The sequence below is a fragment of the Caballeronia jiangsuensis genome (genome assembly GCF_046030135.1).
Classification (GTDB): Bacteria; Pseudomonadota; Gammaproteobacteria; order Burkholderiales; family Burkholderiaceae; genus Caballeronia; species Caballeronia jiangsuensis.
This window is the reverse complement of record NZ_JAQQDB010000057.1, coordinates 1-41,243: the sequence shown is the minus strand read 5'-3', so window position 1 is coordinate 41,243 and position 41,243 is coordinate 1. Positions and strand designations below refer to the sequence as shown.

Below are 41,243 nucleotides of genomic sequence, written 5' to 3'. Positions count from 1 at the left end.
ACTTTCTTTGCAGCAGCAAAGAAAGTGACTGCCGCCCCGCACAGGGGCAGTGCTAATAGACCGACCCGATAACGGGATCCGGCGAAAAAAAACCAAACCTCATCCCCCCAACGCCCCCTTCACCGCCGAGACCCGCGCATCATGCACGGCATCCTTGATCCTGGAAGGCTGATCCGCAAACTCCTGCGCGACCGCCCCCGCATCGACCGCCCGCGCTGCGACCAGCGCCTCCCTCAGCCGCTCCGCCTGCGGATAAGCCTGCTGCTCCAACCCGAGCCGCCCGCGCGCATCCGCAAGACACGCTTGCAGCGCTTCAGCAAACCGCGCCGGCTTGCGCAAGGCATCCGAGCGTTCAAACAGCCTGACAAGCGCCGCCGCGCCCATCTCCATGACGCGATGAATATTGCCGTGCTCACGCGCGACGAGCATCGCCAGATCGCGGCATTCGTTCGGCACGCGCAACCGCTCGCAAAGCGGCCGCAACAGATCGACGCTTCGCCCCTCATGGCCGATATGACGCGGCAAGATGTCCTCCGGCGTCGTCGCCTTACCAAGGTCGTGCGTGAGCGCCGCAAAGCGCACCGGCAACGCGAATCTCTGCGACGCAGCGTAGTCGAGCACCATCATCACATGCACGCCCGTATCCACTTCCGGGTGATAGTCCGCGCGCTGTGGCACGCCCCACAAGGCATCGACTTCCGGAAGAATCCGCGCGAGCGCGCCGCATTCGCGTAGCACCTCGAACATGCGCGACGGCTTCGTCTCCATTAGTCCGCGCGACACTTCCTGCCATACGCGCTCGGGCACGAGCGCATCGACCTCGCCCGCCGCGACCATCTTCTTCATCAGTTCGGCAGTTTCCGGCGCGACATCGAAATCCGCGAAACGCGCCGCGAAGCGCGCAAGCCGCAGAATGCGCACCGGATCTTCGATGAACGCATCGCCAACATGCCGGAACAGCTTGTCCCTGAGATCGGCCGCGCCGTTGAACGGATCGATGACCGGCCCGGTCAGCTCGCCCGCCGGCGTGACCTCACGCGCCATCGCGTTGATCGTGAGATCGCGCCGCGCCAGATCTTCCTCGAGCGTCACATCGGGCGAAAAGTAAAACTGGAAGCCGTGGTAGCCCGCCGCCGTCTTGCGCTCCGTGCGCGCGAGCGCGTATTCCTCGTGGGTCTCGGGATGCAGAAAAACCGGAAAGTCCTTCCCGACCGGCCGATATCCCTGCGCCACCATCTGCTCGGGCGTCGCTCCCACGACGACGTAATCGCGATCCACCACGGGCACGCCCAGCAACGCGTCGCGGATCGCGCCGCCTACTGCGTAGATGTTCATCGCGCTTCCTCGCGCGCGCCCTCGATCCACGCGGCGACCGCCGGCAGCGCCGTGACGCGCTTCGCGTATTCGAGCGACGTCGCGCTCAGTTCAGGCGCGTAAGTGTTGAAGCGCATGACGACCGGTGCGAACATCGCATCCGCGATGCCGAACTCGCCGAACAAGAACGGCCCGCCCGACGCGGCCAGGCATTCCGCCCAGATCGCCTCGATGCGCGCGATATTCGCGAGCGCGCCCGGCGTCGCGCCCGTGCCCGGCGCGTGCGTCGTGATTTCCATCGGCATGTTCTGGCGTAGGTCCGCGAAACCCGCGTGCATCTCCGCGCTGATGCTGCGGGCGCGCGCGCGAGCGGCGGCGTCGCGCGGCCACATCGCATGCTCGGGGTGCTGCTCGGCAATCGTCTCGACGATCGCGAGCGATTCCCACACCGAATCGCCCGCATCGGTGATGAGGCACGGCACCTTGCCGGACGGCGAAACGTCGAGAATCTTCGATTTCGTGTCAGGTCGGCCGAGACGGATCAGCGTCTCATCGAACGGGATGCCGAAATGTTTGAGCAGCACCCACGGCCGCATCGACCAGGAAGAGTTGAACTTGTCACCGATAACGAGTTTCATGCGATCACAAAAAGAAAATTAACGATGCGCCGTGGCGCGAAATGCGTTGAAGCGCGAACGCGTCGAATTGCCGGAAAGATAAAGCGGCGCGATGGTCTCGATGCTCGCCGGCTCGTCGATGCCCAGTTCCGGCGCAAGCGGCCCGCTCGCGACGTTCGGCGTTTTCATCGAATCGAGATTGTCGCGCGAGATGATGGGTTGGCCGGGCGCCATTTCCATGGTCATCGCCTGAAGGCGGCCGAGGCTCTCCGGCAGCTTGATGATGCGCGAATGCTTGCCGATGGTCGCGCCGGAGAAGCGCACGAGTTCCGCCAGCGTGTAGACGCCCGGACCCGCGAGTTCGTAGACGTGGCCGTTGGCGGCGTCGAGATCGAGCACGTTGACCATCGCCTTCGCCACATCGCCGACGAACACCGGCTGGAACTGCGCATCGGCGCATGCGAGCGGAATCACCGGGAATATGCGCTCGAGGAACGCGAACTGATTGAGCAGATTGTCCTCGGGACCGAACACGACGGAACTGCGGAAAATGGTCCAGTCGAGTCCCGACTCGCGGACGATCTTCTCGCCATCGCCCTTCGAGCGCAGGTACATGCTCGGACCTTCGCTGTCCGCGCCTATCGCGCTCATGTGCAGGAGACGCCGCACGCCCTTCGCCGCACACGCGGCGGCGATCTTGCGCGGCAGCTCGACATGCGCCTTCGCGAACTCGGGTCCATACGGGTCGTCGCGATGCCCCTGGAGAACGCCGACGAGATTGATCACCGCATCGCTCTGTTCGATGAACGCGGCGAGTTGCACGGGATCGTGCACGTCGGTCTCGATGACATCGATGGGCAAAAGCGTGAGATGCGCGGCGTTGATGCGCCGTCGGGTCGCGATCCGCACGGTCTTGCCGAGATCGACGAGCGCATTGACGAGATGACTGCCGATGAAACCCGAACCGCCGATCAGCGCTACATGTTGGTGTCGCATAGTTCGCCTCTTGGGTCGCGGCCTGACGAATGCGGCTTCAGTTCAGAACGGCGGGGCCGAAAATGAAAACGCCCGCGCGTCCTGCCATGCGACGCGCGGGCGTGAGGTTTCGTGTCCGGACGGTCAGGGTGCGATATAGCCCAGACGCGCCTTCAACGACTGCGGACGGCCTTCGAACAGCGCTGCATAGTAGACGGTGTTCGACAGCACGTTCTTCACGTAATCGCGAGTCTCGGTAAACGGGATCGTTTCAGCAAATACCGCGCCTTCCACCGGTGCACGCAAGCCCTGACGCCACTGGCTCGGGCGGCCCGGCCCGGCGTTGTAGCCTGCGGTGGCGAGTACGGCCGAGTTGTCGAATTGATTGTAGATCATCGACAGGTAATTCGTGCCGAGCAGGATATTGGTGTTGATGTCGTTCATCTGCGCGCGCGATACCGGACCAAGACCGATCTTCTTCGCGACGAGTTGCGCCGTGCCGGGCATCAACTGCATGAGGCCGCCCGCGCCGACTTCCGAGCGCGCGTTGATGATGAAGCGCGACTCCTGACGGATCAGGCCATACGCCCATTCGATGTCGAGACCGGTGTTCTGTGCATCGCGCTCGACGATATCGCGGAACGGCGACAGATAGCGCAGCGTGAAATCGTGCTCCGCCTTCGTCTTGTCCGCGGTGTTGACGGTCCGGTCGAACAGCTCGATGCGTTTCGCGTACTGCGCGGCCGCGATCAGTTGCCGGTCGGTCATGGTGCGCAGCGGCCAGTTCCATTCACGATTGCCTTCGAGACGCATGTTCAGCGCGTAGAAACGCTGCGACAGCGCGAAACCCGGCACCGACTGCATCTGCGCGATCTCGGCGTCCGACACCGTGGTCCGCGGCGGCACGTTGATCTTCTGGCCGAGCTCTTCGAGCGCGAGCTGGCCGTAGAAGTTGTACTGATCCGCGATGCTCTGGAATTCCTGGTTCGCCGTGGCCGTGTCGCCGGCCTGCTTCACTGCGCGCGCGTGCCAGTAGACCCACGCGGGCTGGGCGCGCAAGCTCGGCGGCATCTGCTCGATGGACCAGCGCACCATGTTCCAGCCGCCGACGAGCAACGCACTGCGCGTGCGCCATTCGTACGCCGGGTTCGACAATTGCGCGTTCGCCGACAGCCGATACCAGTCCGCCGCCGACGGCATGCGCTTGAGCGCCGCCTGATAGCCGATGGTGCCCCAGCCGACCGCGCGTTCAGCCGGCGTCAGACTCGGCGCGACGGAGGTGAAGGTGGCGGCGGCCATCGCCGGATCGTTGCGTGCCATGCGCGTGATCGCGAGCAGCGTCAACTGATGCGCCGGGGTGTTGGGCATCACGCCGCGCGCGATATAGAGCGGCGGTTTGTTGACGGCGTCGTCGAGGAGCGAATCCTTCGGCTTTTCCTGGCCGAGCGCCTCGACGATGTTCGAGCCGGTCGTCGTGTAGTTCTGCTCGTAGGCGAGACGGATCTGCTGCCAGATGTCGTCGCTCGTGAACTGGCCGGACTCCGCGAGCGCACCGATCAGGTCGATGCAGCCGTCGCCGTACCATTTCGGCTCGACGAGCAGCGCGCGCGCCGCATCCGCGACGTTTTCGCCGCGCGACATGCGCGCTTCGAGCGCGTAGCACTTGACCTGCGTGTCGTCATTGAGAACGAAACGGGAATATTGCTGCTCGAAGTTCTTCCAGTCGTGACGGCTGCCGAGCACGACGAGATAGTCGTTGCGCATGCGGTCGGCGATCGCCTGGCCGTCGTAACGCTGCAGGAACGACAGCACCGGCGCGTCGGGCGCGTCGATGCGCGCGTGGCCTTGCGAATCGAAAAGCTGCGGCTTGATCGTGAAGTATTCGATATAACTCGGCGCCGGATAGTCCGGAATCTGCGCGGCGAGCGCGGCAGCCTTGCCGGCATCGTTCGTGCGAGCGGCATCGCGCAATTGCAGGAAGATGCGGTCGTCGGACGTGGGCGAGAGATCGGCATCGGGACGGACGGCGGAAGCAGTTCCGCAGGCGACGAGCGTCGCTGCTGCAAGGGCTGCGCCGACCACGAGATATACTCGGTTGAGGCGTTTTGACATCTTATTTCTGGAGCGCGAGGTGGTCCTGAGATCGGAGGAAAGCATAGCACGCAACGTTTGCGATCAACCCAAGAGCGAACCGAAAAGCGCATTGCGCGCAACGCTTCTCGCGACCCGCGAGGCGCAGAGCGAGCAAGCCGGCCACGCCGCGAAGAACGAAGCGCTCGCGCGGCGCATCGAAGAGGTGCTCGCGCGGCACGACACGCGGTGCGTCGGCTTCTACTGGCCGGTCGCGGGCGAGTTCGACGCACGCGACGCGCTCACTCGCTGGCTCGCCGCCGACGATGCGCGCGGAGCCGCGCTGCCGGTGGTCGTGAAACCACATGCGCCGATGGTGTTTCACGCGTGGAGCGCGCACGCGCCGATGAAGGAAGGCCGCTACCGGATTCCGGTGCCCGCTGAAGAGCGGGTTGTCGTGCCGGAACTGCTGCTGATTCCGTGCGTCGGTTTCGACGCGGATCGATATCGGCTGGGGTATGGCGGCGGCTATTACGATCGCACGCTCGCCGCGTGGCCGAATGGCGAGCGGCCTGTGACGGTCGGCATCGCGTATGAATCGGGCAGGTGCCGCACGTTGCCGCGCGAGGCGCACGACATGCCGCTCGACGCGATCGTCACCGAATCCGCGATCTACTAAAGCGATGCCGCCGCGCGTGCGGCGGTATCGTAGAGGCCGGATGCATTGCGCATCAATTGCGCGGCCTCGCCGATCTGCTCGTTGGTGAGACCGCTTTCGCGCAACGTCTCGATAAGGCACGCCTCACGCACTTCGCGATACTTGCCGCACAATTCTCGTCCCGCCGGCGTCGCGGAGAAGAACACTTCCTTGCCGGATTTCTCGCTTTGCACGTAGCCGCGCGCGACGAGTTTCTTCAGTGCATACGTGGCAACGTGTGTGTCCTCGATGTTCAGCACGAAGCAGATGTCGGCGAGCTTCTTCTTGCGGTCGCGATGGCTCACGTGATGCAGCAGCGACACTTCCACCGCCGTCATGTCCTTCGCGCCCGCCGCGGACATGCAACGCACCATCCAGCGATTGAACGCGTTGCCCGCCATGATGAGGCCGTACTCGAATTCCGACAGTTCCGCGCTGGCTTCGGAGACGAGATGCTCGGACGAGACGATTTTGGTGGGATGACGCGGCATGGCGGTGACCGATTTGCAGTGCGTTGGAGTGTAGCGCAACGTTATTTTCGCGAGCGAAGCGCGCCTCGGCAAAAACGTGAATTGATAATTTCTTGATAATTTATTGACAATGTACCATTCTGCGACGGCGCGAAGAGCATCGAACAGACGAATTTCGCGTCCCTGCAAAGGCAAATTTGAGGCATGACAAGACCACGTATTCACTCGCTGGGCGACGCCGCGCTCGTATGCGAAGCCGCGCCGCCCGCCACGCTCGACTGCCAGCGCCGCATCTGGGCGCTGGCGGAACGCGCGCGCCTCATGCCGCACGTCGTCGAAGTGGTGCCGGGCATGAACAATCTGACGATCGTGTTCGATCCCCTCGTGGCGGACTATGAAACGCTCGCCGCCGAGCTGGAAAGCGGCTGGGACGCCGCCGAGCCGACCGACATGGAGAGCGCCGAAATCGAGATTCCGGTGCGCTACGGCGGCGCCGACGGCCCGGATCTCGCTGCGCTCGCGAAGCACACGGGGCTTTCCGTCGACGAAGTGGTGAAGCGTCATACGCAAGCCGAATACGTCGTGTTCTTTCTCGGCTTTCAGCCGGGCTTCGCCTATCTCGGCGGGCTCGATCCCGCGCTCGCGATGCCGCGCCGCGCCGAGCCACGTCTCGAAGTGCCGGCGGGATCGGTCGGAATCGGCGGGGCGCAAACGGGCATTTATCCGGCGGCGTCGCCGGGCGGCTGGCAGTTGCTCGGACGCACGGAACTGAAGCTTTTCGATCCGGCCAGAAATCCGCCGACGCTGATGCAGCCCGGCGACCGCGTGCGCTTCACGGCGCTGGAGGTGCGCACATGATCGACGTGATTCGCGCGGGCGTGCTCACGTCCGTCCAGGACCTCGGACGACGCGGCTACCGGCATCTCGGCGTGAGTTCCGGTGGCGCGCTCGATGCGCTGTCGCTGGAAATCGGCAATCGCATCGTCGGGAACAGGGCGGATGCGGCGGGCATCGAGGTCACGTTCGGGCCGACGGTTCTGCGCTTCAAGCACGCGACGCGCGTTGCCATTACCGGAACCGATTTCGGCGCGACGCTCGACGACAAGCCCGTCTATTCGTGGTGGAGCCTGCCCGTGCGCGCGGGTCAGGAACTGACGCTGCGCGCGGCGAAGCGCGGCATGCGCTGCTATGTGGCGATCGCGGGCGGCATCGATGTCCTGCCGATGCTTGGCTCGCGCTCGACCGATCTCGCCGCGTGCTTCGGCGGCCTCGGCGGACGCGCGCTGCGTGACGGCGACCGCTTGCCGGTCGGCGTGCCGCAGCCGCACAAGGGCATCGCGTTTTCGCCGGAAGAGCCCGCGTTCGGCGTGAAGGCGCCTGCATGGTGCAAGTTCGTGCTCGTCGACGAACCCGTGCGGCGCGGCCGACATTCGCCGGGACTCGCGTGGGCAGTGCCGATCCGCGTGCTGCGCGGCCCGGAATACGACAGCTTCAGCGACGCGGCGCAGGAGAGCGTCTGGAACGAGGAATGGACCATCACGCCGAACAGCAACCGCATGGGCTTTCGCCTCGCCGGCACGGCGCTCGAACGGCGCGAAAAGATCGAACTGCTGTCGCACGCGGTCTTGCCCGGCACGATCCAGGTGCCGCCGAACGGCCAGCCGATCATTCTGATGGGCGACGCGCAGACCACGGGCGGCTATCCGAAGATCGGCGCGGTGATCAGGGCGGATTTGTGGAAGCTCGCGCAAGTGAAGCTGAACGGCGGCGTGCGCTTCATCGAGACGTCGGTGGAAGAGGCGCGTCACGCGCTCGCCGACGAGCGGCAATACGTGAGCCAGGTGGAAACGGCCATCGCGATGCACGAGGAGCGCATCGCGCGCGCGGGCTCCTGAATCGAAAGCCGCGCGACAGACGCGGCGCATCACTTCAACATTCAACGGAACGACTGCACAAAACATCATGGAAATCGATCTCAATGCCGATCTCGGCGAAGGCTGCGGCTCCGATGAAGCGCTGCTCGATCTCGTGAGTTCCGCGAACATCGCGTGCGGATGGCATGCGGGCGGCGCCACCGCGATGCGCGATTGCGTGCGCTGGGCCGTCGAGAAGGGCGTCGCCATCGGCGCGCATCCGAGCTTCAACGATCCCGAAAACTTCGGCCGCAAGGAAATGGATCTGCCGCCCGAGGAAATCTACGCGGGCGTGCTGTATCAACTCGGCGCGCTTTCGGCGATCGCGCAGGCGGAAGGCGGGCGCATCGCGCACGTGAAGCCGCACGGCGCGCTCTATAACCAGGCGGCGAAAAGCACCGCAATCGCCGATGCGATCGTCTCCGCCGTGCACGACTTCGATCCGTCGCTGCTCGTGTTCGGGCTCGCGAACAGCGGGCTCGTCGAAGCGGCGCGGCGCGCGGGACTGATCGCGATCGAGGAAGTGTTCGCGGATCGCGGTTATCGCGCGGACGGCTCGCTCGTGCCGCGCAAGGAGCCGGGCGCGCTGCTCGACGACGAAAACCTCGTGCTCGACCGGACGCTCGCGATGGTGCGCGAGCAGCGCGTGCGGGCCGTGTCCGGCGAATGGGTGCCGCTCAACGCGCAGACGATCTGCCTGCACGGCGACGGCGCACACGCGCTCGAATTCGCCCGACGCATTCGCGACGCGCTCGCCGATGCGGGCATCGAAGTACGCGCCGCGCATGCCGCCGCATAGAACGCTTTCAGCAGCAGATTGAACGCCCCGTCGAAGCGGGGCGTTTTAGCAAGCGAGCGCCCGATTCGAGGCGCGTTTACTACCTGTCGGTGTGGAGATCTCAATGACAAATGCAGTCAACTTATGGCCGCTCATCGGTGTGGCCGTCATCATCGCGGGCTTCGTGCTGCGCTTCAATCCGATGCTGATCGTCGCGGCCGCCGCGATCATCACCGGCTTCGCGGCGCACTTTCCCGTCGAACGCATTCTGACCGCGATCGGCAGCGGCTTTTTGAAGACGCGCAACATTCCGCTCATCATTCTGTTGCCGCTCGCGGTGATCGGCCTGCTCGAACGGCACGGCCTGCGCGAGCGCGCGCAGATGTGGATTTCGAGCATCAAGGCGGCGACGGCGGGCCGCCTGCTGATCGTCTATCTGTTCGTTCGTGAAATCACCGCGGCGGTCGGCCTGACGGGACTCGGCGGTCATCCGCAGATGGTGCGTCCGCTGCTCGCGCCGATGGCCGAAGGCGCCACCGAAGCGCGCTACGGCAAGCTCTCCGACGCGATGCGCCACAAGTTGCGCGCCTATTCGGCCGCCACGGACAACGTCGGCCTGTTCTTCGGCGAGGACATCTTCGTCGCGTTCGGCGCGATCGTGCTGATGGTCACCTTTTTGAAGGAAGCGGGGATCGTCGTGGAGCCGATGCATGTCGCCGTCTGGGGCATCCCGACTGCGATCTGCGCGTTCCTGATCCACGGCTTCAGGCTCTGGCTGCTCGATCGCAGGCTCGCGCGCGAGCTCGAAGCGCTTACGCGCAATGGCGTGGGAGAGAAAGCATGACGCTCACGATCAACTATCTCTTCTATCTGGTCGGCATCATCCTGCTGGTCGTCGGCGGGATGATTCTCACCGACAAGGCGCATCCGAAGCGATTCAGCGCGGGCGTGTTCTGGCTCATTTACGCGTTGATCTTTCTCGTCGGCGACTGGATTCCGGTTCCGGTCGTGGGCGTGCTCGTCGTGGCGATGGCGCTGATCGCGGGTCTCGGCGGCGTCACGGGCGCGAAGCCCAAGATGCTCTCCGAGCAAACGCGCCGCCAGAGCGCCGTGCGGCTCGGCAACAAGCTCTTCGTGCCCGCGCTGACGATTCCGATCGTCACCGTGATCCTCACGCTCGGCGCGAAGTACCTCGTGTTCGGCGGCGTGCCGCTGATCGAGCTGAAGAACGTGACGCTGATCGGCTTCGGCGTCGGTTGCGTGATCGCGCTTGCGATTGCGTGCGTGATGACGCGCGATACCGTCGGCCAGTCGATGCGCGAGACGCGCCGCCTCATCGATGCGCTTTCGTGGGCCGCCGTGCTGCCGCAGATGCTCGGCATGCTCGGGCTCGTGTTCTCGGATGCGGGCGTGGGCAAGGCGGTCGCGCATGTGACGACCGCGTACGTCAACATGGATTACCGGCTCGTCGCGGTGGCGGTGTATGTGGTCGGCATGGCGCTTTTCACGATGGTCATGGGCAACGGCTTCGCCGCATTTCCGGTGATGACGGGCGGCGTCGGCGTGCCGATTCTCGTCGGCGTGTTCCACGGCAATCCCGCGACGATGGCCGCGATCGGCATGTTCTCCGGCTACTGCGGCACGCTCATGACGCCGATGGCCGCGAACTTCAACATCGTGCCGGCGGCCTTGCTGGAGCTTCCGGACAAGAACGCGGTGATCAAGGTGCAGGTGCCGACCGCGCTCACGCTCATGATCGTCAATATCTTTCTGTTGAACTGGTTGATGTTCATCTGAACGACAGCGCTTGACCTGTGCGTGCCGATCGCGGAATGACGCCGCGATCCGCACGCACGCTCGCAACACCCCCTTCCCCCGCCTCCCAGCCACATTTTTTCTTCGTGGCAAACATTTCTCCAATTTCGTGGACGCACGTCTGCATGCCGCTGACGATGAGCGGCAATTAAGAATGTGCTTATATCTGCTCGCAGGCTGCTTGTCGCAGACTCTGGCGCCCTCACTGCTCTGAAAAGCATCGCGTGCTTCTGGAGTTGATTGAGGACATCGGTTCGCCCTTTGTGCCGTTTTATGCGGACATTGACGAGCCGGTTTTCCGTCACCGATCCCGTCATGCGTTTGCCGAGTTATTCCCATCTGCTCGCTTTATCCGCGAGGCCTGATCTGCTGCTTCGCCTGCTCGAGACGATCGTCGTCGCGGCCAGCGCGCTCACAGCCCAACGGATCTTCGGACACAGCGTAACCGCCGGTTATGACAGCGCGGTCGCCGCCTTCGCGATCATCTTCGCGTGGAGCGCGTTGTCCGGGTTCTACGTGAAGAGCCCGATGCGCCGCGTATCGCTGCCGCGCGCCGTGCTCCTTCCGGCGCTCGGCTGGGTGCTCTGCGAGGTCGGCGCGGTGTGCATCATCAAATGGATGAATGGCGAATACCAGCCTTCGCGCGCTTGGCTCGCCGGCCTTTTTCTGCCGACGGCCATCGGCGTGATGCTGTGCCGCGTCGTCGACCGGATCGCCGGTGCGCGCCGTGTGCGTCGCGTCTCGGTGGCGGTGGTCGGGCGCGGCGAGCGTTGCGCGGCCTTCGTGCAACGCATCGCCGCCATGCCCGATTCGGCGTGCCGCGTCGAGGCCCTCTTCGACATGGACGCCGATGCCGACGCGACAGTCGGCGGCGTCGCGCTCTTTCACGACATCGACACGTTCGCCGCCCGCGTGCGCGAGCAGCGCGTCGACGAAGTGCGGCTCGCGCTGCCGCTCACGGACGAAGCAACGCTGCTGCGCTTTCTCGATGTCTTCCGCGACGACCTGCTGAACATTCGCTTCGTTCCGGAGATCGACCAGCTCACCCGTTTCCGGGGCGAAGCCGCCGGCCTCGACTCCACCTTTGCGATCAATCTCGTCGCCGTGCCGCTGACGGCACGTGCGCTCGCCAGCAAGGCGATATTCGACCGGATCTTCTCCTTTTGCACGGTCGTCGGGATGTCGCCCGTGTTCGTTGCGATCGCGCTTGCCGTCAAGTTGTCGTCGCCCGGTCCCGTGCTGTTCACGCAGCGGCGCCAGGGCGCGAACGGCACGCCCTTCGACATCTACAAGTTCCGCACGATGCACACGCACGCGACCGACGACGGTCTCGTCGTGCAGGCCACGCGCGACGACCCGCGCATCACGCGCGTGGGTGCGTTTCTGCGTCGCACGAGCCTCGACGAACTGCCGCAGTTCTTCAACGTGCTGCGCGGCGAGATGTCGGTCGTCGGTCCTCGTCCGCATGCGATCGAGCACGACGCGCTCTATCAGCACGTCGTCGACGGCTATATCCATCGCTACCGCATCAAGCCGGGCATCACCGGCTGGGCGCAGATCAACGGCTTGCGCGGCGAGACCGATTCCGTCCAGAAGATGCAGCGGCGCGTCGAACACGATCTCTACTACCTCAGCAACTGGTCGTTCGCGCTCGACATGCGCATCGTGCTCGCGACCATCACGCGGGGCTTCGTTCATCGCAATGCGTATTGATTCGCAGGACTTATTCATGAAGGACTCCTTTCCACGCACCGCCGCGGCCATCGCGCTGGTGGCAATGTTGAGCGCGTGTCAGTTCGCGCCTGGCTTTCGCATGCCGGTCAGCGCCGACGCGACCGCGAGCGACGGCGATGCCGGCCCGCATATCGAGGCCACCGCCGCGACGCCCGCGATCCCCGTCACGGAACTCGATCTCGCGCTCGCCAAGCGTTATGCCGACCAACGCAAGGCAAACCGGGACGGGCAGGCGAAGCGGCTGTTCGGCGCGCCGGCTGTCTACACGGTCGGCGCGGGCGACGTGCTGCAAATCGTCGTCTGGGATCACCCGGAGTTCGCGGCGGCGCTCGGCGCCGGCCAGAGTCAGGGGCCCGCGAAAACGAGCGATCCGGCGGCCGGTTTCGTCGTCGATCAGAAGGGCAATCTGCGCTTTCCTTACGCAGGCACGCTGGGGGTCGCCGGATTGCGCACCGATGAGATTCAGCAAAAGCTCGCCGCCGCGCTATCGACTTATCTCGTCAAGCCGCAAGTCACCGTGCGGATGGCGTCGTATCGCGCGCGTCAGGTCTATGTCGACGGCCAGGTGCGCGATCCCGGCGCGATTTCGCTGACAGACGTGCCGCTTAGTTTCTACGACGCGATCGCGCGCGCCGGCGGCTTCAACGACAACGCCGATCAGAGCGACGTCGTGCTGGTGCGCGGCGGCGATGCGTATCGGATCGATGTACCGCAACTGCTCGCGCAGGGGCTCAACCCGTCGAAGCTGTATCTGAAGGAAGGCGACCTGCTGCGCGTCACGTCACGCGACGACAACGGCGTCTACATTATGGGCGAAGTGAGCAAGCCGGGATCAGCCGCGCCGCGCCGCGACGGCCGGCTCACGCTTGCAGATGCGCTCTCGCAGGTGGGCAGCATCAATTCGAACACGGCGGACACCGCGCAGATGTTCGTGATTCGGCCGGGCGGCGACGCTCCGCGCGTGTATCACCTCGACAGCCGCTCGCCCGTGTCGATGCTCGTGGCGAACGAGTTCGAGCTACAGCCGAAGGACGTCGTTTATGTCGACGGCAGCGGGCTCGTGCGCTTCAACCGCGTGATCAGTTTGTTGATGCCGCTGATCAGCACGGGGCTCACGGCGGGAGTGATCGCGAAGTGATCGGGGCGATTCGAGTGGTTTGCGAGCGCAATGTTGCTGGCCTTCGTTAGCGATCGCGATTTCTGCGGTGCCTCATCTCCAAAAGACGTGCTAGCCACCTGACTGTCGGCGCTCGTACCGCTGACGTTCTGTGCGCACGGCGTCACGTAATCCATTGCGCACCCGGGGATAAACGAAAACGCGCCTGTCCCCGCTGCCTACAAATGAATAAAAGTCATGAAGTCGATTCGAAGAATCGTGCTGCTACACGCCTATAGCCGTCGCAATTCCGGCGATGGACTCCTCGTTGATCTAACCGCTTCGCTGTTGCGTGAGGCTTTCGGCCCACGATTTCACCTGACGGTCGTCGCAGCCGAACCCGCATCGTTTCCAGAATACGATGACGTCATTCCTGCGCCAGTCATCGCCACCAGTGGCATAGGACGCATCGTCGCGGCCGCACGCACGCTGTGCCGTCAGACGACGCCGGAACTCATGACACTGCGTGAAAGGCTCTCGCGTGCCGACCTGGTCGTTGGCGTCGGTGGCGGATATCTAAGAGCACGCGATGGCCTCGAATTCGTGAAGCTGGAACTAGGTCATCTGGTGCAAGTCGATGCTGCGCGCGCCTCCGGAAAACCGACTTTCTACATGCCTCAAAGCATCGGCCCCATGATGTCCTGCACGCCCGCGCTGTCGAACTGTGCAGCAAGACGACTGGGTACCGCTCTTTCCGCCTTCACCTCGGTTTGCGTGCGCGATGACCGTTCGCACCGCTTCCTCGAGGGTCATGGAAGACCCGCGCGAATTCCGGACATGGCTGTACTCGAATTTGCGCGCGCCCGCAATGAGGTGATGAAACGCGTTGCCTCGCGTGGAGACATTGTCCGGCATGTAGCGTTGGTGCTCCGCGAGGCGCCGAGTTGGAGCGCATCTCAACGCAAGCGCTACGCGACTTCGGTCGATCAACTCATCCACGGATTGCGCGATCGATGCCGTCTGAGCTTTGCCGTTCAGAGCAGAGGCCGAGGCAACGACGATGCAGCGTATTACCGACGAATCGGACTATCCGACGATCCGCCGAGTCTGCGCCATCTTCTTGATCACGATACGCCGGACGTCGTGGTGTCGGTCCGGCTGCATGGTGCGCTGGAGTCGCTGCTGCACGGCGTACCGGCATTTCATCTCAGTTATGAACGTAAGGGGTTTGGCGCCTACAGCGATCTCGGCATTCCGGGGTGGGTTGCGAACGCGGCGGACTTCGACGCATCGGCAGTCGTGGAACAGCTCTTCGCGCCTCAGGCGCTGCCCTCGTTCTGGGAAGCGACGCAAGACGCGCTTGCGTATGTCGGCGCGCAGCGAGATGCGCTGGTCGAATCATTGAGACGCGCGGCTGGCTTTCCCGCTACCCGGTCCATACCAGTAGTCGCAACGCCGGAAACTGAAGCCCTGCTGGAATGAGCGGATGAACCGCCCTGGAGAATCGGGTGCCCGACCCGCGCCCGGTAAGTTTGAGAGCGTGTCCGTGGTCAGCGCTTCCTGCATCGTCCCAAGTCGGACGTTCCGCTGAAGTAGTTGAACGCGCCGCTGAAGTCGTTGAGACTAATGGCTTCTTCGCCTGTCTTATCGGCGATCGTGCAGCCATTGCGGGAGAGTCTGAAACGAGGCTTTCCGGGATACGCCGGAACCGCCACTTCGTTATAGCCCGCCGGCAGTTCGTGTGCCGTGCTCGGGGCACCTTGTATGATTTCCAGCGTTGCCGGGGCCTCGAGAAAGGTTGTCACATGCACGTTTGCTGTCAAGGGCGCACTTGAGCGTGGCGCGCTCGCAGCGCCGGTCTGCGTATCTCCGCGAACTGGATGCAGCCGATAGAAATAATAAAGCGCGTCACAGGTGATCGTTGGCGCGCTTCCTCGTTTGAACCATTCGTTGAGGTATCGGCTGGCGATCAGATAACTGTCATGATTGGGCAAAGCACCGAATCGCGGATCGTAGATCTGCGCACGCGTCGAAGCGCCGATGGGCGCAACATAGGTGGATTCGGCCCAGTCGTTCCATGTGACGATCTGAACCCAGTCGGCATTCGACTTTATCGCGCTCAGCCACTCGGTGGCCATGCCGCTGAAACCACCGGTCTCGAATACGCGATAGTTTGTGCCGCTCGACAAGCCGCGATAGTACGGCGTTACTGGCGCCATGAACACTTTGCCCGCCGTTCTCAACGCGGCAGCGAGTCGTTCCGTCGAACGCGCTATCAAATCCGGCGCGCCTGCCGCACCGAAATAGAAATAGCCATCGGCGGCTTCGCTACGCGCAGCGACTTCTTTTGCCCGAGCGATGTCGATCTCGGACTCGCCCGTGGATGGCGCAAAGTGCGGGACGAAGTATGCACCCAGTGACTTTGCCTGCATCATCAGCGCCTCGCGCCGTGCTTCGACACGGCCGCCCAGCGCATAGGCCGAAAGCACCGGCCGACCCGCGACGCTCAGCTGCGCCGGCAGACCACCCGTCATGTCGATGATGTCGCCCAATTCATTCTGCGCGTTTCCGTCAGCGGATACGAAGAGTTTGAAGTCCTTTTCATACTCGGCTGCTGCGCGATACATCGCGAGCACGCGTGCACGATACAGCGGTTCGCTACGATGCCAGCCCCCACAATTGAGCGAGAAACCGTCGATACCGCAACGTTGCGCATCACGGAATTCGGCGATGTAGTCATCGATGGTTGCATGCGGGCCGCCACGCGGCCATGCGACCATGTAATGCGCGAACACTCGCTTGCCCGCGCTCGAAGCGGACGCGTTCCCCGGAGTGCCCGTTGCTGCCTTGAGCATCCACGGGGACATCATGCCCGCCGCGCCAAACAAGAACGCTCTGCGCTTCATTTCGCGAGATTCTCCGTTCGAGCGTCGGCGTCCAGTATGGAACACGAGCGGGATGCAATCAGAACCTTTCGCGCGTCGTGGCGGCTGAGGACAAAAGACAGCCCCATCACGGTGGTGCTGGCGACCAGAATTCCGAGCAGTGCGCCGAGCAGACCGAACAGGTAGGACATGATCCCGATTAGAACGAGCGACAGGCCGACTTCGATGGTCGACACCAGCACGAAGCTCGCGCGATTGACCGAGAACATCAGCAATGACAAAACGCGACACAGGAAGATCATCATCGCACCGGCAAACGTCACGAACATGATCCCGAACTGCAGCGCATAGGACCCGAGCACGGCTATCGGGAATAGTCGGATCCGGCACGCAAGCAAGCTTGCCGCAACGGCGAGCATGACGAGGACCAGCGCGCCAGCCACGATATTGATTTGCCGCGGGCGATGAAACAGCATATCCATGCTTACCCTGGACCCACGATTCAACAGGAGCGCGACACCCTGTCCGCAATTGAAGGCCAGATTGTGCACGCTCTTCACGCCTCGATAGAGCGAACCGCCTGCTGGCCCCACAATCAACGTCACCAGCATCATGTCGAGATGCTTGGCCCCTGAGAAAATCGCGTTCGAGTACCAGCTTCCGAGGATCTCGTTCCGGAACCTGACGAAGAACGGTCTGAAATCGAAAGCTCTGACGTCGAATCGCACCTCGTCGCTGCATCCGGACCGGAGCCGATCCGGACTTCTTTTCCGATCTGCCTGCAGATAGGTCAGTAGAAGCATTGATCCGTAGCCCGCTTCGACCAGTAGAAGGAGATCGGGCAAGTAGCGATCCAGTTCCCGATGCTTTGTCAACAGCACGATGATCAACACCCGGGAAAGAGCGGATGTCAATGAGATAGCGCATATCGCACCGCTGCGTCCGCATGATCGCAAGGCACCAAGCGAGAAATGGGACATCCCGTAGCACACGGGCGCCAACACCATCAGGATGACAAATTCAGGCTGCGCGATCAGCCCGTAGCGCCCGAGGAGAATCCCAGCCGGTGCAAATACGGCCGTCGAGCCAAGCGCGCTCAGACAGTCGAGGAAGATGAGTGTCGGCACGCTTGATCGAACTGCTTCCACCGTGAAAATGCGCGCCGAGCCAAAGTTGAACAAATCGATTGCGATGAAGAAGAAAGAAACAAGCGCATATGATTTGCCCAGCCAGACGGAGTCCATGTGCCGTAGAGCAAGCGCGACCGCCACGAAGTTGCCCAGCGCGGGCAATGTCGACGCAAGCATCGAATAGATGACATCCCGCTTCACCTCAGCCATGAGCCTTCAGAGCCTCGCAATAGTGCCGATAGCGCTTTTGAAGCTCGGAGAAGCGAAAGCGTCGCGCAGTCTTCCGGTTTCGCCTCTTCTGATCTGCACGAAATTGAGCATTCAAGGCGAAATACGAAATTCTCTCGCCAAGCGCGGCGCTATCCGGTGGTGGCACAAGACTGACGGGTTCCAGTACCTCCGCGACGCCGCCAACTCGGGACGCCACGACTGCCGCGCCCAGCGACATCGCTTCCAGAAGCGCGCGCGGCATGCCTTCCTGCAGCGAAGGAAGCGCGAAAAGCGAATGCGCTTTCACGGTCCGCAGGACACTCTCGCCGTCCAATGCACCCGTGAAGCGTACGCAATCGCCGAGTCCGAGTCGCGCCGAGAGCGTCTCCAGATCAGGACGCAACACGCCATCACCGACGAGCGTGAGGCAAATGTTCATCCCCCGGCCGCGTAACGCGGCCACCGCGTACAAGAGATGCGAGTGACCTTTGCTTTCGTTATGCATCATGGCGACATTCACGATGCTGAAAACATGGTCGGATGGTTCGTCGCTCGATGAAGCGTGACTATGGTCTCCGATCAAAATCCTGTCTGGCAGATAGACATCGCTGAATCCGAACGAATGTGACGGCTCGCGCGGCGGATAGCTCGCCTGTAACGCTTCCGTGGTCACATAGCGGGCCGTACGACCATGCTTTGCCGCAGAGCGCGTGGCCCAGCAGTGCACTGCACGTGCCATCTTGCGCAACGGATGACGCGATGCCGATTCACTGAAGTACTCGGCAGGGTCGGCCACGACTTCCGTCGAGAAGGCTTTGCCGTCAGACGACACAGCAACATGGCGATCAGCGATAAATTGCCAGGGAATCGGAGAAGCAACACATCAGACTTCCGAACAACCCGCCAGATACGCCACAAGAGTCGCGGCAAGTGCATTGCGAGCGACTTCACACCCCGATAACCGCCGAGATCGATGAACTCGGTACGCTCCCCTGTAACGAGGTCGCCATGCGCGTTCTGCACCGGAAAGCTGCGGGCCGCGATTCGCACATGCGCAGAGTCCTGAATGAATCGCGCTGCGAACTTGCGATGCGCCATGTGCGGACTCACTACCCGTTGGTCAAGCCTCAGGAAGTTGCCGTCCATCAAGAGGGTAATCGAGCGTTTCGGGTTCATGTTGGATCAACGCCGTTCATGTTGAAAAATCTGCTGCAGGTTTGCGCGGACTCGGTTCGAGCGGCGAAGCAATGCATCGCGGCTACAGATTGAAGCGGTCTCGTGTGAATTTTGTCCATGCACGCGCCGGATAGCGCGTCACGCATCTTCGTAGCAGTTCATCAAAGACGTGAGAAACGTCTCGGCGTTGAAGGCGTTCTTGAAAACATGGCGCGAATTTGTGCCCATACGACGGCAATCTTCGATCGTCAGGGCATTGAGTTGCTCCGCGAGGCAAGTACCCGTTAGCTGCCGCAGGATGAACCCGTTGTAGCCATGTATGACTTGTTCAGGAAGCGAACTCTCGCCTGCGACCACGAGCATCTTTCCTGCACGCATCGCTTCGGTCGGCACGAGCGCCAATCCTTCCCACCGCGATGGAACCACGATTACATCCATGTGCTGCATGGCATCCCTGACGCTACCGGGACTGATCCAGCCGTGATGAGTGACTCGCTGCATCTCGTGGGGAATCGACAGTCCGCCGCGTACCGCAGTGCCGAATACATGCACATGCAACCGGTCTTCTAGTAACGGCAGGGCGTCGAGCAAAATGTCGAAGCCCTTCTGATAGTCGAGGCGTCCGAAATAGCCGACCTGAAGCGGTTGCCGTATGTGCGCGGAAGCCTCGATGCCCACGGGAGTCCCGACAGCCTCGTCGTCGAAGGGGATGCCTGTATAGATCAATTTGATCTTTTCTGTCGCAATGCCGTACTGGCGGGCAGCGCGGACCTCCTCGAACGACATACAGAGAATGCGTGAGCAGCGTCGCGCCAGTCGGCGCTCGAACATCGCGAAGACATACGCGCTCAAGCGCGATACGTCCCGCTTCATGAACGACCACGCATGCGGCGTATATAAGACCTTCGCGTCGTCGAAGCGGCCCAACCTGATGTAGACGCCCGCATACGTACTGTGGCAATGGATTACATTCGCCTTTTGCGAACCGATAAGCGTGTGCAGCGTCTGCGCAATCGATGCGAACATGAGCGGATTGCGGCTCGATCGATATTCGACGATCGCGATATTCCGCGTGTCGAACGTCTTCGGAGCGACCAGGCGCGGATCGCAAACCAGCACGATTTCATGTCCCGTGCGACGCTGCTCGTGCATCAACATCGTCACATAGCTGGCGATGCCTCCGATCCAGGTCTCAACCACATGAACTATTTTCATGGTGCATCTCGTTGCGTCCACGGCGCCCGATCGCGCCTTCCCTCTTTCAGCAGCAGTGTCAGGGGCAAAGCAAAAAGGACGATCCACCGCACGATGTAGTATGCGATGACGTTCGAGTCGAAAAGAAGAAACAGAAACGGCAAGGGATAGCACACGATCCGTACTGGCAGCCACCGCCAGCCGGCGCCCTCGCCCAGCTGCTGGATACGGGCGATCAGCCAGCCAAGAATGACGAACGACAAGATGTAGCCGGAAATGCCGAAGTTGACGAGAAATTCGCCTGGCATCCCGAAGAGTAGTGTCGTGCTATCGGACTGATTCGTTTCCGTTTTGCGGACGATGCTGCTTTTCTCTTTTGCGAATGTTTCCGGCTTGGATTCCCAAATGGCCCTGGGCACGATAGCCGCGACCGCGCCGGCGAAACTGCGCCCCATGGCGAGCGTGTAGCCTGGGTGTTGTTCCGTGTCGAGCGCGAGTACCTGTACGTCGAAGCGCGACAGGTCACGAAACAGGAAAAAGCTGACGGGCCCCATCGAGAGCTGAAGCATTCGTTGTTCAGCGAACTTTCTCGACACGTCATTCAGGTCCGAAAAGTCGATGCCGAACTTGAGGGGAATCATGGCGAGTCCGCCTACGGCGACGCCGATCCCGACAAGTCTTGCCACGCGCTGGCTGATGCGCCGCACGAATGCGTGATAGATGAGGCAGGCAAACAGAATCACGAACACCATGCCTTGTCGGTTTCCGAAAACACCGGAAGACAACCAGCCCAACACGACGAGCTGAACCAACGCCAAAGTGCGCATGAGACGTCCGCGCCACGGTCTCAACATCACGCATACGAACATCCAGAGCGGAGACGTATTGGCGAGTGCTTGGATGACGCCTAGCCCCTCCAGCGGATCGTTCTAAGTGACGGACGTCTCCAGGCGATCCGCGTACAGTTGCGCGATGCGGCCGTATCCACCGAGTTTCAGATAGATGAGCGCAAGAGCGCCGAACGCAAATAGCGCGAACACATAGGCTTGACGGTTCATCGTGACATTGCGCTCCGGGCGCAAGCCAGCCGCAACGCGCGGGCGTCTGCTTCGCATCACGATCAGCGTCACATTCATCGCCCACAGGCCAATGATGTTCAGGACGAACCAAAGGACCGTCGCATCATTCTGCTGGGGCAGAAGCGTGAGATAGATTTCGTCGTGCGCGATCAACTGACAGATCGGAAGCACGCCGAAGTACATGAGCGCGAACAGCCGCCAGAGCTTCAGCATGTCGCTGTCCGCTTTGATGCGGAGAATGCTTGCCGCACTCGCCAGCACGAGACAGACGGTCAGCACATTTGCCCGCCCCAGATACACCGCGGTAAATAGACCGGTTGTCGCGACGCCGCCCGCCGGTAGCCAGACCAGCGCGCGAAGGAGACTTTCACTCGGCGCGCGCAGCCGAGCCGATTTCCTCGAACTCATCTCACCGGCAGCTCGTCGGCCTGGTATTGGTATGCGGCATATCGGTACGCACCGTACTTCGACCGATAGCCAAGGCCCCGCGGTTCGACGCCGTTGAGAATGACGCCTTTGACGGTGGTATTGGCACGCTGCAATCGCCGTGCGCCCTCGTTCAATTCACCGATAGTGGTCTGCTCGAATCGCGCGATCATGAAGACGGATCCATCATGGGTCGCGATGATCGCCGGATCTGATACGGCAAGCACCGGCGGCGTATCGATGATCACGAGATCGTAACCTTCCCCGAGCACGTCCAGAAGACGCCCCATGTTGTCGCTCGACAGAAGTTCGGACGCTTCGGGAGCAATGCTGCCGGTCGTGATCAAATCAAGACCAGGAAAGACGTCGCGCTGTATGACATTCTCAGGAGACGCGTGCGCAAGCAATAGTTCCGACAAGCCTTTTCCCCGTATGCTCCCGAAATACTGGTGAAGATGTCCGCGCCTCATGTCCGCGTCGATCAATAGGACCCGCTTGCCGGGGCAGCACAGCACGGAAGCAAGATTGGCGGCGACGAACGACTTTCCGACGCCGGGCGTCGGGCCGGTGAGGAGCAAGCGGTTATTGGGAGCGTCAAACATTGCGAAGCTCAATGCGGTGCGCAAACTGCGCATGCTTTCTATCGCTGGTTCCTGCGAATTCGATTTCGCCAGCAGAGTTCGGCTTTGTTGACCCGACTTGGCGCGCGTTTTCTTGGAGTTCTGTGTCGCTGACAAAGGAATCGTCCCGTACACGCTAAGGTCCGTGTATCGTTCGATCTCGTGCGTATCTGTGATGCCGCCGTAGAACCATTCCCGCGTGATAGCCGCGCCGATGCCGAGCATCAGTCCAAATATCGCAGCCAGACCCATTACAAGTGGCACCCGAGGCCAGATGGCTTCTTCCGGAATACGCGCTTCGTCCACTTGACGCACATCTCCGACTTTGCCGGCCGCAACGAGCTTCAGTTGCTGGATGTTGTTAAGCGTGGCGATATAGATACTCTGATCCACTCCTACATCGCGCATAAGCGATACCGTCTGCTGCTCGACGTCCGGCAGGCGCTTGAGGCGAACGTCGACGTCGCCAATATTTCTCTTTATCTCGCCGATCTCACGTTCAAGAGCCATGACCGCGGGATGGTTAGGCGTGTAGCGACCGGCGAGATCGGCTTGCTGCTGCTGAAGCTCCAGGAGACGACTTTGCGTCGAGACGCTTTGCTGCAGGTAGGTCTGCGCTTCGAGACTCACGTCGAACGTACCGTGCTGATTACGCACGGCGTTGTAGCGCGTCTCTGCACTCTCCAGACGCTGTTTGAGCTCAGGCAGCAGACCCTCCAGGAATTGCGAGGATTTTTCCGCTTCCGCCGCGGTGCGCTTCACGTTCTGTGCGACGTACGCCTGACTGATCCGATTGAGGATGGCCGCAATCTGCTGCGGGTCGCTTCCTCGCAGAGAGGCGGTGATGATGTTGCTTTGCTTTCCCTTCTGCTGAACATTGAGTTTCTGCCGCAACTCCGTGAGCGTCTTGAGCCTGGATTCGCGGACGAGATTGAATCTCGCGCCAGGCTTGCCGTGCATTTGCGCTACCAGAAGATGAATTCGGCCGACGCTTTGCTCGACGTCCAACGTCTTGCCGACCTCGCCTTCGATCGGGTTGTCGAGGTCTGTTTGTGTCAATCGAAAGTGATGGCTATCCAGCAGCGTGAGCGCAAAGCGCTCGCCTTCCAATTCCTTTGGTACATCGAACTCCGGCACGTTCACCGACTCCGTGCCCCAACAAAATCCTCCCCATCCGAGCAGGCCTGGAGTAGATAGGGACTTGGCACGTTCGCTAAGGCGCCGGCCGAGCATAGGAAAATACCGCGGTTTTGCGTCGATATAGAGACGCAGGCCATTCACCGCCTGATCGACGACCATGCGTGATTGCAGAATGTCCAACTCGCTTTCCGCCTGTGTTTTCACGTTGAACAGCGAGGACATGTCGCCGAGCAGCGTATTTGCGGCCCCCCCAGCCCCCTGCTCCACCTGAATGAGGACGTCGGCCTCGTACAGCGGTTTCGCGAGAAACGAATAGGCCGCCCCGAGCAATATGACCAGCGCGAAGATACTCGCAACCAGCCAACGTTTTGCAATCACGATATCGAGATACCGGATCAGGTCGCCGCCCTCTTCAGAGCGTTCGTCGACCACCAAGTCCATGCGATCTTTCACTGTTACTCACTCAAGCCATTGCTTTGATACGCGGAACCCACGCGTCGACGCCCTGACGGATCGACTCAAAGGCGATGTGAAATGCCGCGATGGATTTTCCGTATGGATCGGCCACATCGAACTGACCGATCTCGCCCAGTCGAAACACCTTTCCCGATGCACCGGGATAACGACGCATGATCTCGTGCCTGTGGGTCGTTTCCATCGAAAGAATCAGATCCGCGTCACTGACGAGCCCCTTGCTGACCTGTCGAGCGCGGTGTGAGGAAATGTCGATACCCATGTCAGACATGACGCGAATGGCATGCGGATCAGGAGGGGCGCCAACGATGGCGTCGAGACCGGCTGACGTGACGGTGACGCGGCCGGCTTTTTCGCCGATGAGGTATTGCGCCATCGGGCTGCGGCAGATATTCCCGACACACACAACAAGGATCGTTCTGATCATTTAGCTACGGTTGCTTTCGAGACGCCGAATATGTGGCGCAGCGATACAACTCGAATAAAAAAACTCGCCTTGGGGCGAATAGGGCATAGGGTGAGCGATGACCCAACGTCGTGTGTCACGTCGAGGAAGGGCGAGCGTCTTACGCGATGCGCGATAGGAACGCATCGCACCTCGTTCTGAAGACCGGGATTCAACGGGAGAATTGACGCGCTCCGAATACTAATCGTGTTTCTCCGATACATGCCGATTAACATCAAATATGCCAATTGCCTGCTCGGTGTGCCGGGCTTATTTGATTTCAAGCGCGATCGGATGGAAGCGCTACCGCGAACACGTGCCGAAGTCTTTCGTACTCGATCTTCGTGGGTAGCTCACCCCGGCACCACCACAAACCCCCTCTTCCTCAACAGTTCGAGCACGCCCCTCGGCCCACCGAGATGCAACGCCCCGATGGCAACAAAAACCGGCTTATCCGGCGCGGCCAACCCAACCATCCTCGCAACAAACCGCCGATTCCGCTCATACACGACGCGATTATCGACCTGCGCCGCCAGCGCCGGATTCCTCGCGAGCTTGCCGCTCTTCGCATCATCCCAGGCCTTCAAAGCGTCCGCATCGCCGATACGCCATAACCGATGCAACTCCTTCACATCCACAACATTCTCCGCAGGCGTCTGCACCAGATCCTGCGCGAGCATCTCACGCTGCTGCGCCGACGTGAGTCGTGTGAATGTAGAGATCTGCTCGTTCAACGTCTCCAGCCCGACGATCTTCCCGCGCGCCCGCAGATACACATTCTGCAATTGCGCCTCCGTGCCGTACTCGCTCTGAAACCCCGCCTTCAACGTGTCGTACGTTTCGATCAGCATCGACGCGAGCCACGGACGCGTATGCCGCAACTCCTTCAGCGCGTCCGGATTGCCGCGCATGCGCGTCTCGACCTTCTTCCACATCGCGTCCGGCAGATAATCGATCAGGCACTCGCTGCGGCACATGCCATAGCGGTTCACATCGTCTTGTGAGAGCAGCAGTTCATCGGGAGAAATTTCGAGCGCCAGTGTCGGCGATGCATCGAGCGCCGCAAGTATCGATTTGCGAAACGGCTGCTCCGGCGGATAGTCGCTCGCGAACCCCACATGGAGCGTGCCGAGCACATAGATGGTCGTCGTGCCCTTGGTCGCGACATAGAAGGGCATCCGCGGCGGCTGCGCGCGCACCGGACCGCTCGCGGTCGTGCCGTCCGAGCGATCCGCGCGCGGCGGCGAAGCAGGATTGGCCGGCGCGGCGGCGGACCCGGCATCGCCCGCGGCCTGCGGCGTGCGCGATCCGACCACGGCGAAGCCCGCCGACGGGACCGAAACTCCCGCCGTAAACAGCACGAACGACAGCACGATGGCTGTCGTTTTGGCGAACGCCGCGCATGAGAAGCGCGGCTTGTCGTATGAATCCGGCACGGCTCACATCTTAAAACATTCGCGTGACGCACCGAACACCTGCCCGGCGAGATTCAGACTTCGACTTCGCCTACCTCTTCGGCGCGATGACACGACACCTCACGTCCGTCGACCGTGCGCAGCTTCGGCTCCTCCGCGCGGCATCGCTCGATCGCATACGGGCAACGCTGATGGAACGTGCAGCCCGACGGCGGATTGAGCGGCGACGGCATCTCGCCCTGCAGCTTGATCTTGATGCGGCGGTCTTCCTCGAAGATCGCGGGCGTCGCGGACATCAGCGCGCGCGTGTACGGATGGCGCGGATTCGCGAAGATCGTCTTCTTGTCGCCCACTTCGGCGACACCGCCGAAGTACATCACCATCACGTCGTCGGCGATATGCTCCACCACCGACAAGTTGTGCGAAATGAACACGTAGCTCGTGCCGAACTGCGCCTGCAAATCCATGAACAGATTCAGGATCTGCGCCTGAATCGACACATCGAGCGCGGACACGGGTTCATCCGCGACGAGGATCTGCGGATCGAGAATCATCGCCCGCGCGATGGCCACGCGCTGACGCTGCCCGCCCGAAAACATGTGCGGATAACGCGTCGCATGCTCGGGCCGCAGGCCGACGGTGCGCATCATCTTCGCGATGCGCTCGGCGCGTTCCGTCGACGAGAGCGACGTGTTGATCGCGAGCGGCTCGCCGAGCGTCTGCTCGACGGTCTTGCGCGGATTCAGCGACGCGAACGGGTTCTGAAACACCATCTGCACGCGCTGCCGCAACTCGGCGATCTTCGCCTTGCTCGCGCCCGCGACATCGTCGCCGTCGATCAGCAAGCGGCCCGACGTGGGCGGCTCGATCATCGTCAACTGGCGCGCGAGCGTGGACTTGCCGCAGCCCGATTCGCCGACGACCGCGAGCGTGCGCCCGCGCCTCAACTCGAACGACACGCCGTTGAGCGCTTTCACCGTGCCGTGCTGGAACGCGCTGCGCTTCACGTCGTAGTACTTCGTGAGCTGGTCGGCGGCGAGCACGATGTCCTGATTGATTTCCTTCGGTACGGCGTTCATCGCGCGCCTCCTTCCACCACTACATCGATGTTCAACGGCCTGATGCAACGCGCGCGCACGGCCGGGTCGTGCTTGTCGAGCTGAAACAGATTCGGCCGGCCCTTCCAGCAATCGTCGACGACGTACTTGCAGCGCGGCGCGAAGAGACATCCGCTCGGCCGGTCGTCCTTGCCCGGCACCATGCCCGGCAGCGCGGCGAGACGCTCCGCGCCGCGGCTATGCTCGGGAATCGCGGCGAGCAGCGCTTCCGTGTACGGATGATGCGGCTCGCTGAAGATCGTCGGCACGTGATTCGTTTCGATGACCTCGCCCGCGTACATCACCGCCACGCGCTGCGCCACCTCCGACACGACCGCCAGATCGTGCGAGATTAGCACCAGCGCCATGCCGCGTTCCTTCTGCAGCGTCACGAGCAGTTCCATGATCTGCGCCTGGATCGTCACGTCGAGCGCGGTAGTCGGCTCGTCGGCGATCAAGAGCTTCGGATTGCACGCGACAGCCATCGCGATCATCACGCGCTGGTTCATCCCGCCCGACATCTGATGCGGAAACGCGTTGATGCGGCTTTTCGCATCCGGAATGCCGACCTGATCGAGCAGTTCGAGCGCGCGCTTGTTGAGCGCATCGCCGCGCAAGCCTTCGTGCAGCTTCAGCACTTCCTTGATCTGATAGCCGACGGTATAGCTCGGGTTCAGGCTCGTGAGCGCGTCCTGAAACACCATCGCGATGTCCTTGCCGATGATCCTGCGACGCGCGCGCGCCGACGCCTTCAGCAAGTCCTTGCCGTCGAACGTGACCTGATCGGCGGTGACCTTGCCGGGCGCGTCGATGAGGCCCATCAGCGCCATCATCGTGACGCTCTTGCCGGAGCCGGATTCGCCCACGACGCCGACCACTTCGCCCGGCTTCACGGAGAGGTCGATGCGATCGACCGCCTGCGTGCCGCCGAACGTCACCTGCAAATTGCGGATAGTCAGAAGATCGTTCATGTCAGCCCATCCGTTTGAGTTTCGGATCGAGCGCGTCACGCAGACCGTCGCCGAGCAGGTTGATGACGAGCACCGAGACCAGAATCGACAGGCCCGGCATCGTCACGATCCACCATGCGCTCTCGATGTAATCGCGCGCCGATGCCAGCATCGCGCCCCACTCCGCCGCCGGCGGTTGCACGCCGAGGCCGAGGAAGCCGAGCGCGGCGGCATCGAGAATCGCGGACGAGAAGCCGAGCGTCGCCTGCACGATCAGCGGCGCGGCGCAGTTCGGCAGCACTTGCGAGAACATCAGCCGCACGGTGCCCGCGCCCGCGACGCGCGATGCCGTCACGTATTCCTTCTGCAATTCACCGAGCGCCGATGCGCGCGTCAGACGCACATAACCCGGCAACGCGACGATCGCGATCGCGAGCATCGTGTTGACGAGCCCCGGCCCGATGATCGCGACGACGGCGACCGCGAGCAGCAGCGACGGCAACGCGAGCAGCACGTCCATCACGCGCATGATCGGCGTATCGAGCCAGTTGAAGAACGCGGCCATGAGACCGAGCACGACGCCCGGAATCAGCGCGAGCACCACCGACACGAAGCCGATCCAGAACGACAGCCGCGCGCCGTACATCAGACGCGAGAGGATGTCGCGGCCAGCTTCGTCGGTGCCGAGCGGGAACATGCGGTTGCCGCCTTCGAGCCATGCGGGCGGAATCTTCACGTAGTCGCGGTATTGCTCGATCGGGCTGTGCGTCGCGATCAGTGGCGCGGTAAGCGCGATGAGGATCAACACGAGCACGATCAGGCCCGCGACCACCGCGCCGCGATTGCGCGAGAAGTTCGCCCAGAACTCGCGCGCCGCGACCATGCGGCCGGAAGGCGGTGTCAGCGCCTGGGGCGGGAGATTGTTTTGAATGTCAGCCATAACTTGTTTGACCTCAGCGAGTATGGCGAATGCGCGGATTCAACACGCCGTAGAGCAGATCGACGACCAGATTCACGACGATCACGAGTGTCGCGATCATCAGAATGCCGCCTTGCACGACCGGATAGTCACGACGCGAAATGGCATCGATGAGCCACTTGCCGACGCCCGGCCACGAGAACAGCGTCTCGGTCAGCACCGCGCCCGCGAGCAGCGTGCCGACCTGCAGGCCGATCACCGTCACCACGGGAATCAGCGCATTGCGCAACGCATGTACTACAACCACGCGCAGCGGCGACAAACCCTTCGCGCGCGCCGTGCGGATGTAGTCCTCGCGCAGCACTTCGAGCATCGACGAACGCGTCATTCGCGCGATGACCGCGAGCGGAATCGTGCCGAGCACGATGGTCGGCAGAATCAGATGCGACACCGCCGACGTGAACGCGCCTTCGTCGGTGGAGAAGAGCGCATCGATCAGCATGAAGCCCGTGACGTGCGGAATGTCGTATTCCACCGCGATGCGGCCCGACACCGGCGTCCATCCGAGCTTCGCCGAGAAGAACATGATGAGGATCAAGCCCCACCAGAAAATCGGCATCGAATAGCCGGTGAGCGCGGTGCCCATCACGCCGTGATCGACGACGGTGCCGCGCCTGAGCGCAGCCGCGACGCCCGCAGGCAGCCCGACGACGAGCGCGAAAATCATCGCGCAAATGGAGAGCTCGACCGTCGCGGGAAAGCGCGCGAGGAACTCGCCCATCACGCTCGTATTCGTGATGATCGAGGTGCCGAGATCGCCTTTCAGCGCATGCCCGACGTAAGTGAGGTATTGAACCGGAAGCGGCTGATCGAGGCCGAGGCGCTTCATGGCTTCGGCGTGCATCGCCGGGTCCACGCCGCGCTCGCCCATCATCACTTCGATGGGGTCGCCAGGGATCAGGTGGATGAGCGCGAACGCGAGAATCGTAATGCCGATGAACGTCGGTATCACCATTCCTATGCGTCGCAAAACGAATCGGAACATGATCGCCCTTTTCGGTATTGGAGGGACTAAAAACGTGTACGGCGGCTTGGATCGTTGTTCGACCCGCGCCGCCGGACCTTTTCGATTAGTTATGGTTTAGTGCAAAAAGCGTTCCGCAGCAAAACCTTATTGCATCCCGACGCCATCGAAACGCACGTAGCCAAGCGGCTCGATCTTCATGTTCGTCACCTTCTTGCTGACAGGCTGATACACGGTCGAGTGCGCGATCGGCGAGAACGGCAGTTGCTGCGCGAAGATCTGCTGCGCATCGGTGTAGGCCTTGGTGCGCGCGGCGACATCGGTGGTCGAGCGGCCCTTCACGACGAGATCGTCGAACGGCTTGTAGCACCACTTCGAGAAGTTGCTGCCCTTCACCGCGTCGCAGCCGAGCAGCGTGCCGAGCCAGTTGTCGGGGTCGCCGTTGTCGCCCGTCCAGCCGATCAGGAGCGCATCATGTTCGCCCGCGTGCGCGCGCTTCAGATACTCGCCCCACTCGTACGACACGATGTTCGCCTTCACGCCGATCTTCGCCCAGTCGGCCTGGATCATTTCCGCCATCAGGCGCGCGTTCGGGTTGTACGCGCGTTGCACGGGCATCGCCCACAGCGTGATTTCGAAGCCGTTCGGGAAGCCCGCTTTCGCGAGCAGTTCCTTCGCCTTCGCGGTGTCGTACGTCTGCCCCTTCAGGTTCTTGTCGTAGGACCACTGCGTCGGCGGCATCGGTGCGGTGGCCGGCTGGCCCGCGCCCTGATACACGGAATCGATGATCGCCTTCTTGTTGATCGCCATGTCGAGCGCGCGGCGCACGTCGGCGTTGCCGAGGTCCTTCTTCGTCACGTTGTACGCGACATAGCCTTCGTTGAAGCCCGCCTGCGACGGGGTGTCGACAGTCGACACCGACTTCAGCGTCGAGATATCGCCCGGACGCGGATAGCTCATCACCTGGCATTCGTTGTTCTTCAGCTTCTGCACGCGCACGGCGGCATCCGGCGTGATCGAGAAGATCAGCTTCGAGATCTGCACGGCGTTCGGCTTCCAGTAATCAGGATTGCCGTCGAAGCGGATGGTCGCGTCCTTCGTGTAGCTGCGGAAGATGAACGGGCCCGTGCCGACCGGCTGCTGATTGATGTCGGCGGCCTTGCCGTCCTTCATCAGCTTGTCCGTGTACTCGGCGGACAGGATCGACGCGTATTCCATCGCCATGTTCTGGATGAACGGCGCGCTCACTTCCTTCAGCGTGAACTTCACGGTGTACGGGTCCACCTTCTCGATCTTCGAGATCAGCTTGTCCATGCCGAGATCCGTGAAGTACGGAAACTGCACGTTGTACGCCTTGCGGAACGGATTGTTCGGATCAAGCATGCGGTTGAACGTGAAGATCACGTCGTCCGCGTTGAATTCGCGCGTCGGCTTGAAGTACGACGTCGTCTGGAACTTCACGCCGTGGCGCAGATGGAACGTGTAGGTGAGTCCGTCGGACGACACGTCCCACTTTTCAGCGAGACCCGGCTCGACCTTCGTGCCGCCGCGCTCGAACTCGACGAGACGGTTGTACACGGTGAACGTGTTCGCGGTGAAATCGGTGCCGGTCGTGTACTGGGCCGGATCGAAGCCGGCCGGGCTGCCTTCGGAGCAGTACACGAGCGTCTTGTTCGGGATGGCGGCATTCGCCGCGGTCGCTGCGAAGAGCGTCGCCGTGACCACGGCGCCCGCGAGCGCCGAACCGCGGACGGCTCGCAACAGGCTGTTTTTGTTCATGTTTCCTCCAAGTCAATGCCGGCTTCTGGCCGGCGTAGCGCGAGTTTACTTGATCGCACCGCCCGTTTTTCGGCGCGTGTGCGCGAAGTCGGGCGCTACCCTAGCACGAACAAAAGTGACATGCGCGCTTGGTTTTCCCCACTAGAACTTGTCGTCGATGACGCTTCGATAAGGGTAGGTTATCTGCCATGCGTGGAGGTGATAGACGCAGGGCGAAATATTGCGTGCGACGGCACTTGTCTGCGCAAAAAAGTGAACAACGACGGAGGAAAGGAAAGAACCGCGCGGCGAGCGCCGCGCGGGTGAAACATTGATGCAGCTCAGACGTTCTTGAAGCCGAGACGTTCGCAAACCGTCTTCGACGCCCACGCGCCGTTGAGCGTGTAGAAGTGCAGCCCCGGCGCGCCACCGTCGATGAGGCGGCGGCACAGACCCGTCACCACGTCGACGCCGAATGCGCGAATCGACTCGCGATCGTCGCCGAAGCTTTCGAGCCGGCGCGCGATCCACTTCGGCACTTCCGCGCCGCACATGTCCGAGAAGCGCATCAGTTGCGTGAAGTTCGTGATCGGCATGATGCCCGGCACGATCGGCACGTCGACGCCGAGCTTGCGTGCTTCCTCGACAAACTTGAAGTACGAATCGGCATTGAAGAAGTACTGCGTGATCGCGGAATTCGCGCCCGCCTTCACCTTGCGCGCGAAGTTTTCCAGATCCGCGCGCGGCGACTTCGATTGCGGATGGAACTCCGGATACGCGGCCACTTCGATGTTGAACCAGTCGCCGTGCTCCTGGCGAATGAACGCCACGAGCTCGGACGCATAGCGCAACTCGCCGACTGCGCCCATACCCGAAGGCAGATCGCCACGCAGCGCGACGATATGGCGAATGCCGTGCTCACGGTACTGCGCGAGAATCGCGCGCAGATTCTCGCGCGATGAACCGATGCACGAAAGATGCGGCGCGGCTTCGAAGCCTTCCGCGGCCATTTCGAGCACGGCGTCGAGCGTGCCTTGCTGCGTGGAGCCGCCCGCGCCGAACGTCACGGAGACGAACTTGGGCGAAAGCGTCTTCAGCTCGGCGCGGGTAGCGCGCAGCTTGTCCACGCCTTCCTGCGTCTTCGGCGGGAAAAACTCGAATGAGAGTTCGATCGGTTTCATGATGTTTTCTGACGAACGGCAGCGTTCGCGCTCCAGCGTCACCCGAAATTACGATTCCCGAACACCAGCGCCGACAGCAGCCACGACACGATGCTGTACAGAATCGAGCCGAAGAACGCGGACCAGAAGCCCGATACTTCGAAGCCCTTCAACAGCGACGAGCACAGCCAGAAACACAGCGCATTCACGACGAGTATGAAGAGCCCGAGCGTGACGATCGTCACCGGCAGCGTGAGGATGATGAGGACGGGTCTGATGACCGCGTTGATGAGCCCCAGCACGATTGCGATGATGAGCGCCGTGCCGAAACTGCGAATGTGGATCGACGGCACCAGATACGTGATGATCAACAGCGCGAGCGCGTTGATCAGCCATGTCAGGAGCAGGGTCATCGAGGAATCTCCGGTTGATGCGTGTTGGTTGCGCGGGGCGATCTCCCGCTCCGCGCAACGATTCGCCGCCGCTCGCGATCAGTAGCGGTAGTGGTTGGGCTTGAACGGACCGTTCTTGTCGACGCCGATATAGCCGGCCTGCTCGTCCGACAGCACGGTCAGTTCCGCGCCGATGCGGCCGAGGTGCAGGCGCGCGACCTTCTCGTCGAGATGCTTCGGCAGCACGTAGACCTTGTTCTCGTATTTCTTGCCCTGCGTGAACAGTTCGATCTGCGCGAGCGTCTGGTTGGTGAACGAGTTCGACATCACGAACGACGGATGGCCCGTCGCGCAGCCCAGGTTCACGAGACGGCCTTCAGCCAGAAGGATGATCTTCTTGCCGTCCGGGAAGACGATGTGATCGACCTGCGGCTTGATGTTGTCCCACGTGTACTGGCGCGTCGAAGCGATATCGATTTCCGAATCGAAGTGGCCGATGTTGCAGACGATGGCGTTGTTGCGCATCGCCTTCATATGGTCGTGGCTGATGACGTGGTAGTTGCCCGTTGCCGTCACGAAGATGTCCGCGCGGCTGGCGGCGTATTCCATCGTCACGACGCGGTAGCCTTCCATCGCGGCTTGCAGCGCGCAGATCGGATCGATTTCCGTGACCCACACCGTCGCGCCCAGACCGCGCAGCGATTGCGCGCAGCCCTTGCCCACATCGCCGTAACCGGCCACGACCGCGATCTTGCCCGCGATCATCACATCGGTTGCGCGCTTGATGCCGTCGACGAGCGATTCGCGGCAGCCATAGAGGTTGTCGAACTTCGACTTCGTGACCGAGTCGTTCACGTTGATGGCGGGGAACGGCAGACGGCCTTCCTTCTCCATCTGATACAGGCGATGCACGCCCGTGGTGGTTTCTTCCGTCACGCCCTGGATGTGTGACAGACGCGTGGAGTACCACGTGGGATCCGCATCCAGATGCTTGCCGATGGACTTGTACAGCGCGACTTCTTCCTCGTTCGTCGGCTTGGCGATGACCGAGCGGTCCTTCTCCGCCTTCGCGCCGAGGATGAGCAGCAGCGTCGCGTCGCCGCCGTCATCGAGAATCATGTTGGCGAACTGACCGTTCGGCCATTCGAAGATGCGATGCGAGAACTCCCAGTATTCGTCGAGCGATTCGCCCTTGAACGCGAACACCGGCGTGCCGCCGTCGGCGATGGCCGCGGCTGCGTGATCCTGCGTCGAGAAGATGTTGCACGACGCCCAGCGCACGTCCGCGCCCAGCGCGGTCAGCGTTTCGATCAGCACGCCCGTTTGAATCGTCATGTGCAACGAACCGGCGATGCGCGCGCCCTTCAGCGGCTGCTGCGCCTTGTATTCCTCGCGCGTCTGGATGAGGCCCGGCATCTCCGTTTCGGCGATGTCGAGTTCCTTGCGGCCCCATGCGGCGAGCGACATGTCGGCGACGACGTAATCCTTGGTATTGGAATCGAGAACTGCGGCGTTCATCACGCCCTCCTTTCTAAATAGTCTAGAAATGTTGACGTGAGCGCCGTTCGATGCGGTGGTTCAGCGGGCGCCTTGCTTGCGTGGCGCTTTCGAACCGTCCGGATTGAATGCTTCCGAGCCTGGCGGCCTGTGTGTTTTCTGGCCGTCGCAACGCTCCTCGGAAGCGAGCGTCGATTGTAGCAAAGTCTCGTGGGAACGATCCTATTCTGAGACGCGCGCGTGGGCTTTCGCGGCGCCGTCCGGGATCAGAACGGCAGAACGCTCAGCAGCGGCGCGAGCAGCACCATCGCGACGCCCGCGATCATCATCGTGAGACTCGCGACGACGCCCTCTTCGCTGCCGAGTTCGCGCGCCTTCGCCGTGCCGACGCCGTGCGCCGCCGCGCCGAACAACGCGCCGCGCGCAAGCCGCGTGCGCAAGGGCACGAGCGCGAGGACGATTTCGCCGAACAGCATGCCGCAGACGCCGGTCGCGATCACGAAAAGCGCGGTCAGATCCTTCGGCGCGTGGATCTTGTCGGAGACGGCGAGCGCGAAGGGCGTCGACACCGAGCGCGTCGCGAGGCTGCGCTGCAGTTCCGGCGACAGATGCAGTAGCTTCGCGAGCATCAGCGATCCACCGACCGCCACCAGAATCCCGACCGCCACGCCGACCGTCAGCGAAATCCAGTGACGCTTGATGAGCGCGCGGTATTCATAGATCGGCACCGCGAACGCGACGGTCGCGGGACCGAGCAGCCACATGAGCCAGCGCGTGTCGGCGAAATAAACCGAGTAAGGAATGCGCGCCATCACGACGATGAGCGCGAGCACGGCCGGCACCGCCAGCAACGGCGTGAGCCAGGGCTGCCGGAAGCGCGCATAGAGATGCTTGGCCGCGAAATACAGCGCGACGGTCAGCACGAAGCAGCCCGCCGCGATGAGCCGCGCGGCGTCGTCTTCGATGAGAGCGGCGAAGAAGTGGTTCATGCCGGCGTGCTCAGGCGCGCGCCGCATGCCGCGCCACGAGCGCGCGGCGCAGCGCGAGGCGGCGTTCGAGGCCTGCCGCACGGTCGACCGCGAACGCGACGGCCACCATCACCATCAACGTTCCCCCGACGACGACGAGCGCGAGTCGCCAGCCATCTTCCATGAAAAGGCCGCCGTACTGAACCGCTGCGACCGCCGCCGGAATGAAGAACAGCAGCATGTCCGAGAGCAGCCAGTCCGCGCCCGCCTTCACCCAGCGCGGCGCGATGCCGCCGCAGAACAGAAGCGCGAGCAGCGCGACCAGACCCACCACGCCGCCCGGAACCGGCAGCGCCAGCTTGCGCGCGACGAAATCCGCCGCGACCCAGATCGCCGCGAGCGCGGCGGACTGCACCGCGACGCGCAGAAAGCGGCCGAAGGCGGATTGCGGATGAGTCATGACGACAGCGGACATGGCGGGCTCTTGGACTAGGGTTAACCTGTAGCCCGAGTATATGGGCGCACCTAGCATAATAAAAATGAATTAACCTTATCCAAAACATTCCGAACTGGAATTCTGGAGTTGAACATGGAATTGCGCGCCTTGCGGTACTTCATCGAAGTCGTGAAGCAGAAGAGCTTCACCGCCGCCGCCGAGCACATGTTCGTGACTCAGCCGACCATCAGCAAAATGGTGAAGGCGCTGGAGGATGAAGTCGGTTCGCCGCTGCTTCTGCGCGAAGGCCGTCAGATGGTGCTGACCGACGCGGGGCAGATCGTCTATCAGCGCGGCGTCGAGGTGCTGGCGGCGCACGCGCGGCTTGAGGCCGAGCTGAACGATCTCGGCACGTTCGGGCGCGGCACGCTGACGATAGGCATTCCGCCGATGGGCGGTTCGCTCTTCACGCCCGCGATCGCGGCGTTCCGGCGTCGCTATCCGAAGGTCGAGCTCAAGTTGTTCGAGCGCGGCTCGAAGGCGATCGAGGCGGCGCTGATTGATGGCGAACTGGAACTGGGCGGCGTCCTGCAGCCCGTCGATACCGCGATGTTCGACGTTCTGCCTGTCAGCCGGCAGGTTCTGTGGCTCGTCGCGCAGAAAGGCTCGCGCTGGGACGATGCCCGCGAAGTCGCCCTCACCGATCTCGCCGCCGAGCCCTTCGTGTTCTACGGCGAGAGCCTCGCGCTCAACGACGTCGTGCTCAACGCGTGTCGCGAAGCGGGTTTCGCGCCGACGATCGTCGGCCGCAGCGGGCACTGGGATTTCATGGCGGCGCTCGTGCAGGCGGGCATCGGCATCGCGCTGCTGCCCGCGCCCTATTGCCGTCGGCTCGACGCGAACGCGTTCACCTGCCGTCGGGTCGTGGCCCCGGAAATTCACTGGGATATGGCGCTCGGCTGGCGGCGCAACGGCTATCTGTCGCACGCGGCGCGCGCGTGGATCGAAGTCGCGCGCGAAATGCTGCCGGCGAATCTCGATCAGGATTTCATGGCCGATGGATTCCCGCGCGCCCGACGCGACAGCCCGGAAACATAACGCGCCGGCCGCCGTGAGCGGGCCGGCGCGTTCTTCTTAGCGACTTCCGGGCGTTTCCGGAATCAGCTCATTTCCTTGAACTCGATCCGGCGATTTGCCGCGCGGCCCTCGCGCGTCGCGTTGTCCGCGATCGGATGGGCGTCGCCGAAACCTTCCGCCGTGAGCGTGTCCGCCGGCGCGCCGTGCTGGATCAGATAGCTGCGCACGGCTTGCGCACGCTTCTTCGACAAGTGCAGATTCGACGCCGCATTGCCCGAACTGTCCGAATAACCGCCGATCTGCAGCTTGACCGGCTTGCCCGCCGTGCTGCATTCCTTCAGCGACTTCGCGGATTGGGCGAGTTCGTCCAGTGCGGCGTGCGGCAGCGCGTTCGACGCGAAGCCGAAGGTGATCGGATGCAGATTCAGATTTTTCGCGGCGTCGCTGGCGGCACAACTCGCGGCGGCTTGCGCGTCGGAGGCGGCCAGGGCCTTCGCTGCGGCGGTGGTGTCGGTTGCGGCGATCGTCCAGCCTTCGCCGAAGAACGACTTCAGCTTGTCCATCCAGCCGAGCTTCGGATCGCCCGCGCGACCGTCCAGATCGATCTTGTCGCCCGCGATGCGCACTTTCGCGCCCGGCAGCGTTATGACCGGGAGCAGGCCGTCGAGCTTGCTGATCCACGTGGCCGGCTTCGTGTCCGGATCGACGGTGATGTTCGCGTGGAATTTGTCCGCGCCGAGCTTCGCCGCGAGTGCGTCGATCAGCTGGTGCTTCTCTTCCTCGCTGTTGACCGTGGCGGTCAGCGTGGGAACGCCGGATGCATCGACCGCGACCGACATCGTCGAGTCCTTGCCCGGCAGCGCGACGGGCGCCGATGACTGATCGGCAACCGCCGACGCCGTCGCCGAGGTGTCGGAAGCGGCGGCTGCGTTCGAATTCGAATCGGACAGCGCATCCGGCTTCGCCTGCGGCGCGGCGTCCTGCTCCGGCTTTTCGGTCGAACAACCGCGACCGATCAGAACCGCGAGCAGAGCGAGCGCGGCGGCGAGCGCGACCCACCACCACTTCTTCTTGCGGGCGTTTTCCTTGACGGGCGAATCGATCGCGGCAGGCGCTTCCGGCGGCTGGGAGAAGGCCGCCGCTTCCTGCGTCGCCGGATGTTCGAGGTGCGCCGCCACGGCCTTCAGCCGCGATGCGACACCGGCAAGGAACGCGCCGACCGAACCGAGACCGAGCGCATTGGCGAACGCGTCCGTCAGGTTCGCGCGCACCACGGGCAACTGATGGCCGAGGAGCGTCGGAAGCTGGTCGGGGTTGCCGTTGTGCTGCGTGAACTGGCGCTTGAGCACGCCGAAGAGCGTCGCGCCGACCACGCCGATCAGCGTGCGCGTGGCGCTCGCCGCAACGCCCGTATATTCGGCGATGCGCTCGGCGAGCACGTTGATGCTGTCGTGCGAGGCGATCGCGATATCGACGTTCGCGCCGGCGTCGACTAGCGTCTTGAAGCCATCGTCCTGAATGGCGAAATGCGGCAGTTCTTCCGCGATCAGCGCGTTCGTGCCCGGCGACATGATCGACGCGAACAGATTGCGCGCGCCCTCTAGCGACGACGCCTTGTTCATCATCGCGCCGATGAGCGCCGGGCCGCACAGCGACACCACGCGCTTGGCCGATTCCGGCGCGCAGCCGATGCGCCCGGCGATGTGCTGCAACACGCTTTCTGTCAAAGCGCTCTGGACAACTTGATTGAGGTTCATGCTCATTGAGAATGCTTCCGTGAAAGGCGTTATTGCATCCGCCCGAATAGACGAGCCGATTATAGGTTCGGGGTCCTGCGCGTCATTGGGGCGCGAGTAACAATCGGATTTATCTCAGTGATCGGCGTTTTAGGACCGCGCATCAGAAAGGCGTTCCGGAGTCTGAAAAGAGCGATGCGTCTACACGTCCGACCAATGCGCGGCCTATGATTCTTGAATTCGAGATGGTGTCCGGGACAGTGAAACGGCTGTTGCGCCCGCCCTACAGTGACGAATTCCCGCGCCGCCGATCCGCGCGCAAAGAAGGAGACCGACGATGTCCGATCCCGCCGATCGCCCGTTCGGGCAGACACACGAAGTCACGAATCAGGCGTCGCCGCTCGTCGGCTACGACGCTTTCGCCTTCGATCCGGCGCTCGTCGCCGCCGTGGAGCGCGAAGGCGCGCAATGGCACGCGGAAACGCTCTCGCGCGACGGCATGGCGCTGACGCAGCCGGAAGTCGTCGCGCTGGCGGAACTCGCCAACCGGCACGAGCCGGAACTCGCGACGCATAGTCCGCGCGGCGAGCGGATCGACGCTGTCGAGTTTCATCCGGCCTGGCACGAACTGCTGCGGCGTCTGCGGCGCGAAGGGCTGCACGCGCTGCCGTTCGAGCCGTCCGCGCGGGCCGGATCGATGGCCGCGCGATGCGCCGGCTACTACCTGCACGGCCAGCTCGAATCGGGTTCGCTATGTCCGATCACGATGACGTTCGCGAGCATTCCGATCCTGCGCAACGAGCCTGATCTGTTTGCGCGGATCGCGCGGCCGCTGCTGTCGCGAGAGCACGATCCGCGCGACATTCCGCTCGAAGCCGGCAAGCATTCGATGATGATCGGCATGGGCATGACCGAAAAACAGGGCGGCTCCGACGTGCGCAGCAATCGCACACGCGCCCATGCGCTGGGCGCACCGGGACGCGGCGGTGCGTATCGGCTGGTCGGTCACAAATGGTTCTTTTCGGCGCCGCAATGCGACGCGCATCTCGTGCTCGCGCGCACCGCCGACGAAGGCGGCCTGTCCTGCTTCTACGTGCCGCGCTTCACGCCGGACGGCCGCAAGAATGCGGTGCAGGTCCAGCGCCTAAAGGACAAGCTCGGCAACCGTTCGAACGCGAGCAGCGAGGTGGAGTTCTTCGATGCCTACGGACTGATGATCGGCGATGAGGGGCGCGGGGTGCCGACCATCATCGAGATGGCGAACTTCACGCGGCTCGATTGCGTGATCGGCAGCGCGGCGCTGATGCGCGCGGCGCTCGTGCAGGCGATCCATCACGCGCGGCATCGCAGCGTATTCGGCGCGCGTCTCGTCGATCAACCGTTGATGCGCAACGTGCTCGCCGATCTCGCGCTCGAATCCGAGGCGGCGACGGTCCTGTTCATGCGGCTCGCGGGCGCGTTCGAGCAGAGCGGCGCGCCGGGCGGAGCGCTCGCCGAGCGCGCGTGGCGGCGCATCGTGACGCCCGCCGCGAAGTTCTGGGTGTGCAAGCGCGCGCTCGAATTCACCGGCGAGGCGATGGAGGTCTGGGGCGGCAACGGCTATGTCGAAACCGGACCGATGGCGCGTTTCTATCGCGAGGCGCCGGTCAATTCGATCTGGGAAGGTTCAGGGAATGTGATGTGTCTCGATGTGCTGCGCGCGTTCGAGCGCGAGCAGGACGCCGCGCACGCGCTGCTCGATGACTGGCGGACGACCGCGGGCGCGCATCCGGCGTTGGCGGGGGCGCTGGCGTCGCTCGTCGACATGCTTACGGGCGATCCGGGCGCGAGGGAAGCGTCGGGGCGGCGCATCGCGCAGCAACTGGTGCTTTGCGCGCAAGGGGTGTTGCTGGCGCGGCATGCGCCGCGGGACGTCGCGGATGCGTTCATTGATACGCGGCTCGGTGATGCGCGTGGTGAAACTGGGCGGGTTTATGGCACGCTGCCGGCGCGCTTCGATCATGGGGGGATTGTTGGGCGGGCGTTTGCTGCCTAGGGCCTTGGGCTTCTATGGAGTGCCTGTATTCGCGGTGGTCTATTAGCACTGCCCCTGTGCGGGGCGGCAGTCACTTTCTTTGCTGCTGCAAAGAAAGTAACCAAAGAAAGCAGCTATCCCCAGCCTAAGCACTTCACACCGGCCGCGGCACAGACGATTGGCCTAATGGCCCGGCAGTAGCGAGTGCCCCCAAAAACTCACCGGGCTTGGCTCGCGCACGGTTTGCCGCCCGAGACGATTCAGCGCGCTGGTTCAGCACGAAAGAGTTCCGGCACAGCGCTACGCGCTGCCGTTGGGTATGCGAGGGAAACCGTCGAAGAAGAAGCGCACGCGGACCCGGTTGACCCATCGGCCGCGAAGCGGGCCGGAGCCATTTGGTGCTGAACCAGTGACGCAAGCGATGCGATGCGGCAGACCGTGCGCGAGCCAAGCCCGACTGGGCCTTCGAGGGCGACACTTAGGCGAGTGCCACCGCGGGCTGGCAAGCATGGCCAAACTGCGTGTGACCGCGGGCTTAAACG

37 protein-coding genes and 1 riboswitch are annotated in these 41,243 nt (G+C 62.7%); of the genes, 12 read left to right on the top strand and 25 right to left on the bottom strand.

The window, feature by feature from the left end:
- Positions 1 to 99 precede the first annotated feature (99 nt).
- The 4 genes from PQR08_RS35490 to PQR08_RS35475 all read right to left on the bottom strand — a co-directional run bounded on the left by PQR08_RS35490 (position 100) and on the right by PQR08_RS35475 (position 5,018).
- Complete coding sequence (locus PQR08_RS35490) at positions 100 to 1,335, bottom strand: multifunctional CCA addition/repair protein (RefSeq protein ID WP_408164041.1); 1,236 nt, start codon at positions 1,333 to 1,335, stop codon at positions 100 to 102.
- Positions 1,332 to 1,952 (bottom strand): glutathione S-transferase family protein, encoded by a 621-nt coding sequence (locus tag PQR08_RS35485; RefSeq protein WP_408164039.1) that lies wholly within the window; start codon positions 1,950 to 1,952, stop codon positions 1,332 to 1,334. The genes PQR08_RS35490 and PQR08_RS35485 overlap by 4 nt, the downstream gene beginning before the upstream one ends.
- An 18-nt stretch (positions 1,953 to 1,970) precedes the next feature.
- On the bottom strand, positions 1,971 to 2,927 hold the full coding sequence (locus tag PQR08_RS35480) for a complex I NDUFA9 subunit family protein (protein WP_408164037.1): 957 nt from the start codon (positions 2,925 to 2,927) through the stop codon (positions 1,971 to 1,973).
- Between the two features lie 123 nt (positions 2,928 to 3,050).
- Complete coding sequence (locus tag PQR08_RS35475) at positions 3,051 to 5,018, bottom strand: lytic transglycosylase domain-containing protein (RefSeq protein WP_408164035.1); 1,968 nt, start codon at positions 5,016 to 5,018, stop codon at positions 3,051 to 3,053.
- A gap of 7 nt (positions 5,019 to 5,025) precedes the next feature.
- Between PQR08_RS35475 and PQR08_RS35470 the strand changes: the two genes are divergently transcribed.
- Positions 5,026 to 5,655, top strand: coding sequence for a 5-formyltetrahydrofolate cyclo-ligase (locus PQR08_RS35470; RefSeq protein ID WP_408164043.1), 630 nt, complete (start codon positions 5,026 to 5,028; stop codon positions 5,653 to 5,655).
- Here PQR08_RS35470 and PQR08_RS35465 read toward each other — a convergent pair.
- Positions 5,652 to 6,164, bottom strand: coding sequence for a winged helix DNA-binding protein (locus PQR08_RS35465; RefSeq protein ID WP_008352632.1), 513 nt, complete (start codon positions 6,162 to 6,164; stop codon positions 5,652 to 5,654). The two genes, PQR08_RS35470 and PQR08_RS35465, sit on opposite strands and share 4 nt — an antisense overlap.
- A 183-nt stretch (positions 6,165 to 6,347) precedes the next feature.
- Here PQR08_RS35465 and pxpB point away from each other — a divergent pair, with 183 nt between their 5' ends.
- The 8 genes from pxpB to PQR08_RS35425 all read left to right on the top strand — a co-directional run bounded on the left by pxpB (position 6,348) and on the right by PQR08_RS35425 (position 14,961).
- On the top strand, positions 6,348 to 7,001 hold the full coding sequence (gene pxpB / locus PQR08_RS35460) for a 5-oxoprolinase subunit PxpB (protein ID WP_408164033.1): 654 nt from the start codon (positions 6,348 to 6,350) through the stop codon (positions 6,999 to 7,001).
- Complete coding sequence (locus tag PQR08_RS35455) at positions 6,998 to 8,038, top strand: 5-oxoprolinase subunit C family protein (protein WP_238218138.1); 1,041 nt, start codon at positions 6,998 to 7,000, stop codon at positions 8,036 to 8,038. Before pxpB ends, PQR08_RS35455 begins: the two co-directional genes overlap by 4 nt.
- Before the next feature lie 67 nt (positions 8,039 to 8,105).
- Positions 8,106 to 8,855: a 5-oxoprolinase subunit PxpA gene (gene pxpA / locus PQR08_RS35450; RefSeq protein WP_035499235.1), complete on the top strand. Its 750-nt coding sequence runs from the start codon at positions 8,106 to 8,108 to the stop codon at positions 8,853 to 8,855.
- 103 nt (positions 8,856 to 8,958) lie between these two features.
- Positions 8,959 to 9,678, top strand: coding sequence for a DUF969 domain-containing protein (locus PQR08_RS35445; protein WP_408164031.1), 720 nt, complete (start codon positions 8,959 to 8,961; stop codon positions 9,676 to 9,678).
- Positions 9,675 to 10,631: a DUF979 domain-containing protein gene (locus tag PQR08_RS35440; RefSeq protein WP_408164029.1), complete on the top strand. Its 957-nt coding sequence runs from the start codon at positions 9,675 to 9,677 to the stop codon at positions 10,629 to 10,631. Before PQR08_RS35445 ends, PQR08_RS35440 begins: the two co-directional genes overlap by 4 nt.
- A gap of 333 nt (positions 10,632 to 10,964) precedes the next feature.
- Positions 10,965 to 12,362 carry an undecaprenyl-phosphate glucose phosphotransferase gene (locus PQR08_RS35435; RefSeq protein ID WP_408164027.1) on the top strand — a complete coding sequence of 466 codons (1,398 nt, stop codon included), beginning with the start codon at positions 10,965 to 10,967 and terminating at the stop codon, positions 12,360 to 12,362.
- Between the two features lie 16 nt (positions 12,363 to 12,378).
- Positions 12,379 to 13,521, top strand: coding sequence for a polysaccharide biosynthesis/export family protein (locus tag PQR08_RS35430; protein WP_408164026.1), 1,143 nt, complete (start codon positions 12,379 to 12,381; stop codon positions 13,519 to 13,521).
- A 216-nt stretch (positions 13,522 to 13,737) separates the two neighbouring features.
- A complete protein-coding gene (locus PQR08_RS35425) occupies positions 13,738 to 14,961 on the top strand; it encodes a polysaccharide pyruvyl transferase family protein (RefSeq protein WP_408164024.1) in 1,224 nt (407 codons plus the stop codon).
- 68 nt (positions 14,962 to 15,029) lie between these two features.
- Here the strand turns inward: PQR08_RS35425 and PQR08_RS35420 are convergent, their stop codons facing one another.
- The 3 genes from PQR08_RS35420 to PQR08_RS35410 are packed head-to-tail and all read right to left on the bottom strand — an operon-like array spanning position 15,030 to position 18,500.
- A complete protein-coding gene (locus tag PQR08_RS35420) occupies positions 15,030 to 16,385 on the bottom strand; it encodes a glycoside hydrolase family 71 protein (RefSeq protein WP_408164022.1) in 1,356 nt (451 codons plus the stop codon).
- Positions 16,382 to 17,704, bottom strand: a complete 1,323-nt coding sequence (locus PQR08_RS35415) for a hypothetical protein (RefSeq protein ID WP_408164020.1) — start codon at positions 17,702 to 17,704, stop codon at positions 16,382 to 16,384. The genes PQR08_RS35420 and PQR08_RS35415 overlap by 4 nt, the downstream gene beginning before the upstream one ends.
- A complete protein-coding gene (locus PQR08_RS35410; RefSeq protein ID WP_408164018.1) occupies positions 17,697 to 18,500 on the bottom strand; it encodes a glycosyltransferase in 804 nt (267 codons plus the stop codon). Before PQR08_RS35410 ends, PQR08_RS35415 begins: the two co-directional genes overlap by 8 nt.
- A gap of 212 nt (positions 18,501 to 18,712) precedes the next feature.
- On the opposite strand from PQR08_RS35410, the gene PQR08_RS35405 reads away from it, so the two are divergent.
- Positions 18,713 to 18,973 carry a hypothetical protein gene (locus PQR08_RS35405; RefSeq protein ID WP_408164016.1) on the top strand — a complete coding sequence of 87 codons (261 nt, stop codon included), beginning with the start codon at positions 18,713 to 18,715 and terminating at the stop codon, positions 18,971 to 18,973.
- A 45-nt stretch (positions 18,974 to 19,018) separates the two neighbouring features.
- On the opposite strand, the gene PQR08_RS35400 is transcribed toward PQR08_RS35405, so the two are convergent.
- The 16 genes from PQR08_RS35400 to PQR08_RS35325 form a co-directional block, all read right to left on the bottom strand.
- Positions 19,019 to 20,095 carry a glycosyltransferase family 4 protein gene (locus PQR08_RS35400; protein ID WP_408164014.1) on the bottom strand — a complete coding sequence of 359 codons (1,077 nt, stop codon included), beginning with the start codon at positions 20,093 to 20,095 and terminating at the stop codon, positions 19,019 to 19,021.
- On the bottom strand, positions 20,092 to 20,901 hold the full coding sequence (locus tag PQR08_RS35395; RefSeq protein WP_408164012.1) for a hypothetical protein: 810 nt from the start codon (positions 20,899 to 20,901) through the stop codon (positions 20,092 to 20,094). Before PQR08_RS35395 ends, PQR08_RS35400 begins: the two co-directional genes overlap by 4 nt.
- Positions 20,902 to 21,003: 102 nt before the next feature.
- Complete coding sequence (locus PQR08_RS35390; RefSeq protein ID WP_408164011.1) at positions 21,004 to 21,561, bottom strand: hypothetical protein; 558 nt, start codon at positions 21,559 to 21,561, stop codon at positions 21,004 to 21,006.
- A complete protein-coding gene (locus PQR08_RS35385) occupies positions 21,558 to 23,780 on the bottom strand; it encodes a polysaccharide biosynthesis tyrosine autokinase (RefSeq protein WP_408164009.1) in 2,223 nt (740 codons plus the stop codon). The genes PQR08_RS35390 and PQR08_RS35385 overlap by 4 nt, the downstream gene beginning before the upstream one ends.
- Before the next feature lie 22 nt (positions 23,781 to 23,802).
- A complete protein-coding gene (locus tag PQR08_RS35380; RefSeq protein ID WP_408164007.1) occupies positions 23,803 to 24,240 on the bottom strand; it encodes a low molecular weight protein-tyrosine-phosphatase in 438 nt (145 codons plus the stop codon).
- A gap of 371 nt (positions 24,241 to 24,611) precedes the next feature.
- Positions 24,612 to 25,694: a TraB/GumN family protein gene (locus tag PQR08_RS35375; RefSeq protein WP_408164005.1), complete on the bottom strand. Its 1,083-nt coding sequence runs from the start codon at positions 25,692 to 25,694 to the stop codon at positions 24,612 to 24,614.
- Positions 25,695 to 25,747: 53 nt separating this feature from the next.
- On the bottom strand, positions 25,748 to 26,752 hold the full coding sequence (locus PQR08_RS35370; protein ID WP_187606546.1) for a peptide ABC transporter ATP-binding protein: 1,005 nt from the start codon (positions 26,750 to 26,752) through the stop codon (positions 25,748 to 25,750).
- Positions 26,749 to 27,741 carry an ABC transporter ATP-binding protein gene (locus tag PQR08_RS35365; protein ID WP_035499241.1) on the bottom strand — a complete coding sequence of 331 codons (993 nt, stop codon included), beginning with the start codon at positions 27,739 to 27,741 and terminating at the stop codon, positions 26,749 to 26,751. Before PQR08_RS35365 ends, PQR08_RS35370 begins: the two co-directional genes overlap by 4 nt.
- Before the next feature lies 1 nt (position 27,742).
- Complete coding sequence (locus PQR08_RS35360; RefSeq protein WP_408164003.1) at positions 27,743 to 28,660, bottom strand: ABC transporter permease subunit; 918 nt, start codon at positions 28,658 to 28,660, stop codon at positions 27,743 to 27,745.
- Between the two features lie 13 nt (positions 28,661 to 28,673).
- Positions 28,674 to 29,684, bottom strand: a complete 1,011-nt coding sequence (locus tag PQR08_RS35355) for an ABC transporter permease subunit (protein WP_187606544.1) — start codon at positions 29,682 to 29,684, stop codon at positions 28,674 to 28,676.
- 126 nt (positions 29,685 to 29,810) lie between these two features.
- Positions 29,811 to 31,442 (bottom strand): ABC transporter substrate-binding protein, encoded by a 1,632-nt coding sequence (locus tag PQR08_RS35350; protein ID WP_238218118.1) that lies wholly within the window; start codon positions 31,440 to 31,442, stop codon positions 29,811 to 29,813.
- A 320-nt stretch (positions 31,443 to 31,762) separates the two neighbouring features.
- Complete coding sequence (gene metF, locus PQR08_RS35345) at positions 31,763 to 32,602, bottom strand: methylenetetrahydrofolate reductase [NAD(P)H] (protein ID WP_035499539.1); 840 nt, start codon at positions 32,600 to 32,602, stop codon at positions 31,763 to 31,765.
- A gap of 38 nt (positions 32,603 to 32,640) precedes the next feature.
- A complete protein-coding gene (locus PQR08_RS35340; RefSeq protein ID WP_035499250.1) occupies positions 32,641 to 32,994 on the bottom strand; it encodes a phage holin family protein in 354 nt (117 codons plus the stop codon).
- A 78-nt stretch (positions 32,995 to 33,072) separates the two neighbouring features.
- Positions 33,073 to 34,491 (bottom strand): adenosylhomocysteinase, encoded by a 1,419-nt coding sequence (ahcY, locus tag PQR08_RS35335; RefSeq protein ID WP_187606541.1) that lies wholly within the window; start codon positions 34,489 to 34,491, stop codon positions 33,073 to 33,075.
- A gap of 31 nt (positions 34,492 to 34,522) precedes the next feature.
- Positions 34,523 to 34,656, bottom strand: a riboswitch (S-adenosyl-L-homocysteine riboswitch).
- Between the two features lie 80 nt (positions 34,657 to 34,736).
- Positions 34,737 to 35,459 (bottom strand): LrgB family protein, encoded by a 723-nt coding sequence (locus PQR08_RS35330; RefSeq protein WP_408163999.1) that lies wholly within the window; start codon positions 35,457 to 35,459, stop codon positions 34,737 to 34,739.
- A gap of 10 nt (positions 35,460 to 35,469) precedes the next feature.
- On the bottom strand, positions 35,470 to 35,913 hold the full coding sequence (locus tag PQR08_RS35325; protein WP_187606539.1) for a CidA/LrgA family protein: 444 nt from the start codon (positions 35,911 to 35,913) through the stop codon (positions 35,470 to 35,472).
- A gap of 114 nt (positions 35,914 to 36,027) precedes the next feature.
- Here PQR08_RS35325 and PQR08_RS35320 point away from each other — a divergent pair, with 114 nt between their 5' ends.
- Positions 36,028 to 36,972 (top strand): LysR family transcriptional regulator, encoded by a 945-nt coding sequence (locus PQR08_RS35320; protein ID WP_408163997.1) that lies wholly within the window; start codon positions 36,028 to 36,030, stop codon positions 36,970 to 36,972.
- Positions 36,973 to 37,034: 62 nt separating this feature from the next.
- Here the strand turns inward: PQR08_RS35320 and PQR08_RS35315 are convergent, their stop codons facing one another.
- A complete protein-coding gene (locus PQR08_RS35315) occupies positions 37,035 to 38,714 on the bottom strand; it encodes an OmpA family protein (RefSeq protein WP_408163995.1) in 1,680 nt (559 codons plus the stop codon).
- Positions 38,715 to 39,024: 310 nt separating this feature from the next.
- Here PQR08_RS35315 and PQR08_RS35310 point away from each other — a divergent pair, with 310 nt between their 5' ends.
- Positions 39,025 to 40,722, top strand: coding sequence for an isovaleryl-CoA dehydrogenase (locus tag PQR08_RS35310; RefSeq protein WP_408163993.1), 1,698 nt, complete (start codon positions 39,025 to 39,027; stop codon positions 40,720 to 40,722).
- Positions 40,723 to 41,243 lie beyond the last annotated feature (521 nt).

Bases quoted from the DNA above. Each gene is read 5' to 3' on its own strand.
- PQR08_RS35445 (WP_408164031.1), top strand. From the start codon at position 8,959: ATGACAAATGCAGTCAACTTATGGCCGCTCATCGGTGTGGCCGTCATC.
- PQR08_RS35485 (WP_408164039.1), bottom strand. From the start codon at position 1,952: ATGAAACTCGTTATCGGTGACAAGTTCAACTCTTCCTGGTCGATGCGG.
- PQR08_RS35320 (WP_408163997.1), top strand. From the start codon at position 36,028: ATGGAATTGCGCGCCTTGCGGTACTTCATCGAAGTCGTGAAGCAGAAG.
- PQR08_RS35360 (WP_408164003.1), bottom strand. From the start codon at position 28,660: ATGGCTGACATTCAAAACAATCTCCCGCCCCAGGCGCTGACACCGCCT.
- PQR08_RS35370 (WP_187606546.1), bottom strand. From the start codon at position 26,752: ATGAACGCCGTACCGAAGGAAATCAATCAGGACATCGTGCTCGCCGCC.
- pxpA (WP_035499235.1), top strand. From the start codon at position 8,106: ATGGAAATCGATCTCAATGCCGATCTCGGCGAAGGCTGCGGCTCCGAT.
- PQR08_RS35415 (WP_408164020.1), bottom strand. From the start codon at position 17,704: ATGGCTGAGGTGAAGCGGGATGTCATCTATTCGATGCTTGCGTCGACA.
- PQR08_RS35355 (WP_187606544.1), bottom strand. From the start codon at position 29,684: ATGTTCCGATTCGTTTTGCGACGCATAGGAATGGTGATACCGACGTTC.
- PQR08_RS35340 (WP_035499250.1), bottom strand. From the start codon at position 32,994: ATGACCCTGCTCCTGACATGGCTGATCAACGCGCTCGCGCTGTTGATC.
- PQR08_RS35490 (WP_408164041.1), bottom strand. From the start codon at position 1,335: ATGAACATCTACGCAGTAGGCGGCGCGATCCGCGACGCGTTGCTGGGC.
- PQR08_RS35365 (WP_035499241.1), bottom strand. From the start codon at position 27,741: ATGAACGATCTTCTGACTATCCGCAATTTGCAGGTGACGTTCGGCGGC.
- PQR08_RS35315 (WP_408163995.1), bottom strand. From the start codon at position 38,714: ATGAGCATGAACCTCAATCAAGTTGTCCAGAGCGCTTTGACAGAAAGC.
- PQR08_RS35440 (WP_408164029.1), top strand. From the start codon at position 9,675: ATGACGCTCACGATCAACTATCTCTTCTATCTGGTCGGCATCATCCTG.
- PQR08_RS35420 (WP_408164022.1), bottom strand. From the start codon at position 16,385: ATGAAGCGCAGAGCGTTCTTGTTTGGCGCGGCGGGCATGATGTCCCCG.
- PQR08_RS35350 (WP_238218118.1), bottom strand. From the start codon at position 31,442: ATGAACAAAAACAGCCTGTTGCGAGCCGTCCGCGGTTCGGCGCTCGCG.
- PQR08_RS35390 (WP_408164011.1), bottom strand. From the start codon at position 21,561: ATGAGTTCGAGGAAATCGGCTCGGCTGCGCGCGCCGAGTGAAAGTCTC.
- PQR08_RS35475 (WP_408164035.1), bottom strand. From the start codon at position 5,018: ATGTCAAAACGCCTCAACCGAGTATATCTCGTGGTCGGCGCAGCCCTT.
- PQR08_RS35385 (WP_408164009.1), bottom strand. From the start codon at position 23,780: ATGGACTTGGTGGTCGACGAACGCTCTGAAGAGGGCGGCGACCTGATC.
- metF (WP_035499539.1), bottom strand. From the start codon at position 32,602: ATGAAACCGATCGAACTCTCATTCGAGTTTTTCCCGCCGAAGACGCAG.
- PQR08_RS35455 (WP_238218138.1), top strand. From the start codon at position 6,998: ATGATCGACGTGATTCGCGCGGGCGTGCTCACGTCCGTCCAGGACCTC.
- ahcY (WP_187606541.1), bottom strand. From the start codon at position 34,491: ATGAACGCCGCAGTTCTCGATTCCAATACCAAGGATTACGTCGTCGCC.
- PQR08_RS35395 (WP_408164012.1), bottom strand. From the start codon at position 20,901: ATGCGCACTTTGGCGTTGGTTCAGCTCGTCGTGTTGGGCTGGTTGTCT.
- pxpB (WP_408164033.1), top strand. From the start codon at position 6,348: ATGACAAGACCACGTATTCACTCGCTGGGCGACGCCGCGCTCGTATGC.
- PQR08_RS35325 (WP_187606539.1), bottom strand. From the start codon at position 35,913: ATGTCCGCTGTCGTCATGACTCATCCGCAATCCGCCTTCGGCCGCTTT.
- PQR08_RS35310 (WP_408163993.1), top strand. From the start codon at position 39,025: ATGTCCGATCCCGCCGATCGCCCGTTCGGGCAGACACACGAAGTCACG.
- PQR08_RS35400 (WP_408164014.1), bottom strand. From the start codon at position 20,095: ATGAAAATAGTTCATGTGGTTGAGACCTGGATCGGAGGCATCGCCAGC.
- PQR08_RS35405 (WP_408164016.1), top strand. From the start codon at position 18,713: ATGCGCGTTCTGCACCGGAAAGCTGCGGGCCGCGATTCGCACATGCGC.
- PQR08_RS35430 (WP_408164026.1), top strand. From the start codon at position 12,379: ATGAAGGACTCCTTTCCACGCACCGCCGCGGCCATCGCGCTGGTGGCA.
- PQR08_RS35435 (WP_408164027.1), top strand. From the start codon at position 10,965: ATGCGTTTGCCGAGTTATTCCCATCTGCTCGCTTTATCCGCGAGGCCT.
- PQR08_RS35425 (WP_408164024.1), top strand. From the start codon at position 13,738: ATGAAGTCGATTCGAAGAATCGTGCTGCTACACGCCTATAGCCGTCGC.
- PQR08_RS35480 (WP_408164037.1), bottom strand. From the start codon at position 2,927: ATGCGACACCAACATGTAGCGCTGATCGGCGGTTCGGGTTTCATCGGC.
- PQR08_RS35330 (WP_408163999.1), bottom strand. From the start codon at position 35,459: ATGAACCACTTCTTCGCCGCTCTCATCGAAGACGACGCCGCGCGGCTC.
- PQR08_RS35465 (WP_008352632.1), bottom strand. From the start codon at position 6,164: ATGCCGCGTCATCCCACCAAAATCGTCTCGTCCGAGCATCTCGTCTCC.
- PQR08_RS35380 (WP_408164007.1), bottom strand. From the start codon at position 24,240: ATGATCAGAACGATCCTTGTTGTGTGTGTCGGGAATATCTGCCGCAGC.